This window comes from Phascolarctobacterium faecium DSM 14760 (assembly GCF_003269275.1).
In the GTDB taxonomy this organism is placed as follows: Bacteria; Bacillota; Negativicutes; order Acidaminococcales; family Acidaminococcaceae; genus Phascolarctobacterium; species Phascolarctobacterium faecium.
Genome location: NZ_QLTS01000007.1, coordinates 57,672 through 110,818, shown reverse-complemented (window position 1 = coordinate 110,818; position 53,147 = coordinate 57,672). Strand labels below are relative to the sequence as shown.

The 53,147-nt window shown below is 49.1% G+C and carries 56 protein-coding genes and 1 tRNA gene (1 of these 57 only partly in view); 37 read left to right on the top strand and 20 right to left on the bottom strand.

Features of this window, described 5'->3' with window-relative positions:
- Positions 1–228: 228 nt before the first annotated feature.
- From C8D73_RS08520 to C8D73_RS08500, 5 genes are all read right to left on the bottom strand, one after another.
- On the bottom strand, positions 229–1,155 hold the full coding sequence (locus C8D73_RS08520; RefSeq protein ID WP_021717787.1) for a hypothetical protein: 927 nt from the start codon (positions 1,153–1,155) through the stop codon (positions 229–231).
- A 5-nt stretch (positions 1,156–1,160) separates the two neighbouring features.
- Positions 1,161–2,249 carry a tRNA 2-thiouridine(34) synthase MnmA gene (mnmA, locus tag C8D73_RS08515; RefSeq protein WP_113077917.1) on the bottom strand — a complete coding sequence of 363 codons (1,089 nt, stop codon included), beginning with the start codon at positions 2,247–2,249 and terminating at the stop codon, positions 1,161–1,163.
- A 24-nt stretch (positions 2,250–2,273) separates the two neighbouring features.
- Positions 2,274–2,864, bottom strand: a complete 591-nt coding sequence (locus C8D73_RS08510; RefSeq protein ID WP_113077916.1) for a hydrolase — start codon at positions 2,862–2,864, stop codon at positions 2,274–2,276.
- Positions 2,865–3,038: 174 nt separating this feature from the next.
- Positions 3,039–3,974: a cysteine synthase A gene (cysK, locus tag C8D73_RS08505; protein ID WP_021717784.1), complete on the bottom strand. Its 936-nt coding sequence runs from the start codon at positions 3,972–3,974 to the stop codon at positions 3,039–3,041.
- Positions 3,975–4,018: 44 nt separating this feature from the next.
- Positions 4,019–4,450, bottom strand: coding sequence for an RrF2 family transcriptional regulator (locus C8D73_RS08500; RefSeq protein ID WP_021717783.1), 432 nt, complete (start codon positions 4,448–4,450; stop codon positions 4,019–4,021).
- A gap of 186 nt (positions 4,451–4,636) precedes the next feature.
- Between C8D73_RS08500 and nifS the strand changes: the two genes are divergently transcribed.
- The 7 genes from nifS (at position 4,637) to C8D73_RS08465 (ending at position 13,241) form a co-directional block, all read left to right on the top strand.
- Complete coding sequence (gene nifS, locus C8D73_RS08495) at positions 4,637–5,797, top strand: cysteine desulfurase NifS (RefSeq protein ID WP_113077915.1); 1,161 nt, start codon at positions 4,637–4,639, stop codon at positions 5,795–5,797.
- Between the two features lie 17 nt (positions 5,798–5,814).
- Positions 5,815–6,240, top strand: coding sequence for a Fe-S cluster assembly scaffold protein NifU (gene nifU / locus C8D73_RS08490; RefSeq protein ID WP_021717781.1), 426 nt, complete (start codon positions 5,815–5,817; stop codon positions 6,238–6,240).
- A 155-nt stretch (positions 6,241–6,395) separates the two neighbouring features.
- Complete coding sequence (locus tag C8D73_RS08485; RefSeq protein WP_021717780.1) at positions 6,396–6,734, top strand: hypothetical protein; 339 nt, start codon at positions 6,396–6,398, stop codon at positions 6,732–6,734.
- A gap of 56 nt (positions 6,735–6,790) precedes the next feature.
- Entirely contained in the window at positions 6,791–7,732 is a 942-nt protein-coding gene (locus tag C8D73_RS08480; protein WP_113077914.1) for an AEC family transporter, read from the top strand.
- A gap of 137 nt (positions 7,733–7,869) precedes the next feature.
- Positions 7,870–8,172 carry a LysM peptidoglycan-binding domain-containing protein gene (locus tag C8D73_RS08475; protein WP_113077913.1) on the top strand — a complete coding sequence of 101 codons (303 nt, stop codon included), beginning with the start codon at positions 7,870–7,872 and terminating at the stop codon, positions 8,170–8,172.
- A 374-nt stretch (positions 8,173–8,546) separates the two neighbouring features.
- Positions 8,547–10,151 (top strand): ShlB/FhaC/HecB family hemolysin secretion/activation protein, encoded by a 1,605-nt coding sequence (locus C8D73_RS08470; protein ID WP_170123195.1) that lies wholly within the window; start codon positions 8,547–8,549, stop codon positions 10,149–10,151.
- 30 nt (positions 10,152–10,181) lie between these two features.
- The gene (locus tag C8D73_RS08465) at positions 10,182–13,241 is read left to right on the top strand and encodes a filamentous hemagglutinin N-terminal domain-containing protein (protein WP_113077911.1); all 3,060 of its coding nucleotides are present in this window, start codon (positions 10,182–10,184) and stop codon (positions 13,239–13,241) included.
- An 86-nt stretch (positions 13,242–13,327) separates the two neighbouring features.
- On the opposite strand, the gene C8D73_RS08460 is transcribed toward C8D73_RS08465, so the two are convergent.
- A complete protein-coding gene (locus tag C8D73_RS08460; protein WP_113077910.1) occupies positions 13,328–14,509 on the bottom strand; it encodes an iron-containing alcohol dehydrogenase in 1,182 nt (393 codons plus the stop codon).
- Positions 14,510–14,736: 227 nt separating this feature from the next.
- On the opposite strand from C8D73_RS08460, the gene C8D73_RS08455 reads away from it, so the two are divergent.
- From C8D73_RS08455 to C8D73_RS08390, 14 genes are all read left to right on the top strand, one after another.
- The gene (locus C8D73_RS08455) at positions 14,737–15,168 is read left to right on the top strand and encodes a hypothetical protein (RefSeq protein WP_021717776.1); all 432 of its coding nucleotides are present in this window, start codon (positions 14,737–14,739) and stop codon (positions 15,166–15,168) included.
- Positions 15,169–15,404: 236 nt separating this feature from the next.
- Positions 15,405–16,322 (top strand): phosphate/phosphite/phosphonate ABC transporter substrate-binding protein, encoded by a 918-nt coding sequence (locus C8D73_RS08450; protein WP_113077909.1) that lies wholly within the window; start codon positions 15,405–15,407, stop codon positions 16,320–16,322.
- 47 nt (positions 16,323–16,369) lie between these two features.
- Positions 16,370–17,155: a phosphonate ABC transporter ATP-binding protein gene (gene phnC / locus C8D73_RS08445; protein WP_021717774.1), complete on the top strand. Its 786-nt coding sequence runs from the start codon at positions 16,370–16,372 to the stop codon at positions 17,153–17,155.
- Positions 17,148–17,939 carry a PhnE/PtxC family ABC transporter permease gene (locus C8D73_RS08440; protein ID WP_021717773.1) on the top strand — a complete coding sequence of 264 codons (792 nt, stop codon included), beginning with the start codon at positions 17,148–17,150 and terminating at the stop codon, positions 17,937–17,939. Before phnC ends, C8D73_RS08440 begins: the two co-directional genes overlap by 8 nt.
- 1 nt (position 17,940) lies before the next feature.
- On the top strand, positions 17,941–18,771 hold the full coding sequence (locus C8D73_RS08435) for a PhnE/PtxC family ABC transporter permease (RefSeq protein ID WP_113077908.1): 831 nt from the start codon (positions 17,941–17,943) through the stop codon (positions 18,769–18,771).
- Positions 18,772–18,789: 18 nt separating this feature from the next.
- Positions 18,790–19,215 carry a phosphonate C-P lyase system protein PhnG gene (gene phnG, locus C8D73_RS08430; RefSeq protein ID WP_046430974.1) on the top strand — a complete coding sequence of 142 codons (426 nt, stop codon included), beginning with the start codon at positions 18,790–18,792 and terminating at the stop codon, positions 19,213–19,215.
- A 5-nt stretch (positions 19,216–19,220) separates the two neighbouring features.
- On the top strand, positions 19,221–19,799 hold the full coding sequence (gene phnH / locus C8D73_RS08425) for a phosphonate C-P lyase system protein PhnH (RefSeq protein ID WP_021717770.1): 579 nt from the start codon (positions 19,221–19,223) through the stop codon (positions 19,797–19,799).
- Between the two features lie 4 nt (positions 19,800–19,803).
- On the top strand, positions 19,804–20,868 hold the full coding sequence (locus C8D73_RS08420; RefSeq protein ID WP_113077907.1) for a carbon-phosphorus lyase complex subunit PhnI: 1,065 nt from the start codon (positions 19,804–19,806) through the stop codon (positions 20,866–20,868).
- Positions 20,858–21,706, top strand: a complete 849-nt coding sequence (locus tag C8D73_RS08415) for an alpha-D-ribose 1-methylphosphonate 5-phosphate C-P-lyase PhnJ (protein ID WP_021717768.1) — start codon at positions 20,858–20,860, stop codon at positions 21,704–21,706. Before C8D73_RS08420 ends, C8D73_RS08415 begins: the two co-directional genes overlap by 11 nt.
- Complete coding sequence (locus C8D73_RS08410; protein ID WP_113077906.1) at positions 21,706–22,017, top strand: hypothetical protein; 312 nt, start codon at positions 21,706–21,708, stop codon at positions 22,015–22,017. The genes C8D73_RS08415 and C8D73_RS08410 overlap by 1 nt, the downstream gene beginning before the upstream one ends.
- Complete coding sequence (locus C8D73_RS08405; protein ID WP_113077905.1) at positions 22,014–22,853, top strand: ATP-binding cassette domain-containing protein; 840 nt, start codon at positions 22,014–22,016, stop codon at positions 22,851–22,853. Before C8D73_RS08410 ends, C8D73_RS08405 begins: the two co-directional genes overlap by 4 nt.
- 29 nt (positions 22,854–22,882) lie before the next feature.
- Entirely contained in the window at positions 22,883–24,067 is a 1,185-nt protein-coding gene (locus tag C8D73_RS08400) for an alpha-D-ribose 1-methylphosphonate 5-triphosphate diphosphatase (protein ID WP_113077904.1), read from the top strand.
- An 8-nt stretch (positions 24,068–24,075) separates the two neighbouring features.
- Entirely contained in the window at positions 24,076–24,768 is a 693-nt protein-coding gene (locus C8D73_RS08395) for a phosphonate C-P lyase system protein PhnL (protein ID WP_113077903.1), read from the top strand.
- On the top strand, positions 24,768–25,583 hold the full coding sequence (locus C8D73_RS08390) for a PHP domain-containing protein (protein WP_113077902.1): 816 nt from the start codon (positions 24,768–24,770) through the stop codon (positions 25,581–25,583). The genes C8D73_RS08395 and C8D73_RS08390 overlap by 1 nt, the downstream gene beginning before the upstream one ends.
- Positions 25,584–25,614: 31 nt before the next feature.
- Here C8D73_RS08390 and C8D73_RS08385 read toward each other — a convergent pair whose 3' ends face one another.
- From C8D73_RS08385 to C8D73_RS08365, 5 genes are all read right to left on the bottom strand, one after another.
- Positions 25,615–25,818, bottom strand: coding sequence for a hypothetical protein (locus C8D73_RS08385; RefSeq protein WP_113077901.1), 204 nt, complete (start codon positions 25,816–25,818; stop codon positions 25,615–25,617).
- Between the two features lie 12 nt (positions 25,819–25,830).
- The gene (gluQRS, locus tag C8D73_RS08380; protein WP_113077900.1) at positions 25,831–26,796 is read right to left on the bottom strand and encodes a tRNA glutamyl-Q(34) synthetase GluQRS; all 966 of its coding nucleotides are present in this window, start codon (positions 26,794–26,796) and stop codon (positions 25,831–25,833) included.
- Positions 26,797–26,907: 111 nt separating this feature from the next.
- On the bottom strand, positions 26,908–28,176 hold the full coding sequence (locus C8D73_RS08375) for an SLC13 family permease (RefSeq protein ID WP_021717760.1): 1,269 nt from the start codon (positions 28,174–28,176) through the stop codon (positions 26,908–26,910).
- A gap of 195 nt (positions 28,177–28,371) precedes the next feature.
- The gene (gene mmdA / locus C8D73_RS08370; protein WP_113077920.1) at positions 28,372–29,871 is read right to left on the bottom strand and encodes a methylmalonyl-CoA decarboxylase subunit alpha; all 1,500 of its coding nucleotides are present in this window, start codon (positions 29,869–29,871) and stop codon (positions 28,372–28,374) included.
- Between the two features lie 97 nt (positions 29,872–29,968).
- The gene (locus tag C8D73_RS08365) at positions 29,969–30,355 is read right to left on the bottom strand and encodes a cobalamin B12-binding domain-containing protein (RefSeq protein ID WP_021717758.1); all 387 of its coding nucleotides are present in this window, start codon (positions 30,353–30,355) and stop codon (positions 29,969–29,971) included.
- A gap of 402 nt (positions 30,356–30,757) precedes the next feature.
- On the opposite strand from C8D73_RS08365, the gene C8D73_RS11295 reads away from it, so the two are divergent.
- The 9 genes from C8D73_RS11295 to C8D73_RS08320 all read left to right on the top strand — a co-directional run bounded on the left by C8D73_RS11295 (position 30,758) and on the right by C8D73_RS08320 (position 40,224).
- Complete coding sequence (locus C8D73_RS11295; protein ID WP_211305804.1) at positions 30,758–31,921, top strand: hypothetical protein; 1,164 nt, start codon at positions 30,758–30,760, stop codon at positions 31,919–31,921.
- Positions 31,922–32,047: 126 nt separating this feature from the next.
- A complete protein-coding gene (locus C8D73_RS08355; protein ID WP_021717756.1) occupies positions 32,048–33,013 on the top strand; it encodes a YybS family protein in 966 nt (321 codons plus the stop codon).
- Between the two features lie 15 nt (positions 33,014–33,028).
- Positions 33,029–35,080, top strand: a complete 2,052-nt coding sequence (locus C8D73_RS08350; RefSeq protein ID WP_021717755.1) for a DHH family phosphoesterase — start codon at positions 33,029–33,031, stop codon at positions 35,078–35,080.
- Complete coding sequence (rplI, locus tag C8D73_RS08345; RefSeq protein WP_021717754.1) at positions 35,052–35,498, top strand: 50S ribosomal protein L9; 447 nt, start codon at positions 35,052–35,054, stop codon at positions 35,496–35,498. The genes C8D73_RS08350 and rplI overlap by 29 nt, the downstream gene beginning before the upstream one ends.
- Before the next feature lie 19 nt (positions 35,499–35,517).
- Positions 35,518–36,873: a replicative DNA helicase gene (dnaB, locus tag C8D73_RS08340; RefSeq protein WP_021717753.1), complete on the top strand. Its 1,356-nt coding sequence runs from the start codon at positions 35,518–35,520 to the stop codon at positions 36,871–36,873.
- Positions 36,874–36,909: 36 nt separating this feature from the next.
- Entirely contained in the window at positions 36,910–37,170 is a 261-nt protein-coding gene (locus C8D73_RS08335; protein WP_021717752.1) for an Imm17 family immunity protein, read from the top strand.
- 245 nt (positions 37,171–37,415) lie between these two features.
- Positions 37,416–38,708, top strand: a complete 1,293-nt coding sequence (gene purB, locus C8D73_RS08330; RefSeq protein WP_113077899.1) for an adenylosuccinate lyase — start codon at positions 37,416–37,418, stop codon at positions 38,706–38,708.
- Positions 38,709–38,729: 21 nt separating this feature from the next.
- Positions 38,730–40,019 (top strand): adenylosuccinate synthase, encoded by a 1,290-nt coding sequence (locus tag C8D73_RS08325; protein ID WP_113077898.1) that lies wholly within the window; start codon positions 38,730–38,732, stop codon positions 40,017–40,019.
- 129 nt (positions 40,020–40,148) lie between these two features.
- Positions 40,149–40,224 (top strand) — tRNA-Lys (locus C8D73_RS08320).
- A gap of 80 nt (positions 40,225–40,304) precedes the next feature.
- On the opposite strand, the gene C8D73_RS08315 is transcribed toward C8D73_RS08320, so the two are convergent.
- From C8D73_RS08315 to pdxR, 6 genes are all read right to left on the bottom strand, one after another.
- Positions 40,305–40,904 carry a thiamine phosphate synthase gene (locus C8D73_RS08315; RefSeq protein ID WP_170123194.1) on the bottom strand — a complete coding sequence of 200 codons (600 nt, stop codon included), beginning with the start codon at positions 40,902–40,904 and terminating at the stop codon, positions 40,305–40,307.
- Positions 40,897–42,060 carry a 2-iminoacetate synthase ThiH gene (gene thiH / locus C8D73_RS08310; RefSeq protein ID WP_113077896.1) on the bottom strand — a complete coding sequence of 388 codons (1,164 nt, stop codon included), beginning with the start codon at positions 42,058–42,060 and terminating at the stop codon, positions 40,897–40,899. Before thiH ends, C8D73_RS08315 begins: the two co-directional genes overlap by 8 nt.
- Before the next feature lies 1 nt (position 42,061).
- The gene (locus tag C8D73_RS08305; protein WP_113077895.1) at positions 42,062–42,832 is read right to left on the bottom strand and encodes a thiazole synthase; all 771 of its coding nucleotides are present in this window, start codon (positions 42,830–42,832) and stop codon (positions 42,062–42,064) included.
- Positions 42,833–42,856: 24 nt separating this feature from the next.
- Positions 42,857–43,498, bottom strand: a complete 642-nt coding sequence (gene thiF, locus C8D73_RS08300) for a sulfur carrier protein ThiS adenylyltransferase ThiF (RefSeq protein ID WP_113077894.1) — start codon at positions 43,496–43,498, stop codon at positions 42,857–42,859.
- Positions 43,499–43,500: 2 nt separating this feature from the next.
- Positions 43,501–43,695: a sulfur carrier protein ThiS gene (gene thiS / locus C8D73_RS08295; protein WP_113077893.1), complete on the bottom strand. Its 195-nt coding sequence runs from the start codon at positions 43,693–43,695 to the stop codon at positions 43,501–43,503.
- Positions 43,696–43,839: 144 nt separating this feature from the next.
- Positions 43,840–45,186 carry a MocR-like pyridoxine biosynthesis transcription factor PdxR gene (gene pdxR, locus C8D73_RS08290; RefSeq protein WP_113077892.1) on the bottom strand — a complete coding sequence of 449 codons (1,347 nt, stop codon included), beginning with the start codon at positions 45,184–45,186 and terminating at the stop codon, positions 43,840–43,842.
- Between the two features lie 107 nt (positions 45,187–45,293).
- Here pdxR and pdxS point away from each other — a divergent pair, with 107 nt between their 5' ends.
- Together pdxS and pdxT are read left to right on the top strand one after the other, a co-directional pair.
- Entirely contained in the window at positions 45,294–46,172 is an 879-nt protein-coding gene (gene pdxS, locus C8D73_RS08285) for a pyridoxal 5'-phosphate synthase lyase subunit PdxS (RefSeq protein WP_113077891.1), read from the top strand.
- Positions 46,172–46,735 (top strand): pyridoxal 5'-phosphate synthase glutaminase subunit PdxT, encoded by a 564-nt coding sequence (gene pdxT, locus C8D73_RS08280; RefSeq protein WP_113077890.1) that lies wholly within the window; start codon positions 46,172–46,174, stop codon positions 46,733–46,735. Before pdxS ends, pdxT begins: the two co-directional genes overlap by 1 nt.
- Positions 46,736–46,787: 52 nt before the next feature.
- Here the strand turns inward: pdxT and C8D73_RS08275 are convergent, their stop codons facing one another.
- From C8D73_RS08275 to thiW, 3 genes are read right to left on the bottom strand one after another with little or no spacing between them, the layout of a single operon-like run.
- On the bottom strand, positions 46,788–47,147 hold the full coding sequence (locus tag C8D73_RS08275; RefSeq protein WP_113077889.1) for an ArsR/SmtB family transcription factor: 360 nt from the start codon (positions 47,145–47,147) through the stop codon (positions 46,788–46,790).
- An 8-nt stretch (positions 47,148–47,155) separates the two neighbouring features.
- A complete protein-coding gene (locus C8D73_RS08270) occupies positions 47,156–47,428 on the bottom strand; it encodes a hypothetical protein (protein ID WP_021717740.1) in 273 nt (90 codons plus the stop codon).
- Complete coding sequence (thiW, locus tag C8D73_RS08265) at positions 47,425–47,940, bottom strand: energy coupling factor transporter S component ThiW (protein ID WP_113077888.1); 516 nt, start codon at positions 47,938–47,940, stop codon at positions 47,425–47,427. Before thiW ends, C8D73_RS08270 begins: the two co-directional genes overlap by 4 nt.
- Before the next feature lie 145 nt (positions 47,941–48,085).
- Here thiW and C8D73_RS08260 point away from each other — a divergent pair, with 145 nt between their 5' ends.
- The 5 genes from C8D73_RS08260 to C8D73_RS08240 all read left to right on the top strand — a co-directional run.
- Positions 48,086–49,237, top strand: a complete 1,152-nt coding sequence (locus C8D73_RS08260; RefSeq protein WP_113077887.1) for a CaiB/BaiF CoA transferase family protein — start codon at positions 48,086–48,088, stop codon at positions 49,235–49,237.
- A 31-nt stretch (positions 49,238–49,268) separates the two neighbouring features.
- The gene (locus C8D73_RS08255) at positions 49,269–50,357 is read left to right on the top strand and encodes a M48 family metallopeptidase (RefSeq protein WP_113077886.1); all 1,089 of its coding nucleotides are present in this window, start codon (positions 49,269–49,271) and stop codon (positions 50,355–50,357) included.
- 160 nt (positions 50,358–50,517) lie between these two features.
- Positions 50,518–50,955 (top strand): type IV pilus modification PilV family protein, encoded by a 438-nt coding sequence (locus tag C8D73_RS08250; protein ID WP_113077885.1) that lies wholly within the window; start codon positions 50,518–50,520, stop codon positions 50,953–50,955.
- Positions 50,956–50,972: 17 nt separating this feature from the next.
- Entirely contained in the window at positions 50,973–52,040 is a 1,068-nt protein-coding gene (locus C8D73_RS08245) for a prepilin-type N-terminal cleavage/methylation domain-containing protein (RefSeq protein ID WP_113077884.1), read from the top strand.
- Positions 52,041–52,144: 104 nt separating this feature from the next.
- Positions 52,145–53,147 carry the 5' portion of a hypothetical protein gene (locus C8D73_RS08240; protein ID WP_146739224.1) on the top strand. The gene runs 149 nt beyond the window's last position, so only the first 1,003 of its 1,152 coding nucleotides appear in the window; it begins with the start codon at positions 52,145–52,147; its stop codon lies beyond the right edge, outside the window.

Sequence of the window (53,147 nt, the reverse complement as noted above, 5' to 3'; positions counted from 1 at the left end):
AGCCCGGTGAAAGAAACGAAGAAGTTTGATATCCTGCGGCCGGTGGCAGAGGGAGAACGGGCCTTGAAATTAGGTGCAGGCGGCGTGATCTGTTTTGCCAATGATCTGCTGCCGATAGATGCCAGAAACTGGTATATACCGGCCGGGCTGTTGTAAATAGATGATAGTATAATTAAAAAGCTGATAAATATAGGCGTTTAAGCGCTTCTATTTATCAGCTTTTATTGTTTATTTCCTCACCCGCAGGCTCTGCGCGGTGAAGGTAACTAACGGTATATAATTTTGTTTTTCAGCATAGGGAAAGACGAACAGTCCGTCAAAGGCTTTCTGATTGCGTTCGCTGTGGGTAAGTACAGCCATGCAATGCTGTCCGTCGGCCGTACAGCTGAGATAAAGATATTGAACGATCAGGTTTTCTGCTGTCCGTCCGCTGCCAGCATCCACTATTTTGACGTTGGTGATCTGCTTGGGCAGCTCCAGCGGCGCCGGGTCAGTATTGTAAGTATAACGCGGGGCTGGGATATATTCGTATTCTTCGTTCGGTCCTAATGGCGGCAGCGGTATCTCGCTTCTGTTTTTGAGCGCTTCGCTGAAGATCCGGTTTTTAACAGGATCATTTTCTGTGGCGGCAAAGGTCATCAAAACAGTGTTGCTTTGGGCCCGCATCAGCATGGGACCTGCAGCAGGCAGTCCGGCGAGGGTATCAGTACCGAAATCCTTGGGCAGCGACAGGCTGTAATAAGGATCGCCGTTATAGGAATAATAATAAAAGTCCTGCGGCCAGATCACGCGCAGCGGTTTTTCCTCAGGGATCGGTGGCTTGATTTTTTTGATCACCGGCTTGGTTGGTTCCGGCTGCATATCAGCAGGCGGAGTTTTGATATCCGAATCGACAGAGGAGGTAGCATTGGATGCAGTATCAGCCGGTGTTTTGGCGTTCGGCTGTGCTTTAGCCGTAGCTGCTGCCAGCCTCTGGGCCTGTGTCTGCGGCGTGATGCTGATGCCTTCAGGCGGATGTCCGTTACTGTTATCAGCTTCTGTATGGACAGAAGGAGCCTTATTTTTGATTTTATCGTTGCCTGGGTCAGCGGCCCAAACAGGGATTATTTCAGCGAGCAGTGCTGCTGTGACGATAGCGGCGAGAAAGAATTTCATGTTTCTTACTCCTTCAGCGGCGCGGCGATAATACCGCCGCCGACTACGTAATCGCCGTCGTAAAATACTACGGCTTGACCTGGGGTGATGGCTCTTTGCGGTTCGTCAAAGGTAACTTTGATTTTACCGTCCGCCAGCGGCTCGATAACTGCCGGTACGTCTTTCTGCCGGTAACGGGTCTTGGCGGTGACACGCAGGGGCGCCTCCAGCTTATCGATCGCGATCAGGTTACAGTTTTCGGCAAGCAGAGCTTTCTGGAACAAAGCATCATTAGGGCCTAAAATAACTGTGTTGCTGGCAATGTCTTTATCAATAACATAAAGCGGGTATTCATAAGCAATGCCCAAACCTTTACGCTGACCGATAGTGTAGTGGATCAGTCCCTGGTGCGTTCCCAGCACCTGACCGTTTTGGTGGATGAATTTACCGGGGCGCGGTTTATTTTTGGTAATGCGTTCGATAAAAGCGGTGTAGTCGCCGTCTGGGACAAAGCAGATATCCTGACTGTCCGGCTTATGAGCCGTTACCAGGCCCCGGTTTTCGCTCATCCGGCGGATCTCGGGTTTGGTAATATCTGCCAGCGGCAGCAGGATATGCGCCAGCTGCTGTTGGGTCAGGTTAAAAAGCATATAGCTCTGGTCTTTGGCGTGGTCGTCGCCGCGGGCCAGCAGCCAGCGGTTTCTGTCAGCGTCGAAAATGATGCGGGCATAGTGACCGGTAGCCAGATATTCACAGTCCATCAACCGGGCGCGATCGAGCAGTTCGCCGAATTTGATGTGTTTATTGCAGTCGACGCAGGGGTTTGGCGTACGGCCGGCTTCGTATTCGCTGATAAAGCGGTCGATGACGCAGCGCCTGAAGCAGGGACTGAAATTGAAGACATAGTGGGGAATGCCCAGCTTGTGTGCAACCAGTTTGGCGTCTTCAACGTCGCTTAGTGAGCAGCAGGTACTGTCCTGCTCCAGTCCCAGATCCTCGTTGGAGAACATACGCAGCGTGGCTCCTGTTACATCGTAGCCCTGCTGCTGCAGGAGCATAGCCGCGGCAGAGCTGTCAACGCCGCCGCTCATGGCGACTAAAACTTTTTTCTTCATAATTTATTATAAAACCTCGTTCGTTCAGGCATCAAAGGAAGCGCAGGCTTCGTTGATAGCGGCTTCGTCTTCGCGCATAGCCAGAATAGTCTTTTCGATCAGCTCGTCGACGGTCCAGCCCAGGTTGGCAGCGCCCTTTTCAATAACGTCGCGCGAGCAGCCGGCAGCGAATTTTTTATCTTTGTATTTTTTCTTGACTGATTTCAGTTCCAGGTCCATAACGCTTTTGGAAGGGCGCATAATGGCAGCGGCGCCGATCAGTCCCGAAAGCTCGTCGATAGCGAACAGCACCTTTTCCATCTGGTGCTGCGGTTCGATATCGTTTTGCGCCAGGCCGTAGCCGTGGCTGGCGGTAGCGCGGATCAATCTTTCGTCCAGTCCGTGTTCGCGCATGATTTCCTGTGATTTGAGACAGTGTTCAGCAGGATAAACTTCAAAATCCAGATCATGCAGCAGGCCGACCTGAGCCCAGAAGCCTGTTTCGTCGGCATAGCCCAGTTCTTTGGCGAAGTATTTCATGATGCCTTCTACCGTCAGCGCGTGCCGCAGGTGAAAAGGTTCCTTATTATATTTTGTCAGCAGCTCCCAGGCTTCACTGCGGGTTAAATCAGCCATGAAAATCAATCCTTCCGTTTATGCGTATTGACGCGTATTTAATAAAATAATTATACCATAAAGGCACGTATGAACACTAGGCTCGAAAATACCTCGCCAAGGGTTCAAACAGTACCATAAAACAAGCGCAGAGGTGTACTCTGCGCTTGTTTGTCAGGAGAGGGTAAAGTTGATTTAGTCGCCGATAAAGCCCGGGGTGGACAGGTAACGTTCACCGGTGTCGGGAAGCATGACGACGATTTTTTTACCGGCGTTTTCGGGTCGCTGCGCCAAAAGCGTAGCGGCATAGGCCGCAGCACCGGAGGAAATGCCGACCAGCAGGCCTTCATTTTTCGCCAGCTCGCGGCTGGTGCTGAAAGCATCTGCCGCGTCGATAGCGATAACTTCATCGACAACGCTGCGGTCAAAGTTTTTGGGGATAAAGTTGGCGCCGATGCCCTGGATCTTGTGCGGGCCGGCCTTACCGCCGGACAGCAGGGGAGAATCGCTGGGTTCGACGGCGACGATCTTGACGCGCGGATTTTTTTCTTTCAGGTAAGCGCCAGCACCGCTGACAGTACCGCCTGTGCCTACTCCGGCAACGAAAATGTCGACTTCGCCGTCGGTATCGCGCCAGATTTCGGGGCCGGTGGTTGCTTTATGGATGGCCGGATTGGCCGGATTAACAAATTGTCCGGGGATAAAAGCATTGGGTATTTCTGCTGCCAGTTCTTCTGCTTTGTCGATGGCACCCTGCATACCCAAAGAACCGGGTGTAAGCACCAGCTCGGCTCCATAAGCCTTCAGCAGGTTGCGCCGTTCAACAGACATGCTTTCAGGCATGGTCAGGATCGTGCGGTAACCGCGTGCTGAGGCTACGCTGGCCAGGCCGATACCTGTATTACCGCTGGTCGGTTCGATGATGACCGAATCTTTTTGCAGCAGTCCCCGGGCTTCGGCGGCGTCGATCATCGCCATGGCGATACGGTCTTTGGCGCTGCCGGCCGGGTTAAAATATTCCAGCTTGGCGATGATAGTCGCCTGCGGAGCAAATTTCCTGTTATAGTTGGTCAGCTCTAAGAGCGGGGTGTTGCCGATCAAGTCGGTCAGGCTACGGTAAATTTTAGTCATGATATCAAAACCTTTCTTTAATAAATTATGCTGCAAGCGGTAATTTACTTACAACATCGGCATTTCTGCCGCTGTTGTTCCACTAAGTCAGCCAAGGTGATGTTATCGACTACTTTATTAACGGCGTCTTTTATTTCACGCCATACTTCCATGGTTACACATTCGTCTGCACGGGTGCAGGCATCCTTGGTATCGTCTACGCAGGCTACCGGGGCCAGATTGCCTTCCAGCAGCCGCAGTATTTCGCCTACAGTATATTCCTGCGGCTCTTTGGCAAGCATATAGCCGCCCTGGGCGCCGCGGGCGCTTTTGACAAGTCCGGCGCGGCTCAGCTGGGTAATGATCTGTTCCAGATATTTGTCGGAAATATCCTGCCGCTGGGAGATATTTTTAATGGGGATGAAGCTGCCGGTATGATTGTAAGCCAGGTCAAGCATCAGCCGCAAAGCATAACGTCCTTTGGTAGAGATTTTCATAAGCACACGTCCTTTCAAAAGCTTGACATTATTTTACTACTAGTTTACTAGGAATTCAATAGCTGAACAAAAAAATTTTTCCTACACAAAAAATTCACAAAATAATCTTGACAAAAATACTGGGAATTACTATACTGAAAGTGTAATCATACTAAACAAGTAGGAATTAAGAAAGGACGGATCGCAATGCGGGAAGTTTATTTAGATAATGCGGCCACGACTAAGGTCAGACCGGAAATAGCAGAGGCTATGGCAAAGGCTATGGTAGAAAATTATGGAAACCCTTCCAGTATATATAAGGCAGCACAGCATGCGGCAACAGCTATTGCCGCTGCCCGTCAGCAGGTTGCGGATCTGATCGGCGCGTCACCTAAGGAAATCATTTTTACAGGCGGCGGCAGTGAGGGTGATAATATGCTTATTAAAGGCGTGGCTCATGCCAATGTCAAGAAGGGACGGCACATTATCACTACGCAGGTCGAGCATCACGCTGTACTGCATACCTGTGAAGAACTGGCGAAGGAAGGCTTTGAGATCACTTACCTGCCGGTAGACGAATTCGGCAGGGTTACAGCGGCCCAGGTAGAGGCCGCCTTACGCGACGATACGATCCTTGTTTCGGTGATGTATGCCAATAATGAGATCGGTACGATAATGCCGATCAGAGAGATCGGCGCAGTCTGCCGCGCACATAAGGTGCTGCTGCATACTGACGCAGTACAGGCGGCAGGTCATATCCCTATTGATGTTACCAGCGACAATATCGATCTTTTAACATTGACGGCGCATAAATTTCATGGACCAAAGGGCGTAGGCGCGGTGTATATCCGTCAGGGTGTGCGTGTACCGGCGCTGATCGTCGGCGGCGGGCAGGAAAAAGGCCTGCGTGCCGGCACTGAAAATACGGCCGGGATCATCGGTATGGGGCTGGCAGCTGCTTATGCGAAAGAAAATATGGAAGCCAATGCCGAAAAAACACGTGCTTTGCGTGACAAATTGATCGAAGGGATTTTGGCAAAGATCCCTGAAGTAAGGTTAAACGGACATCCTACTGACCGACTGCCGAATAATGTAAATGTCAGCATCAGATATATTGAAGGCGAAGGCCTGCTGCTGCTGCTTGACCATATGGGTATCGCGGCTTCCAGCGGCAGTGCCTGCACTTCCGGGTCTCTGGACCCGTCGCATGTTCTGCTGGCTATCGGACTGCCGCATGAGATCGCGCATGGTTCGCTGCGTCTGACCTTGTCGGAAGAAAACAGCAGTGCCGATGTCGATTATGTTTTGGAGCAATTACCGTTGATCGTTGAAAAATTAAGGGCGATGTCGCCTCTTTACCACAAGTAAGAAAGCAGGTGTAGTTTATGGCATACAGTGAAAAAGTAATGGATCATTTTATGAATCCCCGTAATGTGGGTGTGATGCCCGATGCCGACGGCGTCGGCGAGGTAGGCAATGCCAAATGCGGCGATATCATGAAGATTTTTATTAAAGTCAAAGACAATATCATTACCGATATCAGTTTCCAGACTTTTGGCTGCGGTGCGGCTATCGCTACCAGCAGTATGGCAACAGAGCTTGCTAAAGGCAAGTCTGTCGAGGAAGCGCTGGAACTGACTAATCTGGCGGTAGCTGAAGCACTTGACGGACTGCCGCCGATCAAGATGCATTGTTCCAACCTGGCAGCTGATGGCTTGCGTGCCGCGATTTATGACTATAAGGTCAAAAACGGTATGTCGACCGAAGGTATTGAAGTGTGCAGCGGCTGCTGCCACGACTGCGGTCACTGACAGCTGTTTTACTGTTAAGATTTTTCATCTCCAACCCCTCCTTTTATTCACATTAGTTTTACAGAAAAGCCGATGGTTAGCGCCATCGGCTTTTTTGTGGTAAAATAGGAAGTATAAATTATAAAATCAATAATTTACCGTCGGAGGATGAAACAATGGCAGCAATCGATATTGAAAAAGAGTTTAAGCATTATCTGGAGATCTTTACCCATGACGAGGAACTGGGAAAGATTTTGGCAAAGGTATCTTTTCAGGAATTGTTCAACGATAAATTTTTAACGGAAAACAGTAAATATACCTCGATGGACGATCTGATCTGGCGCAGCGGCTTCGGCATCATGAATCTGCTGGAGGTAGAACAGGTGAACCAGGATAAATGGAACGAATATATTGCCAGGAATACTGAATGTAAAACCTGGCATGAATTCGGCAAACTGGCCATGATCGACTGGATGAAGCATAAATTGGAAGAAGCGAAACAGGCCAAAAACTGATTTGAGCGGCACCGAGGCGAAGGCTTCGGTGCCTTTTATTTTAAGGAAGTGATTTTATGGCGGCAGTCTTACACGCACTGCAGGGCATTTTGACTATCGTTATTATGATAGCTACCGGTTTTTATCTGTCCCGTAAGGGCTGGTTTTCTGAAAGCTTCAGCTCGGCTGTGGCCCAGCTGGTGACCAAGGTCTGCCTGCCTACCTATATGATCGTCAATCTGACGGTCAATTTCAGCCACGATCAGCTGATCGAGATGAGTGGCGGTCTGCCGGTACCGATCATTTCCATGGCATTGGGCTATTTTATCGGCCATGCGGCAGCACGGCTGCTGAAGGTGCGGCGTGACCGGGTCGGCGTGTTCTGTACTGTCTTTTTTGTTTCCAACACTATTTTCATCGGCCTGCCGATGACGCTGGCTTTGTTCGGTGAAGAAGGTATTCCTTATGTCATGCTGTATTATATGGTCAATACTACGATGTTCTGGGTCGTAGCCGTGCACGATATGGCGTCTGATGCCGGTGTGGCGGCACCGTGGCTCAGCAGAAAGACTCTGAAAGTGGTTCTGAACCCGCCGCTGTTAGGTTTTTTGGCAGGAATTATTTTGGTAATGCTTGATTGGCGGCTGCCGATGCCGATCGAAGCTTCTTTTCGTTATCTGGGCGGAATGACGACGCCGCTGGCCATGCTGTTTATCGGTATCGCGATCAGTAAAGCGTCCTGGAGCGAGATCAAATTTGACAGAGAGCTGACGGCGGCAATGGTGGGAAGGTTTGTGATCTGTCCGCTGTGCGTTATGGTCTGTCTGCCGTTTTTTGCGCTGCCGAAATTGATGAGCGATGTATTTGTTATGCAGGCGGCTATGCCGGCGATGACGAACACTTCTATTGTAGCTAAGGTTTATGGCGGCGATTACAAGTATGCGGCGATGCTGACGGTGGTCAGTACACTGCTGGCAGTAATAACGACGCCGTTTTATATGTGGGTGCTGCGTGGTTAGATCTGTTCGCCTGATTGCAGAAACGTTCGCCTTAAAACCCTAAAACACGAACAAATTTTTAGAAAAACTCTTGACAAACAAAACAGTTCGGTTTATTATATGTTTAACGAACAGATGTTTCGAAAGGTCGTGGAGTTATGAAGAAGTTGTTTGTATTAATGCTGATGACCACTATTTTATATACAGGCTATAATTTTTTACAGGATGATACTGTTTATCATTACGAACAGATCACTGTACATACAGGCGATACCATGTGGGCTATCGCTGACCGCTGGGCCGATCAGGACGAAGATGTACGCGAAGTCATTTACCGTATCTGCGAAACCAATGCGCTGGCGAATACGAACCTGCAACCGGGACAGAAGCTTTTAGTACCGGTCAGGATGCAGTTTGTCGATCAGCTGATGGTGGCAGAGGCCGGCGATATCAAAGGCTGATAATTACGGCGCCGGCGTAGGAAACTGATTCAAAAGTAAATAATATGCGTTAGGGCGCAGTAAAAAAGACGTGCCTGCCTTTTGGCAGACGCGTCTTTGTGTTTTTTAGCTTTCTTTTTTTATGGGATTTTATCCGATGGAAAAGAAAGCTTTTTTATTTTTGAGAAGTCTATTTTTCGACGTAAATACAGAAAATAGCGGGCGGGCAGCTTGCTGCCGGCCGCGTACCCGTTAACGCGGCAGAAAAAGTAAATCTTACTAAAAATTTAACGTGTCTTGTGGGGGGTACAGACGTGGTATAATATAAAACAATATAACTGATATATTAAAAATATTTCCCAAAATAAATGTTTGATGGTGTAAGGAGAATAAAAATGAAAACTAAAATCATAAGCCTGATGCTGGTGTTGAGCTGCGCCGGCGCTTCGGCTGCCACAGCTTTGCCAAACAGCAGCGGGGATCTGCGCGCTTTGGAAGAAAACAGGGCGGACGGGGATAAAACGGCTGTTCTGACAAAAGAAGAAACAAACACTGATGTGAGCGGCAGCAGAAAGTTTTATCTGCAGAATTTTGTCTTTACCAGTGAAGATGCTATCCAGCAGGACGTATTGGCTGCGCTGGTAGAAAGCTATTGCGGACGTGAAGTCGATTTTAATGAACTGCAGCAGGCGGTCAATAAGTTGACTGCGTATCTGCGCGGACAGGGCTACGCGGTTGCTACTGCTTTTTTGCCGCAGCAGGAAATCACTGACGGTATCATTGAAGTCAAAATAGTCTTAGGGCGGTTAAGCTATGTACAGGTCAATAATACTTCGGCTCTGGCGGAAGGACAGGCAGAAAAAGCCGCAGGGATTCTGCAAAAGGGAGAGCTGCTGCGTACAGACCGGCTGGAAACAGTTTTGAATAATATCAACGATCTGGCCGGCGTTACAGCCGTAGGTGTTTTGCGGGCTGGGCAGGCCAATGGTACCAGCGATTTTGTGATCGATCTTCGGGCTGATAAACCGCAGCAGACGATTTTATACACTGATAATTATGGCAATAAATACAGCGGCAGATACAGATATGGCTTTCAGACAACGATCAACAATCCCGGCAGGATCGGCGATAAATTTTTTCTGGGTGGGATGCTTTCAAATGATAACCTGCATAACTATAATTTGGGTTACGAAATGCCGGTCGGCAGCCGCGGGACAAAACTGGGCGTCAGCTATAGCCTGATGGATTATACGCTGAGCGGCTTTTATAATATCCTTGACGCGGTCGGACGGGCTAAAACTTTCAGCATTTATGGCAGTACGCCGTTGATAAATACTGCTTCTGATCACCTGGCGGCAGTTTATGGCTACGATAACCGCCAGCTGAAAGATGAGCTGCGTACCTTTGGCATCGATACAAAAAAACACAGTAATGCACTGTATGCCGGCATAGCGGGCAATATTAAAGGTGCCGGCAGTTATACTGGCTACAGCGCTTTATATTATGCGGGACGGCTAAGTTATGACGATGCCAGCAGCTACACGGAAGGCAGCTATCACAAATTCAATACTGACGTCAATCATATCCGCAGATTAGGCAATGTTTTGAATCTGCATGTAAATTTCCACAGTCAGCTGGCCAGCAAAGATCTGGATGGCAGCGAACAGTTTGTTCTAGGCGGCGCTAACGGTGTGCGGGCTTATCCGCAGGGTGAAGCCAGCGGCGACAGCGGCTACCAGGCTACGGCAGAACTGCGTTATGCCACTCCCGTACCTGATCTGACTCTGGCAGCTTATGTGGATTGGGGCGAAGTCGAGCTGTCTAAAAGTTATGCTCAGCACCGCGGTCTGGCCGGTTGGGGACTGGGCCTGCAGTACGCCAAGGCTGACGATTACTATCTGCGGCTTGACTATGCGCGCAAGCTGGGCAGTGAAGAGTTTACCAGTGAAGAAAGCGATAAAAACGGCAGGCTGTGGTTTTTGGCCTACAAACTGTTTTAATATCGGTCAAGGATAAGGAGCTGTGTGAAGATGAAAAATGAGAAAATGCTTTTATATAAAAAGATCATGGTCACGATTGTAAGCAGCGGCATGCTGCTTTTGCCAAACTGGGGCTATGCCCTGCCGCAGGGCGGCCAGGTCGTGGGCGGCAGTGGCAGTATCGGCTCTCCTGGCGGCGGTGCAATGGATATTACCGGCAACGGCGGCAATCTGGCTATAGACTGGGACAGCTTTAATATAGCCCAGGGAGAAACAGTAAATTTTAAAAATATGCAGGCCGTTTTAAATTATGTGACGGGCAGCCAGCGCAGCGAGATTTTCGGTAAGCTGAATGGCAACGGCGCGCATGTCTTCCTGCTCAATCCCAACGGGATCTTGTTTGGTGCCGCGGCAGAGGTCAATGTAGGCAGTCTGACAGCATCGACAAGAAGTCTGCCGGAAGAGGCCCGTAAAGGCTTTAACGGGACTTTGGGAAATTTGGATGCCGATGGTATTTCCAAAATCCAGGCCGATATTGTTAATTTAGGAACGATCGCTGCCGACGCCATAAATTTTGAAGGTAATAATATCTCGATCATCAAGGCTGATACGCTGCAGATACAAGGCGGCGACCTGGGTAAAGTCAGTTTAAAGGCCAAGGACAATATCAACATCGGCTACGAGGTGACGGATAAGACTACCATTGATGTAGGCGATGGCAGCGGGGGGCATACTGTCAGCGATTACAGCAAAGGCGGCGGAACAAAAGCCAGCAGCTTGGGCATTGTCACAGCGGCCTTAGACGGCAGTGAAAAAAATATTACTGATTGTATGCTGGTACATGACGTATATGAGCTGCAGGCGATCAATAATAATTATGAAACCCAAAAAAACAGTGCAAATTTTGACTATAGTTATGTCAATGGCGATTATATGCTGGCTAACGAAATAGATGCTTCTGTTACCAGCAGCTGGAACAGCGGTCAGGGGTTTGCGTGCCTTGGCGCTTTAAAACAGCTGCCCATGGGAACCCCAAGTGGATTTCAAGGCGGGTTCACCGGCAGTTTGGACGGTATGGGGTATACTATCAGTGATTTAACGATCGAGCGCAGCGGAGAATCGTATGTTGGTTTATTTGGCTGCCTGACGGAAAGCGCGCGTGTAACGAATTTGACACTTTCCGGAAGTATCAGCGGACAAAGCAGCGTCGGCGGCATAGCAGGAAAAAACCTGGGGCTGATCCGTAATGTTGCCAATAAAGCCGCTGTCAAAGGTAATTCTTCGGTAGGTGGTATCACCAGCACTAATTATGGTACGGTGGAATTTGTCAGTAACAGCGGCAGTATCACAGCAACAAATGGCGGTAGTGTTGGCGGCATTGCCAGCAGTAATGGTGACGGGAACAAAACTGGTATTATAAAGTACGCTGAAAACACTGGTGCTGTTATTGGCTGGGGAAATCTCGGCGGCATCGCCGGTGTCAACAATAGTAAGGGGACTATTGAAAACGCTGTTAATCAAGGCTCTGTTACAAGCAATGTGGACGACAGTACCGGTTTTGGGGGGATCAGCGGGATCAATAAAGGGACAATAAAAGATGTGGTCAACGAAGGCGACGTTAAGATATATAAAGAGGGAACAATGGGTGGCAATTCGGTAGGCGGTATAAGCGGCAATAACATAGATAAGGGAACTATCGAAAATGCTGTTAATAAAGGCGCTATCCTTGGCGGCGTAGCTGTAGGCGGGATCGTTGGGGAAAATTCCGGCAGTATCAGGAACACTGAGAACAGCGGTAATATTATCGGTGTTATTTCTGCTGCCGGAGGGATCGTAGGCAGAAACGCGAATGGAAAAGGATCGGTCATCGAGGCCTTTAACAGCGGTGATGTGAGCGGCAATGGTTATATAGGCGGTATCGTTGGTAACAATAAAGGCGGTTTGATTGAAGCTGCAGCGAATGAAGGCAATATTTCTGCAGATCAGCAGCTCGCTGGCGGTATTGCCGGTTATAATACCAATGGCGGGAAAATAGTAAATGCTTCTAACAAAGGTATTATCACCAGCGGTAATTCTAAAGGGGATAGTTTTGCCGGCGGTATCTGTGGTTTTAATTCCGGCGGCAGTATCGCAAACAGCTATAATACAGGGGACGTAACTGCTGATGGAAATTATGTCGGCGGGGTCTGCGGCGCTAATGCCAATGCGCTGGTTGACGGTGTGTACAATACCGGCGCTGTCGAGGGCGCGGATAATGTGGGCGGTGTTGCCGGTTATGACGGCAATGATGAGGAGCTAGACTATGCCAGTATCAAAAATGCTTATAATACCGGCAGTGTCAGCGGTAATAAAAATATCGGCGGTATTTTAGGGCTGGGAGAATATGGCAGCGTTGCTAATGTTTATAATTTAGGCAAGGTCAGCGGCAGTGCTGACGTAGATGCAATTATGGGCGCGTCCGATACAGAAGCAGTTTCTGCCGTCCGGAATGCCTATTTCCTCACCGATAGCGGTTACCAAAAATACGGTGAAGGAACAGTATATGCTACGACAGCAGAGTTCAATCAGGCTTTCGCAGATGGGCTGGGAGAAGAAGATAAAAAAGTCTGGCAGACCGATCAAAAACAGACGGCACCGTATCTGAAGCCGTTTCTGCAGGAAATCAGCGGTGATGTGGGCAGGCTGGAAGCTGCAGCTGGCAGTGATTTTAAGGCCGCGCTGCTTGCCAAACTGCAGGAGTTGGGTATAAATGTAGACCCTGATAAAATCCTGGGATTAGATGGTTTGGCAGCCGGTGAATATGATTTGGGCGAGCTGCTGTATTCTACGCAGGACGGCTATGCTCTGCAGCTGACAGGCACATTGGTGGTAAAATCCGGTACTCAGCCGGAACCTAAACCAGAGGCTCCCGCTACAGATGACAAGTATACGGCCACTTTGACCAGCCTTCAGAAAAAAGTTGTGCAGGCGTGGGAACAGAGCCTGGTCAATGACAGGGATTGGCATATTGAAGAAAATCGTAAAATACAGCTGGAGAATAATTCAGTAAAAATCGAGCCCGTGCTTTTTGATGAAGTGAATCTGCAGGATGAAGAAACGCCGGCAGAGTAAAAAAACACAAAGGACAAGCAGTTTAACTGCTTGTCCTTTGTGTTTTAAAGAGGGTAAAAGTTTCTGCAGCAAGTATAGCCGCTGTTTTATCTGGCCATCCGGTAAATATTTTCCATATCGGCAGCGTTCAGGGTGACGAAGCCGCCGATCGTTCTTCTGCCCATAAAGCTGCATTTGTGTGCCAGCTCTTTGATTTGGGTGTCGGTGAGTTCGATTTCCATGTCGCTGATCGAGGTAGGCATACCAATGGAACGGAAAAAGTCTTCCATGGCGGCGATTCCTTCAAGCGCTGTTTTTCCGTCATTGCCGAAGCTGTAGGGAACATTCAGTACGTTGACTGCCAGTTGTGCGAAACGGCAGGGGTTTTGTTTGAACACATAGCGGGCCCAGCTGCCCCAGATCGCTGCAAGGCCTGCGCCGTGAGCAATATCGAACATACCGCCCAATTCATGCTCCAGCTGGTGGGAAGCCCAGTCGCCCTGACTGCGGTCGCCGGTGATGTCATTATGGGAAAGCGTGCCTGCCCACATGATCTCGGCGCGGACGTCATAGTCGGCAGGCTTCTGTAAAGCCAGTCGGGCATTGCGCATGACGTTGCGCAGCAGAGCTTCGGCCATGCTGTCAGTCAACGCCAGGGAGGTAACGCCGGGTTTGGTAAAGTAACGTTCTAAAGTATGGACGATGATATCTGTACAGCCGCTGGCTGTTTGGTAGGCCGGCAGCGTGCAGGTCAGCTCAGGATTTAAAATGGCAAATTTACAGTAGGCATAGGGCGACTGCAGTCCGCGTTTTAACCAGCCGTCTTCATTGGTAATGACTGACGCGTTGCTCATTTCACTGCCGGCCGCAGCAATGGTAAGGACGGCACCGATAGGGGCGCAGGCCTGCGGCGCTTTGCCGCTGTAATAGTCCCAGACGTCGCCGGGATTGGTGATGCCATAACCAATGGCCTTGGCACTGTCGATAACGCTGCCGCCGCCTACGGCGAGAATAAAATCAACTTTTTCCCGCCTGCAGATTTCGATGCCTTCATAAACCTTGCTTAAACGGGGATTAGGCACAACGCCGCCCAGGGTCACATAGGGCAGTCCTGCTTTCTGCAGTGCGCCGCAGACACGGTCAAGCAGACCGGACTTTTGGGCGCTGCTGCCACCGAAGTGTACCAGGACCTTGCTTGCTCCTTGTGTTTTGCAGAGTTCACCAACCTCGGCTTCGGTATTTTTACCGAAAAGTATTTTTGTAGGTGCGTAATATTTAAACTGTTCCATAATAACAGCTCCTTTGCTGCGGCAAATGCTGCCGCTGTAAAATCTTCTTAAACCTATCGTATCGCAAAACAGGCAGTTTGTAAAATGCAGAAGTTTCATAAAATTATCGGCAGGAGAAATATTTTGTGATTTCTTGGTGAACAATTTGCAAAAGAGCAAGAGTTTTGTTTGTTGATGTCGAATTGAAACGATAAATCTGAAATGATTCAGGCAGAGGAGGTAATATTATGCAGGGAAAAAAATGGATCGCCGCGGCACTGGTCTGCGGATTTTTACTGGGACAGGGAACGGCTCCGGCGCAGGCCGGTATTTTGGGTACCGTAGTTAAAGGCGGCGCTGTATCGTTATTGGTCAGCCAGTTTGCCGACCAGCTGAACAGCGCTATCAATACTTTGACGGCAAAATATCCTATCTCCAGCGATTACGCTACCAAGGTAGTGCCGATCATTACCGTGGGTGACGGAAGTTATGCCGGCGCTGCTCAGGTATCGGGACCGAAGGAGCAGGTAGATAAATGTCAGGCTGCTTTGCAGCTGGAGGCTTCCTTCTTTAAAAGCTTCCGTGCGAAAGCGCTGATCCCGGTCGATAAGGTCGCTATCAGCGGTATCAACCGCGTGCAGGGTGTGGGCGTATCGGCCCAGATCGATGTAAAGATCTAACAGCTTAAAACAATTTAAAAAGTGTAAGTCCGCAGGCTGATGTATGTCAGCCTGCGGACTTTTTTTATTTGCACGGGTATTTTAAGGGTCATGCTTTAACAAACCTTTAAAGAAAGGTGAAATTCTTTACAAGAACTTAAAGCCTTCTTAATTCAAAGCAAAGAAAGCTTTGTTATGATGACAGTGTTTCCAGATGCAAGCAAAATTTCAGTACTTGTGAAAAAGGAGAGAAGGAAATGAAATCAAGAAAATTATTCAAGGTCTGCGCCCTGCTGATGCTGGCAGTAATGAGCTGTTTGCTGTTCAGCGGCTGCGGCGGTCAGTCTGAGCAAAAGAAATTTGTGATCACTTATCTGCCGAATGAATCGACAGATAAAAATGCCGATGCCAGAAAAGGTATGGCGGGCGATTTGAGCAAGGTTTTGGGAATGGAGGTCACAGAGCTGGTATCTAACGATTATAATGCGGTGATTGAGGCTATGCGTACCGGTAAAGCCGATATGGCTTATTTTGGACCGTTAAGCTTCTGCCTGGCTTATGAACGTGCAGGTGCAGAACCGATCGGGATGATTGCCAAGGATAAAGATAAAAAGAACGCGACTTATAAGTCTGTTCTGGTTACGAGCAGCAAGAATACTGATATCAATAGTATCCAGGACATCAAAGGGAAAACGATGGCGTTCGTTGACCCGAATTCCACTTCCGGCAATCTGATCCCTTCAGCGGCGATTATGAAAGCATTTCCCGGTGAGAAGCTTTCGATGGATGATCTGCATACTAATGGCAAATTTTTCCAGGCAGTCAGCTTTTCCGGCAAGCATCAAGCAGGTCTGGCGGCTGTAGTCAAGGGTGATGTGCAGGTAGCTCCTATCTCTGATGCAATTCTGGCGGCTGAGATCAATGCGGGACGTGTCAGCAAAGATGACGTTAAAATTATTTTCGCTTCTGATCCGATCCCGTCCGAACCGATGGCTCTGCGCAGGGATCTGCCGGCAGAAGTGAAGGAAAAGGTAAAAAACTTTATCCTGAGCTATGACAATGCCGCTTACTACAAAGGGGTAATGGGTGCAGAGGATAAGCGTTTCGTAGAATGCAGTATTGAAGATTACAAAGGTATCATTGATCTGAACAAAGCCCTGAGCAGCAGTAAATAAGTTGGAGCAGAGGCCGGCGCTGTCCGGCCTTTTTTATAGGAGGAAGCATGAGCACGGTTTTAAAAATGGAGCATATCGAGAAAGTTTATGGCAATCAGGTCCGCGCTTTGCATGATATCAGTCTGGAGGTCAGAGCCGGAGAATTTGTCGCTGTTATAGGTCCTTCCGGATCGGGCAAGTCCACCCTGCTGAGAACGGTCAATCAGCTGGTAGTCCCCAGCGGAGGTCATGTATACATCGACGGCGAGGAAGTTACCGGTGCGTCCGGCAAAAAGCTGCGGCTGCTGCGGCGTAAAGTCGGGATGATCTTTCAGCATTATAATCTTGTGCAGCGGCTGTCGGTAATGCAGAACGTGCTGCATGGGCGCTTGGGTTATATGTCGGCGTTGGACGGGATGCTGGGTAATTATACGGAAGAGGATAAACGTAAGGCGATTGACTTGCTGCAGGAAATCGAGATGGGCGATCGTTTATATAACCGTGCCAGTGATCTTTCGGGCGGTCAGAAACAGCGCGTAGGTATTGCCAGGGCGATTATGCAGGAACCGAAGCTGCTTCTTTGTGACGAACCGATCGCTTCACTGGACCCTAATGCGTCTAAAATCATTATGGACCTGATCTATCAGATGACGCAGCGCCGTAATATTGCCTGTATCGTCAATCTGCATCAGCTGGATGTGGCCATGCGTTATGCTACGCGCATCATCGGTCTGGCAAAAGGAGAAATGATTTTTGACGGAACCCCGCAGCAGCTGAATAATGCAGTGATAGAGAAAATTTATAATACTTCGATGGAAAATCTGATCATTAAGCAGGGTGAAAATTATGCCTGAAAAAATAAGTATAATGAATCCCCGTGAAAAACAGGTTTATACCTGGTTTTTAGTGGTCGTGCTGGTTTTGTTCTGCCTGGCGACTTATATTTCCCGTTTTAATCCGCTGGAGGTGCTTTGGGAACAGGGAGAATTCTGGAAATTTCTGTTTCAGGATTTCCTGCCGCCACGCTTCAATGCTTCGCCGGTAGTAGTAGAATCGATTCTTGTAACTTTTGCGTTGGCGGTTTCGTCCAGCTTCGTTGCGGCAGTGTTTGCTTTTCTTTTCGCTGTGTTCGGCAGCACTTCTTTATCACCCTGGAAGGGACTGGCCAGAACGATCCGGGGGTTTGCCACTTTTCTGAGGAATATCCCGACACTGGTCTGGGCTTTTATTCTTTTTTCGTCACTGGGTATTGGTACCGGGGTTGGTTTTATTGCTTTGCTGATTTCGACCTTTGCCTTTATGACAAGAGCGTTTATTGAAGTGATCGACGAGGTATCCTGTGATGCAATGGAAGGGCTGACGGCCTGCGGCGGTACGTTTTGGCAGAAGGTCTGTCAGGGTATCGTACCGACCTGCCTGACACAGTTTATCGCCTGGTTCCTGTACTGCATCGAACTTAATATACGCGCGTCGACTATTGTGGGAATGGTAGGAGGCGGGGGGATCGGGCTGGTGCTGTTTTCCTATATCAAGTCGTTTAATTATGCCGGCGCGGCAGGAATTATTCTGGTTATTGCGGCGATGGTCATTATGGTGGAATTTTTAACTAATTATCTGCGAAGAAAGGTGTTGACATAAAATGGAGCAGACTTTTGTACAGGCGAGGGTGCAGTGTCTTGAGTTCAGTAACGGCAGGATCCGTGTTGCCCGCAGCGGGCAGGATAGTGAGCTGCGCTGGTTTTTAGCAGCTGTAACAGTCGTTTCGATAGTGGCGTTATATTATCTGCAGTTGGATTGGCTGAAGCTTATTTCCAGGCTGCCTGATCTGGGGAAGACCTTTGGTTTGCTGGCGCTGCTGGATTTTCACGATTTTGGGCTGACGCTGGAGGCCTTTTCCCAGACAGTGGCAATAACTGTGCTGGCAACTATTTACAGCGTTCTGCTGGGATTGGTATTAGCTGCCTTTGGTGCCCGTAACCTGATGAAAAATAAATTTGTGACGTATGCTCTGAGCGCGTTCTTTACGTTTCTGCGTGCCGTACCGACACCGGTTTGGGTATTGCTGGCGCTGGTCTGTCTGGGGTTGGGGCCTGCTGCGGGCATCGTAGGACTGTGTGTGCATGCCACAGCTTTTTTTGCCAGGGCTTTTACGCAAAGCTTTGAAGATGTGCCTGAGGAAGTGATCGAGGCGCTTGAGGCAACAGGAGCCAGTAAGCTGCATATTTTTTTGTCTGCGATACTGCCTGCGGCAGCTTCGCAGATCATGGCCTGGACTGGTCTGCGTTTTGAAATAAATTTTTCTGAATCAGCGATCCTGGGGATGATCGGTGCCGGCGGAATCGGCTTTGCGATTGCGAATAATATCCAGGGCTATCAGTTTGGAGCCGCAGGGCTGGCGATCGTACTGGTTTTTGGATTTGCCTATTGCGTGGAGCTGGTTTTTACAACAATCAAGAAAAACTATATCTGACAGATAAAGGGTGATGTTATGGAGAAAAAAGAGTTGTTCCGTATTATGGCGGCCGCCGATGGCAGTATGCTGCGTGAGCTGGCTCAGCCGCTGGCTGAAAAATATGGTGTCAGCGTTGTGAAGGCGCCTGCTAAAACACTGGCGATGATCAAGCTGCGTGAGCCGGTAAAAAACAGTCTGTTTTATCTGGGTGAGGCGTTGGTGTGCGATACAGTTGTGGAACTGGGCGGCACTAAAGGGACAGCTGTTGTGCTGGGTGATGATTTTGACAAAGTCAGTTCCATGGCGGTGATCGATGCTGCTTTTAACAGGCAGGTCAGCGAACTGGATGAACTGAAGACAGTGCTGCAGCGGCTGTCTATGCGGCAGCAGCGGGAACAGGAACTGGAAAACGGATTGTATGCCAAAACGATGGTTGATTTTCAGACTATGGATCAGGAGTAAAGATAATGCAGAAAGCTTATGAATTTGATTTTGTATATGACACTCAGGCTGCTTTTCGTCTGCTGCTGGAAGCGCTGAGCAATCCGGGACGCATCGTTGAGCTGGGACCTCTGGCCCGGAAACTGGGTGGAGCTTATGCCATGCCGCTGACTGTGGCGGCAGTGCTTTTGGACAATGAGGTCAGTTTTGCAGTCTGCGGTTCTCCTGCGCTGGCAGAGAAAATTACTGAGCTGACTCTGGCTAAAACAGCTGCTGTGAGTAAAGCGGATTATATCTTTGTGACGGAGAATGCGGATTGGCAGGAAGCAGTACAGGCTGCTAAGTGCGGTACACTGCGCGATCCTCATAAAAGCGCGACTGTCATTTTGTGCACAGCGGATCTGCAGGCAGGCAAGCTGCAGCGGATCAGCGGGCCCGGGATCAAGGCTGTCCAGGAAATCATTATGTGCCCGGAACTGCAGGCGGCTTTGGGGAAACGTGATGAGCAGGAATATGAGTATCCGCTGGGCCTTGATTTTTTTGTGCTGGATCAGCGGGGCTGCCTGATGGGTATACCACGTAAAACAAGAATAGAAAGCAGGTGAACAGATGGCTTATGTGGCAGTTTCCGGCGGTCAGGAAGCAATAGAGGAAAGCATCAGGCTGCTGCATTGTATGCGCGGCAGTACTTTTAAAGAGCTGGAAGTAGAAGCGATAGAAAAAAAGCTGGGCCTTTTAGTGGACCGGGTAATGAGCGAGTCTGGCTTATATGCGCCGGCTTATGCGGCACTGGCTTTGAAACAGGCGGAAGGCAGTATCGAAGAAGCAGTGTTTTTGCTGCGGGCTTATCGTTCGACTTTGAGCCGCAATTATTATACCCTGCCGGCCAGCGGGACAGAGATGCGCGCTGTCCGCAGGATCTCGGCAGCCTTTAAGGATATTCAGGGCGGACAGATTCTGGGAGCGACCTATGATTATACACATCGGTTGATTGAATTTAACCAGCCGTCGGCAGTGGAATTATGCGCCCGGCGTCAGTGCTGCCTTAAAGAGGCGAAGCCTGTGCCGGTAGTAAAGCTGCCACGGGTTTCGGAGTATCTGAAGGCAGAGGGATTGATCGACAGCTGTGAGATCGATGATATGGAACCTGTGGATGTAACGAAGAATGTTCTGGAATTCCCTGCTGACAGAAGCGCGCGTCTGCAGACTCTGACCCGGGCTGACGGGGGCTTTATCGGCGGACTGGCGTATAGTTCGATCCGTGGTTATGGCGCCGTACATCCAACTGTAGGTGAACTGCGCTGCGGCTATGTGGAGCTGGAAGTACCATATTTGTTTGACGAGACGGAAAGCATCTGCATCGGTGAAATTTTGCTGACGGAAGTAGAGGGCTTTATTCCTGAGGATGACGATAAGAAACTGAAATTGGCAGTAGGCTACGGTGCAGTTTTGGGGCGGAACGAAAACAAGGCGATCTCGATGGCGGTGCTGGACGCGTCGTTGGAAACAGAAGGGCCTACTCCTGCACAGGATGAAGAATTTGTACTGCTGCATGGTGATTCGCTGGAGATGAACGGCTTTATTTCTCATTTGAAGCTGCCGCATTACGTTACCTTCCAGTCTAAGCTGGACAGCGTACGCAAGACCAGAAAGGAGCCGGAGCATGAATCCTGAATATAATTTTGCTTTCCTGGACGAAGGTTCTAAACGGGAAATCAGGCGCAGTATTTTAAAGGCGGTGGCTGTACCCGGTTATCAGGTGCCGTTCGGCTCGCGCGAACTTCCGATAGGGCGCGGCTGGGGGACGGGAGGCATTCAGCTCACTTTGTCGCTGATCGGCCCGCGTGATGTTTTGAAGGTTATCGATCAGGGCAGCGACGATAGTGTCAACGCTGTCAATATCAAGAAATTTATCAATTTGTGCAGCGATGTGGCGACTACTACAGACAGTACGGAAGCAACCCTGATCCAGACGCGTCATCGTATACCCGAGGAACCGCTGCGTAATGACCAGCTGCTGGTTTTTCAGGTGCCTTTGCCGGAACCGCTGCGGGTGATAGAACCAAGCGAGGAAGCAACGAAGCTGATGCATGCAGAAGCAGATTACACGGGCATTTGGCTGCAGCTTTATGAAAGCATTATGAAATATGGCAAGGTCACGATTGCTACGGAATATCCGGTTACTGTTGAGGACAGATATGTTATGAACCCCAGTCCGATCCCGAAATATGACAATCCCAGGCTGCATGAGTCGGAATGTCTGTATTTATTCGGAGCAGGGCGCGAGAAGAAAATTTATGCGATCCCGCCTCATACAAAGGTCGTGTCGCTGGCGTTTGACGATGTGCCTTTTGAGATCGAACATATGGAAGGTCGCCGCTGCCGTTTATGTGGAGCGGAAAATGTTTATTTTGACGAGCTTATCGACAGAGAGACAGGCGCTGTCAGCTATCAGTGCTCGGATACAGGTTACTGCTCTAAACGAAGGCTGCGCAAGGAGGCGGACTGCTGATGCGTACTAAAGAGGAATATTATGAAGATACATTAAAAAACAGGGCCTTGCTGGAGAGCCAGGAGGTGCTGGACTGCAGTTGTCCTTATAGCCGCTGCGAATGGCACGGGAAGTGCCGCGAATGTGTAGCGCTGCATCGTTATCACGCTGAGCATCTGCCCTGTTGCCTGCAGCCGCTGCTGAGGGAGAAGATCACGGTGCTAGCGGGGTGCTGTGAAATGGAAACCACTTCCAGAGTCAAAGAATCTGAGAAATTCCGTGAATATGTAAAAGAACAGGATGCTGTGCGCGGAAAGGGGCGGCAGATATGATTAATAAAGAAGAGGCCGTTTTACAGGTGCGCGATCTGCTGCTGCGTTATGGCAACGGCTGCGAGTGCTGCCGCAGCCGGCAGCCGATGGAAAAGAACCGCTGTCCCCGCTGCGGTACTGTCTGGGCTGTACGCAATGTATCCTTTGACGTTTATCCCGGAGAAGTATTAGGCATTGTCGGTGAATCAGGCTCAGGAAAATCCAGCGTGATGAAAAGTCTGTATTTCGATCATGAAGTAACAGGAGGAAGTGCCTTTCTGAAGCAGTATCAGGATGGAAAGGTCAATGTTTTCGGCGCCAGTTCACAGCAGCGCCGGTATATCAAAAATCATCTGATGGGGATGGTTTATCAGAATCCTCTGCTGGGTCTGCGTATGGATTATTCATCTGCTGCCAATGTTGCTGAAAAGATCATTGCCGCCGGCAATCGTAATGTAGCTTTTATGGACGGCAGAACAGTGGAGCTTTTGGAAGCGGTGGAGATACTGACTTCCAGGCGTGCGGAACCGCCCAGAAATTTTTCGGGCGGTATGCAGCAGCGGGTACAGATCTCCAAGGCGCTGGCCAATAATCCGGGGCTGCTGCTTTTGGATGAGGTCACCACCGGGCTGGATCTTTCGGTACAGGCCAAGGTTTTAGACCTGATCAGGAAAATACGCAGCCGTTATAATATTTCGATCATTCTGGTTTCGCATGATCTGGCAGTGATCAGGATGCTGGCAGACAGGACGATGGTCATGCTGGATGGCCAGGTAGTGGAAAGCGGTCTTACCGATCAGATTTTAGAGGATCCGCAGCATGCTTATACACAGCAGCTGGTACACTCATTGCTCTAACAGCGGCGCTGCCGCGGGAAAGGATGACTATGAAAACAGCTATTTATAATGGTAAACTGATCACACCTGCCGAGGTGTTGGAAAATAAAGTGCTGGTGTTGGAAAATGACCGTATTATTGATATTCTTGCAGAGGACGTTATCGATCTGGGGCAATATGATGAAAAAATCGATGCGCACGGAAGGTATGTCTGCCCCGGTTTTATCGATACTCATTCTGACAAGATCGAACAGATCATTCAGCCGCGTCCTACCAGCGTGATGGATTTCGAGATGGGACTGAAGGAGATCGAGCGGCAGTTGATCAATCAGGGGATCACAACGATCTACCATTCGATATCACTCTACCAGGACGATTATTTTGGGGCTTCGGAGCTGCGCTATAAGAAAAATGTGCTGAAGCTGGCTGAGCTGATCAATAATATCCACGAGCGTCATCACCTTATTCATCATCGTCTGCATTTGCGGATCGAGATCGATAATCTGGAAGCGTTTGATATCGTCAGCAAAATGCTGCGGGAAAAAACAGTGCATGAGATATCGTTTATGGACCATACGCCCGGGCAGGGGCAGTACCGCAATATCGAGACTTACCGCAAAACTATTACCGCTTATCACGGTGAAACTGTAACAACGCTGGGGTTTGAGGGCGTGCTGGAACATCATAAAAACAAACGGACCCTGAGCTTTGAACAGCTGCATGAGCTGGCGGAACTGGCCAGGGCTAACGGAATCCCTGCAGCGTCACATGATGACGATACTGCTGCCAAGCTGCAGGTAAATAAGGAGCTGGGCGTTGCTATCAGTGAATTTCCCATTACGATCGACGTTGCCAGGCAGGCACAGCAGTTAGGTTTGGCTACAGTGGTCGGAGCTCCTAATATTCTGCTGGGCGGTTCACATACCGGCAATCTGTCTGCGGCAGAAGCGGTCAAGAAAGGCTGCGCCGATATTCTCTGCTCCGACTATTATCCTGCGGCAATGTTGCACAGTATTTTCATTATGCATGAGCAGCACGGCGTGCCGCTGCCGGAAATCGTCAATAAGCTGACGCTGAATCCGGCCAGAGCGATGTGTATCGATAACGATTATGGCTCGTTGGCGGTGGGAAAAAAGGCCGATCTGCTGATTATCAAGATTTTAGACGGTTATCCTGTTATTACTCACGCTTTGGTTGACGGCAAGGTTATTTCACAGTTGGAATACAGGGTTTAGGAGGAGTTATGGAGATACTTGCCATTGAAGGGCTGACGAAAAATTTTTATCTGCATAATTTGGGCAAAACTATCAAGAGCTGCCGCGATATCGGTTTCACGCTGCATGAGGGTGAATTTATCGGTATAGTGGGGCGTTCCGGCGCCGGTAAGTCGAGCATTCTTAAATGTATCAACCGTACCTATCTGCCGCTGCAGGGTACGATCGTTTATAATAGTCAGGCTTTTGGGCCTATTGATCTGGCTCAGGCCGACGAGCGGCAGATGCTGCAGCTGCGCCGCTATGAAATCGGTTATGTGGCTCAGTTTCTGAATGTGATGCCGCGTACGACGGCAAAAGAGCATGTTATGTCGGCACTGCTGGAAATCGGCGTCGCCGCCGGCGAGGCCGAGCGCCGTGCTAAGGAAATGCTGGATTATTTTCGTTTGCAGGAGGAATTGTGGGATATTTATCCGCAGACCTTTTCCGGAGGTGAAAGGCTGCGTTTGAATCTGGCGCACGCTATGGTCAAACGGCCGCGGCTGATGCTGCTGGACGAACCAACGGCGTCTCTGGATAATAAGACTAAAGTTTTAGTAAAGGATATTCTGCAGCAGTTAAAAGAAGAAAAGACCAGTATGCTGGGAATTTTTCATGATCTGGAATTTATGGAAGGCGTTTGTGATAAGGTCTTCAATATGTCCGAAGGGAGTTTTGCCTGATGCGCGGTGATCTGCACTTACATTCTGCATATTCTGACGGCAGCGCTACGGTGATTGAATTGATCCAGAAGGCGGTGAGCAAGGGGCTGACTCATATCGCCATTACCGACCATGACCGGGTGCCGCGCTGCGGTGATATTCCGCCGGTCACTGCTTTGAAGGTGATGCCTGGAATCGAGATTTCGGCCTATGATTTTCAAAAGCAGCGGAAGGCGCATATTTTAGGTTATGCCATGCGTGACACGAGATCAGTGACGGCCTTCTGCCGTCCGCTGCTGGAACGCAGGCAGGCTAATAGCCTGCGCCAGATCGCACTTCTGGCAGAGCATGGTTTTCGTATCCGTCCTCAGAATTTTGTGAAACGGGCCGGACACGTTATTTACAAACAGCATCTTATGGAATATTTGGTGGCGACGGAGCAGGTAGAAGAAATGTTTGGCACTTTTTATCATGAAACATTTAAAAACGGCGGTTATTGTGATTTCGATATTGAGTACCTGGATGCTGCCGCTGCCGTGCGTGTGATTACAGAAGCCGGAGGATTGGCAGTATTGGCCCATCCGGGGCAGCAGCAAAATCTTGAGCTTGTGCCTGAACTGGTCGGGTATGGCTTAAAGGGTATTGAGCTGGAACACCGTAAAAATACAGAGGCTGATAAAGAAGCTATCAGACAGATGGCTGTTCAATACGGTTTATTTCTTACCGGCGGCAGCGATTACCACGGCACACTGGAGGATGGCAGCAGTGAGCTTGGTTCCTGTCTGGCGACGGAAAACGCGCTGCGGATAATATTTAATAATAACAGCGATAAATAAAAAGAACGCATTATCCAATGCGTTCTTTTTATCATTTATGCTGTTGTTTACGTTCTTTACGTTTGGCACGCTTTTCTTCTTCTTCTTTTTTTGCGGCTGCACGTTTTTGATAATCCAGATAGAAAAAATACAGGCAAGCCGGTACGCCGACTGCGAAAAAACCTATCCAGCGGTTGCCTAAAAAATATTCTGTCGCCATACCGGCGGCAAAGGTTGTGAGAACTACATAAAGCATAGCGTTGCTCCTTTATAGTTTAAATAAATTTAAAAGCTTTTCACTGACGATGATATTGTTATGGGGCACTTTCTGCCAGCTGAACAACGGAAGCAGTTCTTTGGCACTGACTGGTTCAGGTGCCGGCAGCAGTCCGGCCAGGAAGGCAAGGAGGCCGATGAGCGGCTGAGGACTGGCAAAATGCTGACGAAGAAAGCCGAGATCCAGATCACGGTCGCGTTTGGAAAGACGTCTGCCATCTGCAGCCATCAGCAGTGGTACATGAATAAAAGCCGGTGGGGTAAAGCCCAGCAGCTGGTACAGATAAAGCTGCTGCGGTGTGGAACTGAGCAGGTCGCAGCCGCGGACAATTTCCGTGATGCCCATCAGGGCATCGTCGACGACCACTGCCAGTTGATAGGCGTAAACACCGTCGCTGCGCCGCAGGATGATATCGCCGCATTCAGCAGCCAGGTTCTGCGTATACGGACCATAATGTCCGTCGATAAAGCTGACAGCAGTATCAGGAAGCCGCAGCCGCTGTGCCGGGTCTTTGGTGCGGGCTTTGGCAGCAGTCTGTTCGGCTGTCAAATGGCGGCAGGTACCGGCGTATAGAATGCGTCCGTCACTTAGATGCGGTGCCTGGGCGGCGTGCAGCTCAGCCCGGTTGCAAAAGCAGGGGTAAGTCAGTCCCAGTTTTTGCAGCTGTGCAAAATAGGCGGCATAGATGTCAAAACGGCGGCTTTGATAATAGGGTGCATCTTTTCCGCCGGCGCTGCCTCCGGTATCCCATTCCAGGCCCAGCCAGTGCAGATCATCTTCTAAAAGCATGTCGCTGCCGGCAGGGCAGCGGGGCTTGTCAAGGTCTTCGATACGCAGTGTGATGGTTCCGCCCTGTTTTTTTGCTGACAGCCAGGCCAGCAGGGCGCAGAAAACATTGCCGAGGTGCATTCTGCCGCTGGGCGTAGGGGCAAAGCGCCCGCAGACGGCTTTTGCCATAAACCGACCGCTCCTTTCAGACTTTTTTATTATTGTATCACGGAGCGGGAGACAAAAAAAGGTTTGCTATAAAATAAACAGCACCTGCTGCTGAACAGGTGCTGTGAAAGTTTATTTAAAGAAAGGCCAGACGATAGGGATAACGATCATGGAAACGATAAAACTTACGAAAATCAAAGGAGTGCCAACTTTAACATAATCCATGAAACGATAGCCGCCAGGTCCTAAAACCAGTGTGTTAGGCGGTGTACCGACAGGAGTGGCATAGGCGCAGGCGATGCCGATGGTGATCGACATGACGACGGCGTGAGGGGAAGCGCCTATCTGTTGGGCAATAGCAACTCCGATTGGGCAGAGTAATGTTGCTGTTGCTGTGTTGGACATAAATTGTGTCAAAAAGCTGGATACTAAAAATAACAATGCGGCTACGAATAAGGGTGAAGGCGTGCCGCCGAGCAGGTCGACGCAGAATTTAGCCAGCAGTTTGCCGGCACCGGTTTTATCCATGGCCGATGAAACGGAGATCATACCGGCGAACAGGAAGATTGAAACCCAGTCGATGCTGGCATAAGCTTGCTTTTCAGTCAGGCAGCCGGTCAATACGGCGACGAGCGCGCCGATAACAGCCGCCATTTCCAGGGTAATGAATTTCAGGTTCAAAGCCATAACGATGACTACGCCTAAAAGGATCAGACCGGAAATAAGCTGTTTTTGAGGATTGTCATTACTGACGTCGAATTCCTGTTCGATTTCTATATCGGCGGCCGCATTGACTTTAGGCAGAAAACGGTAGCCGATGAACATCATGTACAGGGTGCCGGCGATAGCGATAGGAATACCGACCCAGGCAAATTCAAAAAATCCAAAAGGCCTGAAGCCTGCTTCGACTAAAGCGTTGGAAGCGATCAGGTTCGGCGGTGTACCGATAATAGTGAAGATGCCTCCGAAAGCGATGCCGAATGCCAGCGGCAGCAGCTGCCTGGAAGCCGGAAGCCTGGCAGCGGAGCAGATGCCCAGTACAACAGGCATCAGGCAGGCCGTCGTGCCGGTATTAGACAAAAAACCTGACAGGACAGCGCCGATGATCATGATACCCAGCATCAGGCTTTTTTCGCTGGTCCCGAATACCGAGACTACTTTTTTCCCGATGTTCTGCGCCAGCCCGGTATGGAACATTGCTGCACCGACGACGAACATGCCGGCAAATAGGAGTACTGAAGAATTGGAAAGGCCGGAAAAGACGGCTTTGGGTGTGATGAAGCCTAACAGGCCGCATGCAACGGCGCCGCCGATCGATGTGACGGCAAGCGGGATCAGTTCGGTAATGAAAAGTAAAGCAATAACAGCAAGCAGTAATAAAAATTGTACGTCCGGGGTCATGATTATCAACTCCTTCTCTCCAGAAAATAACAGTCTTGCTGAAGCTGGCAATAGACAGTACAGCAGGACAATTTATGGGTAAAAAATACCGCAAAGATAATGTGCCGCTTAAAGGTGTATGAGGTTACCTGTTAAAGGACATTATTTTGCGGTTTACAAACGAAGCTATTTTATTTTCAAAGGATGTACAGCTGACTATAAAGGAATATTTCCGTGACGTTTCGCAGGGCGGGTCTCGCGTTTGCTCTGCAGCATTTGCAGGGCGTTGATGACAGTGGGACGGGTGTTCTGCGGTTCGATGACCAGATCGACCATACCTCGCATCGCAGCCTGATATGGTGTGGCAAAGTTGTCGATGTATTCCTCAGTTTTGGCTTTTACATCAGGGTCGTTTTTGAAAATGATATTAGCTGCACCGGCAGGACCCATTACTGCTACCTCCGCAGTTGGCCAGGCTATGACCTGATCGGCACGGAGGTCCTGTGAGCACATGGCGATGTATGAACCGCCGTAGGCTTTACGGGTAATGACTGTGATCTTGGGTACAGTAGCTTCGGAATAAGCATACAGCATTTTGGCTCCGTGGCGGATAATACCGCCGTATTCCTGATTACAGCCCGGCAGGAACCCGGGAACATCTACCAGATTCAGCAGGGGGATATTGAAGGCATCGCAGAAACGGATAAAGCGTGCCGCTTTATCAGAGGCGTTGATATCAAGGCAGCCTGCCATGATTTTAGGCTGGTTGGCAATGATCCCAACAGTCTGTCCGTCCATACGGGCAAAACAGGTGATGATATTTGCAGCCCAGTATTGTTGTGATTCATAAAATTCGCCGTTGTCAACAATTGATGTGATAACGGTTTTCATATCGTAGGCCTGATTGGAATTGTCCGGCAGCAGGGTATTCAGTCTGGCGTCGATCCGCTGTGGGGCATCTCCTGTGTCGACGACAGGCACCGCTTCCAGATTATTTGAAGGCAGAAAGCTGAGAAGATAACGGATCTGCCGCAGACAGTCGCTATCATTTTCAGCAGCAAAATGCGCTACGCCGGAAGTACCGTTATGGGTCATGGCGCCGCCTAATTGTTCTTGGGTCACATCTTCGCCGGTGACGGCTTGAACAACTGCTGGGCCGGTGATGAACATTTTAGAGGTGTTTCTGACCATATAAATAAAGTCTGTCAGTGCCGGACTGTAGACTGCGCCGCCGGCTGAAGGTCCCATAATGGCCGAGATCTGCGGGATTACTCCCGAGGCCAGAGTATTATTGAAAAAAATCTTGCCATAGCCGGACATGGCATCGACAGCTTCCTGAATACGTGCTCCGCCGGAATCGTTAAGTCCGACAAGCGGCGCACCCATTTTCAGAGCCAGGTGCTGGACTTTGACGATTTTTGCGGCGTGCATTTCGCCTAAGGAACCGCCTTCGACTGTAAAATCCTGGGCAAAAACGTAGACCAGACGGCCGGAAACAGTACCATAGCCGGTTGTGACTCCTTCGCCTGGCAGCGCCTTTTGGGACTGGCCGAAATCAGTACAGCGGTGTTTGACGAAACGGTCTAATTCAACAAAGGAGTTTTCGTCCAGCAGTGAGGCGATCCTTTCCCGTGCTGTCATTTTACCGGCTGCGTGCTGTTTGGCGATACGTTTTTCCCCGCCTGCCGCTAAAACTACAGCTGTTTTCTGCAGCATTTTTTCTATTTTTACCTGGGTTGACAAGGGAAACACCTCCTGAATGGTTGGCTGTTAAAGCCAGTGTGATTTAAGAGAACTGTTTTACCGGCTGCGGTCAGTGGGTATTGGCGTTGATAAAATCGACGATATTACCGGTAGGAGTACCTGGAGTAAAGACTTCGGCTACACCGGCGGCTTTTAAACCGGGAATATCAGTATCAGGGATAACGCCGCCGCCGATAACCAGTACATCGTTTAAACCTTTGGCCCGCATTAATTCGACCACTTTCGGGAACAGGGTGTTATGTGCTCCGGAAAGCAGGCTCAGGGCGACGACCTTGACATCATCCTGCAGAGCTGCTTCAGCGATTTGTTCCGGGGTCAGTCTGATCCCGGTATAAATAACTTCAAAGCCTGCGTCACGTAAGGCGCGGGCGACGACTTTGGCGCCGCGGTCATGTCCGTCAAGGCCTGGTTTAGCTACTAAAACACGAATTTTCATTTACAACACTCCTCAATAAAATATAGTTTTTTGATTTAAGCGGCAATAAATATCTGCCTGAGTTTATTTAACCTAATTATATAAGCTGGATATTTGTTTGAAAAATATGGATGTTTGTTAGGTGAACGGGTCGAAATTGATAAGTAACAGTAAAAAATAAATGGTTAAAGGGCCGGATGATTATAAAAACTGTCTAAAACCATTCAGAGGGCAGCCTGATAGATATTCTATCCAGTAAAGTTGGTTGTTTTTATATATCCAGATATCAAAAAATATTATAATTGGATAATATTTTAATGAAAATTTACAAATAGCGGCTTTGTGATATTTTAGTAACATTGCAGGATAAGTTGACACAAAAGCGAATTATAACAGCAGGAACAATCGCAAAGAGGTGATACCATGACCGAAGAAAAAGAATTACAGCCTGTCGATATAGAGTGGGAAGCTGAAAAGATCTGCCGCTGGGGAGCAGCCCGTGCCGGTGTGATTGTAGTTGCGCCTTTGGTGGGAACAATGGCTTTGATGGCTAACGAGGTCTATATGATTATGCGCCTGGGCGAGCTGCGCGGAGTAAAGCTGGAAGAAAGTGCTGTTTTGGGACTTTTGACTTCACTGGGGGCGACTTTTGTCGGTCAGACACTGGTAACGTTGATTCCAATAGCGCCGATCCAGGTGCCGGTAGGTGTATCGGTGACTTATGCTGTAGGCAAGGCCGCTAATGCCTGGATTAAGGCCGGGCGTCCCGAAGATATTGCTGAATTCCGGGAAGTTTATGAAAGCGCCCGTAAAGAGGGAATGAAGCACAGTGAAGATTTTGAAAAAATGGATTGCAAAGACACGCCTTTGGGCGATGAAAGCAAACGTTTTGAATTGCGTGAGCTGAAGGAAGCTTTGCGAAACAAATCAGGAAATTTGTTTTCTAAAATAGAAAAACATGCTGATCGGGCGGAAACGGTTTTATCAGAAAAAATCGCGACGGTCAGTGAAAGACTGCGGCCGTTGAAAGATAAGGGGCAGATGTGGTTCTCGGCGCAGAAATGGGAGCAGCTGAGCCAGGGCGGTCTGGTAGTCCCTTATGATGAAATCGTGGATTATGTGCGTCAAAGCCTGGCCGGCAGCGAATTTACATTGCAGTCTCTGGCTTATGCCGAGCCTGATCTGCTGCGGCTGGAGCTGCAGCATACAACGCACGGCACTTTGGAGCTGCTGCTGCAGGTCGAGGTGTTTAATGTCGATGCCGAATCTGCTTTTACAAGGCTGAAGCTGGTCGATTTTGCTGTCGCAGACAATGATTTTGCGCAGCTGGTAGTGGAGCTGATGGGGAGCAAGCTGATCATGGCTATCGTAGATCTGGTGATCGACAGGGTGGATATCGATGCGGACAGTGTTACGACCAAGTATGAGCAGGGCAGTATCAGTGTCGATTTTACGGCTGCGCTGCAGCAAAGCAGGCTGCAGCAGAAAAAAGTCCTGGATCGTTCACTGTTTGATGTAGTACATTTGGTTGAGCTGGTGCCTCAGGCCGATGGCGTTCTGGTAAAAGCTAAAACTGAATGGAAATAAAACCGTTTTATAAGGTGACGCTGCTTTGGGCAGCGCCACTTATTTTTTGCGTTTTTGCCGTTTTCGGTGTAGAATATACATACCTAGCTATATATATGTATGTATAGCTACGAAGGAGGAAATTAAGTGATTCGTAAAACTTCTGCCATGGTAGAAGCGGGCATTTTGGCCGCTATCGCCATAGTTTTTGCTATTATCAGCATGTATGTGCCGGTCATCGGCAGCTTTATCAATTTTTTATGGCCCCTGCCTATCGCTATCTGCGGTATGCGCAACGGACTGCGCTGGAGCGTTATGACGCTGATAGTAGCTGATATTGCCGTAGCAGTTCTGATCAGCCCGCTGCATGCTTTTTCGCTGCTGGCTGCTTTTGGTTTAGTGGGGCTGACCTTGGGCGAGTGTATGCGCCGCGGGTATAAGCCTTTCAAGCTGATGCTGATCAGCTCGGTGGCCTGCCTGATTTCTATCGGTGCCAGTTTTTTGATTGCGCTGTATATCATGGGTATCCAGCCGGTCGATATGATGTTTACTTCATTGGAAGAGGCTGCCCGTGAGAGCGTAGGCTATTACCAGTCCATGGGAATGAGCCAGACCGAGATCGACGCAGCCGTTAAAAGCAATGCCGAGATGCTTCGGATGATGCGACTGATCATGCCGGGAGCTTTTTTCCTGTGCGCTCCTATTATTGCCTTTGTCAATTATCTGGCCGCACGTAAAATTTTGAGTAAGCTGGGAGCTGCTTTTGAGGAGTTTCCTCCTTTTACGCAATGGAACGTACCTGGCTGGATGCTGTGGCCTTATGGTATTTCGTTGCTGATGGTTTCCTATTATGTTCAGTATCCGGAAAGCCTGATGTACCATATCTCAGTTAATCTGCAGGTGATAACCAGTGTTTTCTTTGTATTGCAGGGTATTGCTTTGATCTATTGGTGGCTGGAAAAAAACAATAAACCGAAATGGTGGGGAACTGTATCGGTGGCACTGTTGTTTTTTGTCCAGATATTTTCTCAGATTATTGTGTTTGTGGGCGCGTTTGACCTGGTATTTGATTTCCGTAATCTCAGCGGGAAAAGGACTTCCAAGCGCGCATAGAGATGAGGCGAGTATATGTTTAACAAAATTTGGGATTCGCGCAGTGATATCATACCGCTGATACTGATCGTTTTTCTGACGTTCATTATCGGTTTTTACGAACCGTTATGGATACCGGTATGTATTCTGCTGATCGGCCTGCTGTATTATTACAACAAAAAAAGTCTGCGCAGTAAGGAAGTACGCTTTAACAGCTATCTGGATACGGTAGTGCGTAATATTGAGCGTACTAATCATCATGCCGTTCAGAATCTGGATATCGGGATGGCTGTTTTTGCCAAAGACGGTAAACTGCAGTGGAAAAATGAGCTGTTCAGTAAATATGTGGGTACTAAAAATCTGGAGGGCAAACGTCCGGAAGATGTTCTGCCGTTGCCGGCCAATGCGTTCGACACGCTGAGCGTGAAGGACGGAGAACGCCTGATCCAGATCGAGGACCGCTACTATAATTTGAAGCATTGCCGGGTGCAGACATCGGAAAAAGGTGAGAAAAAAGGCACGGGCCTGATGGTTTATCTGAGCGACGTGACTGATTTTGAGCTGCTGCGCCAGAAATATGATAATGAGAAGCTGTGTCTGGCCTACGTCAGGTTTGATAATTATGAAGACGTGATGAAGGGTATGAGCGAAACGACCCGCGCCAATATCAGCGGCGAGGTCAATGAAGTACTGAGCAAGTGGGCCGAGGAAGAAAACGGCTTTATCAGTCGTTCTAATAAAGAATTGTGTCTGATTGGTTTTAATCAGGCGGTCCTGCGTGATTTAATGGAGCAGAAATTCCCCGTTTTAGACAGTGTACGTGAGATCCATGTCGGCAATAAGATCACTCCGACAGTGAGCATTGGTATTGCCTGCGAAGGCGACAATCTGGAAGAACTGAGCCAGAACGCAGTCAAAGCATTGGATCTGGCGCTGGGGCGCGGAGGCGACCAGGTGGTCGTAGCCGTAGACGGCGGGACACAGTTCTTTGGCGGCACGACTACCGTAACTGCTAAAAGTACACGCGTGCGCGCACGTATCGTAGCGCATACGATCCATGAACAGATCATTGCCGCAGATAAGGTTTTCGTTATGGGGCATATGATGGAGGACTTTGATTCGATCGGCAGTGCTATCGGTGTAGCGAAAATGGCGCTGTCACTGCAGAAGGAAACTTATATCGTTGTCAGCGGCGAAACTGACGCACTGGATAAGATCAAGGAAATGCTGCAGCGTGATGAACTGAAGCTGATCCAGGATGATGAACAGTACCTGGAACTGATGCTGGAAGGACCGGAGGCAATGGCCCATATTACGCCCGGCAGCCTGCTGTTTCTGGTCGACCATCACCGGCCGATGCTGTGCGCAAGCAAAGAGGTTATGGAAGCGATCCCGAAACGGATCATTATCGACCATCATCGCCGGGCGGAAGACGCCATCAAAGAAACGGTGCTGCAATATATGGAGCCTTCTTCTTCCTCGACCAGCGAACTGGTAACGGAGCTTGTAGGCTATTTTAATGACCGTCTGGAATTTACTAAAGGCGAAGCGACCGCGCTTTATGCGGGCATCGTTGTCGATACGAAAAATTTTGCCGTACAGACTGGTGAGCGCACCTTTGAAGCGGCAGCTTTACTGCGCCGCAGCGGGGCTGACCCGACTGTGGTAAGGCAGCTGTTCAAGGACGATATGGAAACCTTCCAGATCCGTTCGCGGCTGATTGCCGAAGCAGAAAGCCCGGAACCGGGACTGATCGTTTCCGTTTATGAACAGGCTCCCAAAGAAGCGAAATCATCAGTCATAGCGGCTCAGACTGCCGACACGATGGTTGCCATCAGCGGTATTTATGTCAGTGTCGTTATCGTGGAATATGTTGACGGTTCGCTGGGCATCAGTGCCCGCAGCGACGGTACGGTCAACGTACAGATCATTATGGAAGAGCTGGGCGGCGGCGGTCATCAGACTGTGGCCGGCGTACAGCTTGACAATAAGAGGGCTGTGGATATCATGCCGCAGATCATCTCTTTGGCAAAAAAACAGTTAGAGGAGATTGATAACAATGAAAGTGATCTTACTGCAAGATATTAAAAGTTTAGGTAAAAAAGGCGATATCGTAGAAACGGCCGAAGGTTATGGCCGCAACTATCTGCTGCCTCGCAAATTAGCGAAAGAAGCCAGTGCGGCTAATTTAAATCAGGCCAAGCAGGATCAGGCCAATGCTGCCCGTCGTGCCGCACAGAAGAAAGATGAAGCTACCGTTCTGGCAGCTCAGATCGAAAAAGTGACCGTTACCTTGAAGGTACGTGTCGGTGATAATGGGAAAATGTTCGGCTCGGTTGCGTCTAAAGACGTGGCGGAAGCATTGATCGAACAGACCAAGCTGGATATCGACCGCCGGAAGATAGAACTGAAAACACCTGTTAAGGGTTTAGGCAATTATACAGCTGTAGCTAAACTGCACCCTGAGATTGCTGCGGAATTTGCCGTAGTAGTTGAAGCGGAATAAGCGAAAGACAGGGAAGGTTATGCAGGACAGAGTACCACCGCAAAATATAGAAGCCGAGCAGTCAGTGCTGGGCGCGATGCTGATCGAGAAAGAGGCTATCCCCAAGGTCATGGAGATCCTGCGGGATACTGATTTTTACCGTGAGGCGCACCGCGTCATTTTTAACGCTATGCTGGAGCTTTACAATAAGAACGAAGCTGTGGATATGATCACGGTGACGGAGATTCTGAAGCGTGACAACAAGCTGGAGGATGTGGGCGGTATCGCTTATGTCACTTCGCTGGCTAATGCTGTGCCGACTGCGGCCAACGTAACCTATCATGCGAGCATTATTGAAGAAAAATCGATTCTGCGTCAGCTGGTTTCCGTATCGACGCAGATAGCTTCGATGGGTTATGAGGCTAATGATGATGTGAAAAACATCATCGACAGTGCTGAAAGCAAGATTTTGGAGATTTCCAACCGGAAGAAGACAGCTGATTTTACGCCGATCAATGAGATCGTTCTTGATTCTTTTAAGAGTATCGAAGCGCTGATGGGCAATAAGAATGGTCTTACCGGACTGCCTACAGGCTTTGAAGATCTTGATAATCTGACCTCCGGCCTGCATGGCAGTGATTTTATCATCCTTGCGGCCCGTCCTTCCATGGGTAAAACTGCTTTTGCGCTCAATGTGGTACAGAATGTGGCGATCCGAGCTGCCAAAAAGGTTGGCGGAGCTCCGAAAACAGTTGCTTTTTTCAGCCTGGAAATGAGCAAGGAGCAGCTTGTACAGCGTATGCTCTGCGCCGAAGCCAACATTGATTCGCAGCGTCTGCGTATCGGCGAGCTGCGTGATGAAGATTGGGCGATGCTCATCAATACGGCAGATACGCTTTCCAGTGCTAATATCTATATCGACGATACAGCAGGTATCACTGCCATGGATATGAGGTCGCGCGCCCGCCGGCTGAAAGCCGAACACGGTCTTGATCTGATCGTAGTCGATTATCTGCAGCTGATGCAGGGCAGCGGTAAAAAGAACAACAGCGGTGACCGGCAGCAGGAGGTTTCAGAGATCTCACGTTCGTTGAAAGCGCTGGCCCGTGAGCTTGATGTTCCGGTCATTGCTTTATCGCAGCTGAGCCGCAGCGTCGAAGCGCGTCAGGTCAAACGTCCGATGCTGTCTGACCTGCGTGAGTCTGGTTCTTTGGAGCAGGATGCGGATATTGTAGCCTTTTTATATCGTGAAGATTACTATAATCCGGAAACGGAGAATAAAAATATTACCGAACTGATCATCGCTAAGCACCGTAACGGCCCTGTCGATACGGTCAATCTGTTCTTCCACAAACAATATACCAAATTTGTGGGACTCAGTAAGCGTAAGGAGTAAACTCAGACCTGTGAGCAGATGAGAAGGAGGCGGCGCGTGGAAATATGGATGGAGCAGCTGATGGCTTTTTTGCAGAAGCATTGGCAGTTTACTATCATCGGCTGCGGCCTGCTGATTTTTATCGGCGCGCTTTTAAACTGGCGTTGGGTCTGCGAATTTGACCACAGGCGGGTGCGCCCGTTTGCCTTTGATACGCTGGTACATGATTTTTTCGGCGATCAGGGGTATCGTTTTCTGATGGGTATCAGTGGACTGGTCATTATTTTGTGTGGTCTGGTATTTTTATTTTTGTCATAAATAATGGAGCGCTTTAAAGAAAAACAGCGTGAACGCCTGTGATAACAGGTTTTCACGCTGTTGTTTATTTTACGAATGTTTTAAATAAATTTGTAAAAAATGTTCAGTAGTATTGCAGTGAAGAACTGAAAATGTTATGATATGAGAGGATAAAAAAGTTTATTTATAAGAGAGGAAGAACGCAAGCAGGCCTTCTTCCTATTCTTATTGCAAAAAACACCGATTTTACGGGGGGAAACAAAAAAATGATCGAACGTTATACTCATCCCGAGATGGGTCATATCTGGACTTTGGAAAACGAATTCCGAACAATGCTGCAGGTAGAAATTCTGGCCTGCGAGGCGATGAACAAACTGGGCATCGTTCCTGATGACGCATTGAAGGATATTCAGACTAAAGCTGATTTCCGCATCGAACGCATCAAAGAAATCGAAGCTGTCACCAACCATGACATCATTGCTTTTCTGACAAATGTGGCCGAATATGTGGGCGATTCTTCCAAATACATCCATAAAGGCCTGACCTCCAGCGATGTCAAGGACACCGCTTTGGGTGTGATGATGAAACAGTCTGCCGACCTTTTACTGAGTCATCTGGAAAAATTCCATGCTGTCCTGAAACGCCGTGCCGCTGAACACAAGCATACGATTATGATCGGTCGTACTCATGGCATCCATGCCGAGCCGATGACCTTCGGACTGAAGTTTGCGCTGTGGATGGATGAGACAGAGCGCAATATCGAACGGTTGAAGCAGGCGCGTGATTTTATTGCGGTCGGTAAGCTTTCGGGTGCAGTCGGCACTTACTCCAATATTGACCCGTTTATTGAAGAATATGTTTGTGAAAAATTAGGTATCAAGGCTGCCCGTCTGGCTACCCAGGTCATCCAGCGCGACCGCCATGCCGATTTTCTGACTACTTTGGCGATCATTGGTTCCTCTCTTGATAAAATGGCTACGGAAATCCGTAATCTGCAGCGCACGGACATTCGTGAAGCTGAAGAATATTTTGCTCCTGGGCAAAAAGGCTCCTCGGCGATGCCGCATAAACGTAATCCCATCACCTGCGAAAAAATCTCCGGTATGGCACGTTTGCTGAGAGGGTATGCCGTTGCTGCGCTGGAAGATGTCGCCTTGTGGCACGAACGCGATATTTCCCACTCTTCTGTGGAACGTGTGATTTTACCGGATGCTACTATCGCGCTGGATCATATGCTGCGTAAATTTACCGGTATCGTTGACAAGCTGCTGGTTTATCCGGAAGCGATGATGGCGAACCTGAACAAAACCGGCGGCCTGATCTTCAGCCAGAATCTGCTGATCGCACTGGTCAGCAAGGGCGTGCTGCGTGAAGACGCTTATAAATGGGTGCAGCGCAACGCTATGGCCCGCTGGCTTGAAGGCGCTGATTTTAAGACCAACGTGGAAATGGATGCGGATATCCAAAAATATCTCTCCAAAGAAGAAATCGAAGCTTGCTTCGATCCTAAACCCATGCTGCGTCATGTAGATTTGATTATGTCCCGCTTCGGATTATGATTTAGATAAGGAGATGCTCACATGTCATCTGTTGTAGTTATTGGTGCCCAATGGGGCGATGAAGGTAAAGGTAAGATTGTTGATTATTTGGCACAGAAAGCCGATGCCGTCGTACGTTATTCCGGCGGTTCCAACGCAGGTCATACGGTAGTCGTCAATGACGTTTCCTATAAACTGCGTCTGCTTCCCTCCGGTGTTTTGTACAGTGATAAGACTAATGTGCTGGGTAACGGCGTCGTTATCAACCCCGGCGTAGTTCTGCATGAAATTGCTGATATGAAGGCTAAAGGCATCAGCTGCGACAATCTGGTCATTTCTGACCGTGCGCATGTGGTGCTGCCTTACCATGCCCGTCTGGATGAACTGCAGGAAGCAGCTTTGGGCTGTAATAAGATCGGTACGACCAAAGGCGGTATTGGCCCCTGCTATATGGATAAGGTTGCCCGTACCGGCATCCGCATCTGTGATTTGATGGAACCCGATACTTTTGCAGAAAAGCTGAAAATCAACCTGGAAGCCAAAAATGCCATTATTACTAAAATTTATGGCGGCGAACCTTTTGATTATGAAACTATGCTGCAGGAATTTTTGGCTTATGCCGAAGAGCTGCGGCCGTATATTGCCGATACCGGCGTAGTTTTAGACGAAATTTTCAGCGAGGGTAAAAACGTGCTGTTTGAAGGCGCGCAGGCTACTTTCCTTGATATCGATCATGGTACTTATCCGTATGTTACCAGCTCGAACCCGACTGCCGGCAATGCCAGCACCGGCAGCGGCATCGGCCCCCGTTATATCGACCATGTGGTGGGCGTAGTCAAGGCTTATACGACACGCGTCGGCGAAGGTCCCTTTGTTACTGAGCTGCTTGATACTGACGGACCCGGGCATCAGATCCGTGAAACAGGCCATGAATACGGTACCGTTACCGGACGTCCCCGCCGCTGTGGCTGGCTTGATGCTTTCATGCTCAAATATTCCGCACGTCTGAACAGCCTGGACTGCCTGGCAGTGACCCGTTTGGATATTCTCGATAAAATGCCGAAGATCAAAATGTGCGTCGGCTACAAGATCGACGGACAGGAAATCAAACAGATTCCTGCCAGCCTGAACGTTCTGGCAAAGGTTGAACCGGTTTTTGAAGAGTTTGAAGGCTGGCTGACTGATATTACGTCTATCCGCACCTTTGACGAGCTGCCTGTTCAGGCGAAAACTTATCTGAACCGTCTGAGTGAGGTTGCCGGTGTCGAACTGGGTATTGTTTCCGTAGGTCCGGAACGTGAACAGACTATCGTACTGAAAAAATTGCTGTAAATCAAAAATTTAAACCGTCAGATTTTTTCTGACGGTTTTTATATTTTTGAAAATTATTTCTTGACAGAACAGTGAAAGGTAGTTATAATTATATCGTTGTCAAGTTGGCTTGAAACTTGATAACTATGTGATCCACTAGCTCAGTCGGTAGAGCACCTGACTTTTAATCAGGGTGTCCCGCGTTCGAGTCGCGGGTGGATCACCATTTTTTTTGTCTGGATGTTTGCCTGATGAAATAAAATCCCGCTTCTTATGACAGAAGCGGGATTTTTTGTTTATGCGGGCCTAAAGTAAAGCCTGCCGCAGTTTTTGTACCAGTACTGCTGGTTCCGGGCAGGTCATCAGGCTGCTCATCAGACAGGCGCCGGCGGCGCCTGTTTTTTTTATCTGTCCGATATTGGCAGGAGTGATCCCGCCGATAGCGTAGACGGGCAGGGATGTAGCGGCGCAGACGGCGCTGAGAAAATCAAGACCGCGTCCGGGCAGCCCCTGCTTGCAGTTTGTAGCAAAGATATGCCCGGCTATTAAATAATCGGCGCCCAAGTCAGCGGCACGTACCGCTTCGTCAGCATGGTGGATGGAAACGCCCAGGCATTGTACCTGTGCCCGCAGCTGAGGCTGGCATAGGAGCTGCTGATAGCTTACCTGCAGTCCATACGTATCAAGCCGGCGGCAGATGTCCTGATAAGTATGCAGGATCAGCGGCAGCTGATGTGTCCGGCAGATTTTCTGCACCTGTGAGGCCTGCCGATAATATTCCTGCGGCGGTAATTCTTTGGCACGGAAAATAAGAGCGTCGATTTCAGAAGCAGCTAAAAGCTGGAGCTGCGTCCAAAAATTTTCAGGACAGGAAGCTTGGTCGGTAACGGCGAGCAGCTTAAACATAGACATAATCACTCATGACCGGCTGCAGTCCTCGATTCGTCAGCATTGCGCAGATTTCACGGACGGTACGGCTATCGTCGATCAGGAACTGTTCGTCGCCTTTGCTCTGCTGGCTGTGACCGCCGATGCCAACTTCAACGCCGGCAGAAATTTTAGTTGCAGCAAGTCCGACTACGTTATCGCGGAAACGGGCGCATTCACGGGAGGAAATAGTGAGGGAGGCAAAGGGCATAAAGATGCGGTAGGCGCAGATGATCTGCAGCAGCTGCCGCTCATGGACGTCTTTGGGATTGATCTGCTCATTGTTGATGATGGGGCGCAGGCGCGGACAGGAAAAAGCGATCTCGGCCTGAGGGTATTTACGTTGGAGCAGATAAGCATGCAGACCTGTTGCCAAAGCGTCACGGCGAAAATCATCCAGTCCCAGCAGAGCGGCAAAGCCAACTCCGCGCATTCCGCCCTGTAAAGCCCGTTCCTGTGCATTAAAACGATAGGGGAAAATACGTTTACGTCCGCCCAGATGCAGCTGACCGTATTTATCAGGGGCGTAGGTTTCCTGGAAAACGGTGACGAAGTCAGCTCCGCATTGATGCAGATAGGCATAATCACTGCTGTCCATGGGGTAGACCTCAAGACCGACAACACGAAAATATTTGCGGGCCAGCCGGCAGGCTGCACCAATATACTGTACGTCGCTCATAGTCGGGCTTTCCCCGGTCAGGATCAGGATTTCTTCCAGGCCCTGAGCGGCAATAGCCTGCATTTCCGTTTCTATTTCAGCGGCAGTAAGCTTGGCGCGTTTGATATTGTTGTAGCAGTTAAAGCCGCAGTAGATGCAGTGATTTTCGCAGTAGTTGGCGATATAAAGCGGGGTGAACAGATTGACGGCATTACCGAAATGTTTACGTGTTTCTGCCTGTGCCCTTTGTGCCAGCTGTTCCAGAAATGGTGCTGCGGCCGGCGCGAGCAGTGCGGCGAATGCTTCAGGCGTCAGGTGATCCTGAAGCAGGGCCTGTTTCACGTCGTCCGCCGTATAAACAGTTTCGTCGTAAGCTGCACGGGCGGCCAGCACCTGTTCCATAATAGCTGACGAGGTTATTTCCATATCCGGCTGATAAGCCATCGGATCGGTATGCTGATCGATTTTCATATTCATATCACCTGTCTTCCAAAAAGCCTGTCAGAGGCGATGAAGCAGCCGCACCCTGCTCTAAAACACGTCCCGGCCCGGCTAAGTAAGCGGCACGCCCTGCTTCAACAGCCTGCTTGAAGGCTGCAGCCATCAGAGGGATATCGCCGGCTGTAGCGATGGCGGTATTGACCATGACGGCAGCGGCACCCATTTCCATGGCTTCACAGGCCTGGGAGGGGCGGCCAATCCCGGCGTCGACGATAACAGGCAGTGCTATCTCATCAATAATGATCTTGATAAAATCGCGGGTTGCCAGCCCTTTGTTGGAACCGATCGGCGCTCCCAGGGGCATGATCGAGGCTGCGCCTGCGTCACGCAGATCTCGGGCGGTGTTAAGGTCGGGATACATATAAGGCATGACGATAAAGCCTTCTTTAGCGAGGATTTCCGTTGCCCTGATCGTTGCCTGATTGTCCGGCAGCAGATATTTAGAATCACGGATGATCTCCAGTTTGATAAAATCGCCGCAGCCGCAGGCACGGGCCAGCCTGGCTATGCGTATTGCTTCTTCAGCAGTACGGGCACCTGAGGTGTTGGGCAGCAGTGTGATGCCTGAGGGAATAAAATCGAGGATATTGTCCTGCTGCGATTGAGCGCGCCTCAGCGCTAAGGTGATGATTTGCGCCCCGGCCTGTTCGGCAGCGGCTTTGATCAGCGGAAGCGAATATTTGCCGCTGCCAAGAATAAAGCGGGAGCTGAAGCTGTAGCTGCCTAAAATAAGTTTATCTTCTTGCATCGTAGTTTAAAATTCTCCTTTTGTTTAAGGTGTGGTGAAGCCCAGCGCCAGTCTCATGACCATGGTCGCCGCATGGGCGGCACAGACGCTGACGCGCGGGGCCAGCAGGCTGCCGTCCGCGGCAATATCGGCAGTACCGTCGCCGCACAGGTAGAAACGGTTCAGCCTGCGGCTGGTAGTAATAGCATTGGCGCTGCCAGCGCCCGCCATGCCGGAACAAACGATCAGTTTTGCCTGCGGCAGCCGCTGCAGGACGGTTTCTGTCAGCATGGCCTTTTGTTCAGGGTCGTCAAAAGCTTCGCAGATGATATTACAGCCGGCAAAAATTTCCGGGATATTCTGCGGCGTGAGCTTTAGAAAGTGCGGCTCGTAGCATAAATAGGGATTGATCTGCAGCAGCTGTTCTGTCAAGGCTTCGGGTTTAGGTCTGCCGATATCACAGAGTCGGTAGCTTTGCCGGTTGAGATTACTGATCTCGACCCGATCGCAGTCGGCGAGGATCAGGTATCCGATGCCCAGGCGCGTCAGCTGGACGGCAATGTTGGAGCCCAGCCCGCCTAAACCGGCGATACCGACACTGGCGGTGTACAAATGCTGCTGGCGTTCCTGTCCGTGCCGTTCAACCAGTGCTGCTGAAAGCTGTTGCCTGGTGATTTGTTTAGTCATTTTTAACCTCCGCCCACAAACTGTACAACTTCGATGGTATCACTGTCGGCGAGCTGCACTTTGCTGAAATCGCTGCGGCAGATGATTTTACCGTTGAGTTCGACGGCGACGCGGGCAACGTCAAAACCCTGCTGCGCCAATAATTGCGACAAGGTGCTGCCTGCAGCGGTGCTGATTGGTTGACCGTTGATTTGCATAGGGAACCCTCCTTGAAGAAAAATAAAAAAAGGCGCCACAAAAAGCTACACCCGTGGTGGTGTACCCCTTTGTGACGCCTTACGGCTTCACTCTTTTTTTAGCATAGCATCTGCAGGTCAATACTGTCAAGAGCTTGGCAGATACTAAAACCATGCTTTTTTTAATTGCAGCAGTGCCGGTCGGATGTCGTTTTCCTGAATACCGACAAAAGAAATCAGGATCTCTGGTAAATTACCGTTGCTGTCGTAAACCGGCAGGATCCGGACGCCGTTTTCCAGTGCCAGTTCGGACAGGGTATCGGCAGTTTGCTGCGTGACGACAGCCAGGCGCAGATGCAGACCGGATTCATAGGCTCGTACAATGACTCTGCTGCCGAAGATTTCCGTTAAAGCTTGCCGCAGCAGTGTGTTTTTATTACTGTAGAGCCTGCGCAGTCGTTTAACGTGGCGGCGCAGTGCGCCGGCGGCAATAAAGTCGGCCAGTGCCAGCTGTTCGATCGTAGAAGACGTTTGGTTATAAAGGTGTCCCAGCTGGCGGTAACGGTCTAACAGCAGCGGCGGCAATACCATGTAAGAAATACGCAGGGAAGGCAGCAGCAGCCGCGAAAAAGAACCAAGATAGATAACTGTACGGCCATCACTCATGCCCTGCAGTGAGGATACCGGCCGGCCGAAATAACGGAACTCGCCGTTATAGTCATCTTCCAGCAGATAGGTCTGCTGCTGCGTTGCCCAGCGCAGCAGGTTCAGTCTTTGCTGCGGCGAGAGCGAGCGGCCTTTATAGGGATTGGAAGGGCTGACGTAAAGCAGCCTGGGCAGGGAAGTCTCTAACTGGTCGGTGCTGAAATGCCGTACCTGCCAGCCATGCGAAGTAAAAAGCCGCTCTGCCTGGGCAAAGCCTGGCGCTTCCAGAGCAATACTGGTGATATCTGGCTGTAGAATGTCGATCAGGATCTGCAGCAGGCTTTGCACACCGGCGCCGATCACGATCTGTTCGGGGCTGCAGATAACGCCGCGGGCCACCGAGCTGTATTTGGCCAGTGTACGGCGCAGTTCTGTTTCACCCTGCGGCTCGCCATAGCCGGAAAGCAGGTGTTTATTTTTTAAGGCACGGTTCAGATAGCGCCGCCAAAGCTCGGAGGGAAAAGAAGCGGGATCGATATAATTATTGGCAAAGTTATAACGTACGGCAGGCGGTTCGATACTTTGTGTCACAGGCGCGTCGCTGTGCTTTCTCAGGCCTGACAGTGCTGCTGCAAAATAACCGCGCTTAGGTTCGTTTTGCAGATAACCGTCGGCAACCAGCTGATTGTAAGCGTTTTCGACAGTCGTGCGGCTTATCTGCAGCGCTGCTGAGAGCCTGCGCACAGACGGAAGTCTGTCGCCGACTGCGATCTGGTCATTGTAGAGCTGGTTTTTGATAGAGTCAATGATCTGGGTATATAAAGGCGTGTCGGTCTGTTTGTCAAGTTTAAGATTAGTCAAAAGCATAAAACTGTCCCCTTTAGAAAAATAGTTTCTGGCTATTTATTGCTGTACAGAATTATTGTATCATAAAAACTGTCGTTAACGAAAGCAAGTTTTTAGGAGGAATAAAGATGACAGATAGACAAATTTTAAATCGTAATTTAGCACAGATGCTCAAAGGCGGCGTAATCATGGATGTCACCAATGCCCAAGAGGCTGAAATTGCCGAAGCTGCAGGCGCAGTAGCTGTTATGGCGTTGGAACGTGTGCCTTCTGATATTCGCAGGGATGGCGGCGTTGCCAGAATGAGCGACCCGAAGCTTATTAAAGAGATCAAAAGCGCCGTATCGATTCCGGTAATGGCCAAGGTCAGGATCGGTCACATTGTGGAAGCGGAGATTCTGGAGGCGCTGGGAATAGATTATATCGATGAAAGTGAAGTTCTGACACCGGCCGATGATTTATATCATCTCGACAAGCATGCTTTTAAGAGCCCTTTTGTCTGCGGTGCCCGCAATCTGGGCGAAGCACTGCGCCGCATCGGTGAGGGAGCGGCAATGATCCGCACGAAGGGAGAGGCTGGTACCGGCAATGTGGTAGAAGCAGTGCGGCATATGCGGACGATGATGGGACAGATAAGATTGCTGCAGAATCTGCCGCGGGAGGAATGGATGAGCTTTGCCAAAGAACAGGGAGCGCCGTATGAACTGGTGGCAGAAGTCGCTGCGGGCGGCAGGCTGCCGGTAGTTAATTTTGCCGCCGGCGGTATTGCTACGCCTGCAGATGCGGCCCTGATGATGAAGCTTGGCAGCGAAGGTGTTTTTGTCGGGTCAGGTATTTTCCGCAGCGGCGATCCGGCTAAGCGCGCCAAGGCGATCGTACTGGCGACCAGCTATTATAACGATCCTAAAATCGTAGCCGAAGTATCAGAAGATCTGGGCGAGGCCATGAGCGGTATCGATATCAAAACTATACCGGCGGAACAAACCTTTGCGGAGCGTGGCTGGTAATGCAGAGTGTAGGCGTACTGGCACTGCAGGGGTCATTTTCTGAGCATCTGACTAAACTGGCGCAGCTGACGGAGGTTTTGCCGGTTGCCGTAAAAACGGCTGCTGATTTAGAGCAGGTGGACAGATTGATCCTTCCCGGTGGTGAAAGCACTGCTATCAGCAGACTTTTACAGCGAACGGGACTGTCTGAGCTTTTAAAACGGAGGGTGAAAGAGGGGCTGCCTGTCTGGGGGACCTGTGCGGGGCTGATTCTGCTGGCAAAAAATATTGTCGGTGAACAGCCGCATTTAGGGGTGATGGATATTACCGTGCGCCGTAATGCGTATGGCAGTCAGCTCAACAGTTTCAGCTGCAGGCAGTTGCTGCCTGCTTTGGGGACAGAACCGCTGCCACTGGTATTTATCAGAGCTCCGTGGATAGAAAGGGTTGGCGAACAGACAGAAATTTTGGGGGAGTATGCAGGGCATATCATAGCTGCCCGGCAAGGAAAGCTGCTGGCGACCAGTTTTCACCCGGAATTGACAGACAGCGATGCTGTCTATCGTTATTTTCTGCAGCTGTAAAAATAAAAAAACGGAGTCTGCACAGCAGGCTCCGTTTTTATGTGCGGAATGCTTAAACCTTATGTTTGACATGATCCAGCGCCTGGGCAAACAGCGTCAGGACGTGTTCGTCGTCCAGCGAATAAATGACTTCTTTGCCGGACTTGGAAAACTTGACCAGCTGAGCATGGCGCAGCTGCCGCAGCTGATGAGAAATAGCAGAATGGGTCATATCCAGCATTTCGGCGATATTACTGACGCACATATCCTCGTGGGAGAGCAGTTCTAAAATTTTAATGCGGGTCGGGTCACCTAAAACCTTGAATATTTCCGCCATCGGCTGTACATATTTATCGGCCAGCTGGGGGTGGATTCTGGCGCTGTGTCCGCAGGAATCGCAGATCACAGTATTGTTAGTTTTATTTTCGCTCATGTTGGGGCTCATCCTTTCTTATCAGCGCGGTAGCCCTTTGTGAAAAAGAACAGCAGCGTCGCATAATAAATAAAACCGCCGGCTTCGGTACGGGTAATCAGCCAGAAGGGAAACAGCGTAAAAGCTGCGATGATAAACAGCACGTAGGGCGCGCATTGCAGCAGCGGCGGCCGGCTGGCCAGAGTGCGCCAGCTGATGACGCTGTAGCGTGAGGCGAAAATACCGAAAAGGAAGCCGCTCAGGCAATATAAAATTTGTGAAAGCATGGTATCAATATTCATAAATTTGATTTATTTCCTTTATTAGCAAAAAGATTTGGCAGAGCGTAAGCAAGGATACCGCTTTTAATGATCAGTCCGGCGATGATGCTGCCGCCGACAGTGCTGATCAGGAACGGCGGGATAAAGAACCAGGCTGCTGCCGCGCTGTTCAAGAAGAAACGGGCGATGACCCAGGCAGTCAGTCCGCCTAAAATACCGGTGCCGAAAATCTCGCCGGCCATAGCCGCTTTGACAGAGCCGAACCTGCTATAGCAAAGTCCGGCCAGACAGGCACCGATCATACTGCCGGGAAAAGCCAGCAGTGAGCCGGTACCGAACATATTGCGCAGGCAGGAAATGACAAAGGCCGCTGCTGTCGCATAGCCGGGGCCTAAAATCACCGCTCCCAGCACGTTGATGGCATGCTGCACGGGAAAGCATTTGGAAATGCCGGCCGGTATATAAATAAGATGCGCGCTCAGGGTGCCGATGGCAACCAGCAGCGCCGTTAAAGTGAGCTTATGGATCTTCATGTAATGACACCTCTTCAGACAACTTCTATAACTTATTATAGCATTTCACAGCAAATAAATTAAAGGGAAACAGTAAAAAATGTAGAATATTATAAAGTATATTTTCAGAGGATATTTTGCAGTTAAAATATTGGGGGTCAGAAGAATGAAGGCTTTGACCGGTATCAAGGTGATAGATTTTTCTAAATGGCTGCCGGGGCAGTACTGCGGTATGGTATTGGGAGATTTCGGCGCCGATGTTATCAAAGTGGAAACGCCTGCAGGCGATGATACACGCAGATTTTTTCCGGAAGCGCTGCCAGGCATGAGCTATTGGCATTTGGCGCTTAACCGTAATAAACGCGGCATTACGGCCGATATAAAAACTGAAGGCGGACGTAAGCTTTTATTACGTCTTCTGTCAGAAGCAGATGTATTTTTAGAAGGCTTCCGGCCGGGTTATCTGGCGCGTTATGGCTTGGATTACGCAACTGTCAGGGAAATCAACCCGCAGCTGGTCTATTGTTCGATCACCGGCTTTGGGCAGACTGGCAGTTACCGTCATAAACCGGCCCATGACCTGAATGTGATCGGACTTGCAGGTCTGAATTCACTGGATGACGTTGGCAGTGCCTGCGTTTCAGAGGTACAGATTGCGGCGCTGGGCAGCAGTATGAACGCTGTCAGCGGCATTCTGCTGGCTTTGCTGGCGCGCGAACGTACCGGGGAAGGTCAGGCTGTAGATATCAATTTATATAATACTTCACTGAGTCTGCAGACAACCGGCATCAGCAGCTTGTGGGGCTGTAAGGCTACAGGTTGTCAGCCTTTCGGGCGCACGGCACATTATTATAATATTTACCGGACGCAGGACGGCCGTTATTTGAGCGTGGGGACGATCGAACCTAAATTCTGGCGGCGTTTGTGCGAAATCCTGGGTTGTGAAGAGCTGATCGAGCGTCAGCATGATTTTGAACATGGTAATGAGCTTCAGGAGCATTTGGCAGCAGTATTCCAGACCAAAACGCAGGCCGAATGGCTGGCGTTGATCGGTGAGGAAGAATTCTGCGTGACGCCGGTCTGTTCGCTGGAGGAAGCCTTAAACAGCGAGCTGACACAGCAGTCAGAAATGCTGGCGCAAAAACAGGAGGATATCGGCACTTTGCAGTATGTCAAACCGGCGATCCGTTTGTCGGATATGCCGGGCAGCATCGAACGCCGGGCGCCGCTTTTAGGAGAACATACGGCTGAGGTGCTGACTGAACTGGGTTATACGGAGCCAGAGATTATGAAGTTGAAAGAAAATGGTGCGATTTGACAGTTTACGTTAAAACAAGGGGTGTGAAAAGATGAAACGCTTTATTTTAGCAATAGTCTTTGTATTCTGCTGCAGCCTGGGGATGACGCCGCCGGCAGAAGCGGGGCTGATCAGCAAGGAACAGGAAATAGAGATGGGCCGGCAGACGGCGATGCAGCTGGAAGCTAAATACGGTGTCGTGCAGGATTATGCCTTGCAGGAACGTGTCAACCGGATCGGTCAGAGTCTGGTCAAGGTCAGCGAACGGCAGGATCTGGAATACAGCTTTAAGGTGCTGAACAGTGACGAAGTAAATGCGCTGGCCTGCCCCGGCGGTTTCATTTATGTATTCAAGGGACTGATCGATTATATGCCGTCCGATGCAGAATTAGCTGGCGTATTAGGTCACGAGATCACACACGTTGTCAAAAAGCACACTGTGCATCAAATAGAAAAACAGCTTTTAACGACTTTGGCTTTTGCTATCGTTACCAAAGGTGATTTAGGCATAGCGGGACTGGCGACGCAGGCTTTAGCGGCCGGTTACAGCCGTACCGACGAACGCGGCGCAGATAAGGGCGGTTTTAATCTGTGTGTAGCAGCCGGTTATAATCCTTACAGTGTCGTGCTGACGATCAACAAGCTGGAAGACCTGGCGAAGGAACAGGGTAATCCAGGCTATGGTATTTTTTCGAGCCATCCCGAGCCGGAAGAACGTTTGAAACGTGTTATGAAGCAGATCAAAGCGCTTAAAGTACATCCGGAAATAACTCTTAACGAAGATAATACAGCCAGAGTGCATGAAGGTGACTGGGGGTTTAATATCACGCAGACTGTCGGTAATGACCGCCCGGAATATCGCGCTTATATGCTTGCCGGCGGTTTATACTGCGTGCGTGAACGTGATAAGGGCCATATCGATCCATATCGCTTTATCGTCTATGATAACGGCGGCAGTGCCACTATTTACTATGATGACATCGAGATCCTCACTGTTTACAATCAGGATGCGTATGCGGGCGGCTTCGGCAGTGCCGGCAGCTATGCGGCGGCCTGTACCGAGCTGCTGCGCCAGTGGGTGCCGGTTGCGAATGCCAACGATACGGCAGTGCAGTCCAAGAGTAAAGATAAAAAGAAATAACTGAAAATTTATTGCCTCTTCTTAATTAATTAAGAAGAGGCAATTTTAATACATATTTTTCTAAGTATTTTTAAAATATATGATAGTTATTATTTATAAACTAAAGAAAATATGTGATATAATAAATATGGGATTTTATGAGTAAAGGACGGCTGTGAAGATGAATGGCATAAAACAGTTCCGCAAAAATAAACAGGGATTTTTACTGGTCGATGCTATGATCGGGGTTTTGGTAGTAGCTATCGGCCTGGCTGCATTAGCGGCTTTATATACTTATGGTATCGGTGTGATGGTATCGGCGGACAGACAGGAAAAGGCTGTACAGATAGCATCGGAGAAAATTGAACTGTTAAAGGCAGCCGATGGGCACAGCAGCAGTGATATCAGAGAAATAGTTGAATATATCAATAAAGAAGGTAATAATACAGTTACCCAGGACGGCATTGAGTACCAGATTAATGCTCGCGGCGGTGATGGAAGCCTGGGGAATAATTATCCGGGTGAGAGCGAATTGTATTTGGTCAGGGTAGAAGTGAAGTGGACAGATCCCAAGCCGCAGGTCTTGGATCTGCAGACATATATCCGTACAAAAGATTGATTTAAAGGAGCGGCGGCATGAAGAAGCAGTCCGGATTTACATTAATAGAATTAGTGGTAGCGATGGCAGTATTGGGGCTGATCATGGGGGCAATGGTACATTTGTTTGGCAGCAGTGTTACCAGTCTGCATGTAGGCGCCAGGCAGGAAGTCGTTTATGAAGAGGCGCGTTTGCTGATGAACGAACTGAAAACTACGCTGCGTTATGCAGATAAGGACAGTATTGATCCGGAGCAGCCGACGGTCAGCACAAGTAAATTTTCCTATAAAGGTAATCTTTGGGACAGGCATATGGATATTGCTCAAGGAACCAATAAAGAATATAAAGTGACTGTCGAGTGGAAAGATGATACAAAAAAACAATTGCAGGTAACGCGGGAAGATATTACTGACGGCAGTAAAAAAATAACTGTTTTTCCAAATGACAGCAATAATAGTATTTTCGAGGGTAAATTTCCTGTTACTTCTGAAACGCTTACTTTAAATGACGGTAATACAGTGATCATGTATAAGATCGCTTTGCCGCTGCAGTATGAATTTAATGGGCAAATGAAAACACAGACCTTGGAAACTAAAGTTGTGCCGAGTGAAGAAGAAGTAACAGAAACACCTGAAGAAAAAATGCTTAAAGAATATACAAGCTTAGTAAGTATTTGGCATAAGCTAAAAAATGGAGAAGTTTTAACAAGTTCAGAAAGAAATTCGTTAGACGATTTTAAGAAATTTTTTGGAACAAGTAATGATTCACTTTGGCAATTGGGTAATAATGATAAAATAAGAGAGTATTTATTAAGTGAAAAATATGGTGGAGCCTGGTTTAGCGTAAATATAAATGGCAAAACAGTCTATATGAATCCATATGGATATGGTGATACAAATGTTCCCATTACTGTAGATAATGTTTTTCTTATTGGCTATACCGACCCGGATAAAACAACCGGATGGAATGTAAATTATGTTTATAATCCGGAAAATAAGAAATGGTATCACTTAATTAAAAATGGTGGTGTATCGGTCAGTTTGCCATTTAATAAAGTAAAAGATTTGATTAATGGATCTGGATGGGAAATCGTTGGTAGAAGTTAATTTGATTATGAGGTGACGAAATGAAAGATCAACGCGGGTCGGTAACTGTCATATCTTTGGCAATGCTGTTGTTTTTAATGGTTGTTGCCGTAGCCTGGCTGCCGATGATGACAATGGAAAAAACGGCTGCTGCGTCTGATTATCGGGAACAGCAGGCTTGGAATGCCGCCGAAGCCGGCTATAAAAGAGCTGTGGCTGCGTTATCAAACAAAAATAATGACTGGCGATGGCTTACACCGGAAGAATATATTCGAGATAGTGATAGTGCGAATTTTGCGCATTTGAGTATAGATGGTAATAAAGTTGACCAAGATGAAATTTGGTACGCTGTTAGTATTATGGGAAATAATGCTGATATAGTTTCGGGATATATTCCTGGAGAAGATGTTGTTTACCAGATCACTGCTGTCGGTTCCTGTCAGGGCGTTCGTAAGGTTATCCGTAAAACGTATGTTTTAGGTGATGACGACAGTTCTGGCGGTGGTGACAGCGGCGGTGAGGAAACACTGGAATTACCAGGTCTGGTACAGGCTGGCGGTACTGTGACCATAACCAATAACCAGGCAGGAGAATTAAACGGCGATTTATATGGTTCAGGTTTTTTTGATTCCAGCGGAAACCAATTTAGTAGTGGACATACTCAGGGAACATATCCAAATACATTGAAGACACATATCCCTGAAAGTGTTTTTCAAAAAAGTAGTTATAAAGATTTGAATACTATGTTAAGAACAGATCAATGGAATTGGATTTTTAATTTGGAAGCAGGTAAGAATTATATTTGGGATTTAAAAAGTGATGTTGCCTGGAATGTTGGTAATTATGTTGGTAATGAGTGTACAATAAATGCTGAAGAATCATCGGGGAAGTTTATTTTTATTGATAATAGTACTGAGTACCTTAAGGGAAATATAATAGGGCCAAGCCAAGGAAAACCGGTAACATTTATTTTTACAAAAACTATCAAAATAAATGCTAAGATTACTGGAAATGTGAGAATATTTACTTCTGCTGATTTTACTTTTGATAATCAGGCAGCAACAGGATTGATTATGTTTATGTCCAACGGAAAAATGGAAATAATTGGTTCTATAAATAAAGGATTTT

Excerpts from the sequence above, each read along its gene's own strand:
- C8D73_RS08435 (WP_113077908.1), top strand. The coding sequence starts at position 17,941 with ATGGAGCAGACTTTTGTACAGGCGAGGGTGCAGTGTCTTGAGTTCAGT.
- C8D73_RS08405 (WP_113077905.1), top strand. The coding sequence starts at position 22,014 with ATGATTAATAAAGAAGAGGCCGTTTTACAGGTGCGCGATCTGCTGCTG.
- phnG (WP_046430974.1), top strand. The coding sequence starts at position 18,790 with ATGGAGAAAAAAGAGTTGTTCCGTATTATGGCGGCCGCCGATGGCAGT.
- C8D73_RS08510 (WP_113077916.1), bottom strand. The coding sequence starts at position 2,864 with ATGGCTGATTTAACCCGCAGTGAAGCCTGGGAGCTGCTGACAAAATAT.
- C8D73_RS08475 (WP_113077913.1), top strand. The coding sequence starts at position 7,870 with ATGAAGAAGTTGTTTGTATTAATGCTGATGACCACTATTTTATATACA.
- C8D73_RS11295 (WP_211305804.1), top strand. The coding sequence starts at position 30,758 with ATGACCGAAGAAAAAGAATTACAGCCTGTCGATATAGAGTGGGAAGCT.
- C8D73_RS08365 (WP_021717758.1), bottom strand. The coding sequence starts at position 30,355 with ATGAAAATTCGTGTTTTAGTAGCTAAACCAGGCCTTGACGGACATGAC.
- C8D73_RS08245 (WP_113077884.1), top strand. The coding sequence starts at position 50,973 with ATGAAGAAGCAGTCCGGATTTACATTAATAGAATTAGTGGTAGCGATG.
- cysK (WP_021717784.1), bottom strand. The coding sequence starts at position 3,974 with ATGACTAAAATTTACCGTAGCCTGACCGACTTGATCGGCAACACCCCG.
- C8D73_RS08520 (WP_021717787.1), bottom strand. The coding sequence starts at position 1,155 with ATGAAATTCTTTCTCGCCGCTATCGTCACAGCAGCACTGCTCGCTGAA.
- pdxR (WP_113077892.1), bottom strand. The coding sequence starts at position 45,186 with ATGCTTTTGACTAATCTTAAACTTGACAAACAGACCGACACGCCTTTA.
- C8D73_RS08260 (WP_113077887.1), top strand. The coding sequence starts at position 48,086 with ATGAAGGCTTTGACCGGTATCAAGGTGATAGATTTTTCTAAATGGCTG.
- gluQRS (WP_113077900.1), bottom strand. The coding sequence starts at position 26,796 with ATGGCAAAAGCCGTCTGCGGGCGCTTTGCCCCTACGCCCAGCGGCAGA.
- phnH (WP_021717770.1), top strand. The coding sequence starts at position 19,221 with ATGCAGAAAGCTTATGAATTTGATTTTGTATATGACACTCAGGCTGCT.
- thiW (WP_113077888.1), bottom strand. The coding sequence starts at position 47,940 with ATGAAGATCCATAAGCTCACTTTAACGGCGCTGCTGGTTGCCATCGGC.
- C8D73_RS08400 (WP_113077904.1), top strand. The coding sequence starts at position 22,883 with ATGAAAACAGCTATTTATAATGGTAAACTGATCACACCTGCCGAGGTG.
- C8D73_RS08390 (WP_113077902.1), top strand. The coding sequence starts at position 24,768 with ATGCGCGGTGATCTGCACTTACATTCTGCATATTCTGACGGCAGCGCT.
- C8D73_RS08305 (WP_113077895.1), bottom strand. The coding sequence starts at position 42,832 with ATGCAAGAAGATAAACTTATTTTAGGCAGCTACAGCTTCAGCTCCCGC.
- C8D73_RS08275 (WP_113077889.1), bottom strand. The coding sequence starts at position 47,147 with ATGAGCGAAAATAAAACTAACAATACTGTGATCTGCGATTCCTGCGGA.
- mnmA (WP_113077917.1), bottom strand. The coding sequence starts at position 2,249 with ATGAAGAAAAAAGTTTTAGTCGCCATGAGCGGCGGCGTTGACAGCTCT.
- C8D73_RS08420 (WP_113077907.1), top strand. The coding sequence starts at position 19,804 with ATGGCTTATGTGGCAGTTTCCGGCGGTCAGGAAGCAATAGAGGAAAGC.
- C8D73_RS08485 (WP_021717780.1), top strand. The coding sequence starts at position 6,396 with ATGGCAGCAATCGATATTGAAAAAGAGTTTAAGCATTATCTGGAGATC.
- C8D73_RS08350 (WP_021717755.1), top strand. The coding sequence starts at position 33,029 with ATGTTTAACAAAATTTGGGATTCGCGCAGTGATATCATACCGCTGATA.
- dnaB (WP_021717753.1), top strand. The coding sequence starts at position 35,518 with ATGCAGGACAGAGTACCACCGCAAAATATAGAAGCCGAGCAGTCAGTG.
- C8D73_RS08395 (WP_113077903.1), top strand. The coding sequence starts at position 24,076 with ATGGAGATACTTGCCATTGAAGGGCTGACGAAAAATTTTTATCTGCAT.
- C8D73_RS08455 (WP_021717776.1), top strand. The coding sequence starts at position 14,737 with ATGCAGGGAAAAAAATGGATCGCCGCGGCACTGGTCTGCGGATTTTTA.
- C8D73_RS08385 (WP_113077901.1), bottom strand. The coding sequence starts at position 25,818 with ATGCTTTATGTAGTTCTCACAACCTTTGCCGCCGGTATGGCGACAGAA.
- C8D73_RS08480 (WP_113077914.1), top strand. The coding sequence starts at position 6,791 with ATGGCGGCAGTCTTACACGCACTGCAGGGCATTTTGACTATCGTTATT.
- C8D73_RS08315 (WP_170123194.1), bottom strand. The coding sequence starts at position 40,904 with ATGTTTAAGCTGCTCGCCGTTACCGACCAAGCTTCCTGTCCTGAAAAT.
- C8D73_RS08415 (WP_021717768.1), top strand. The coding sequence starts at position 20,858 with ATGAATCCTGAATATAATTTTGCTTTCCTGGACGAAGGTTCTAAACGG.
- C8D73_RS08325 (WP_113077898.1), top strand. The coding sequence starts at position 38,730 with ATGTCATCTGTTGTAGTTATTGGTGCCCAATGGGGCGATGAAGGTAAA.
- C8D73_RS08410 (WP_113077906.1), top strand. The coding sequence starts at position 21,706 with ATGCGTACTAAAGAGGAATATTATGAAGATACATTAAAAAACAGGGCC.
- C8D73_RS08470 (WP_170123195.1), top strand. The coding sequence starts at position 8,547 with ATGAAAACTAAAATCATAAGCCTGATGCTGGTGTTGAGCTGCGCCGGC.
- purB (WP_113077899.1), top strand. The coding sequence starts at position 37,416 with ATGATCGAACGTTATACTCATCCCGAGATGGGTCATATCTGGACTTTG.
- rplI (WP_021717754.1), top strand. The coding sequence starts at position 35,052 with ATGAAAGTGATCTTACTGCAAGATATTAAAAGTTTAGGTAAAAAAGGC.
- mmdA (WP_113077920.1), bottom strand. The coding sequence starts at position 29,871 with ATGCTGCAGAAAACAGCTGTAGTTTTAGCGGCAGGCGGGGAAAAACGT.
- thiH (WP_113077896.1), bottom strand. The coding sequence starts at position 42,060 with ATGAATATGAAAATCGATCAGCATACCGATCCGATGGCTTATCAGCCG.
- thiF (WP_113077894.1), bottom strand. The coding sequence starts at position 43,498 with ATGACTAAACAAATCACCAGGCAACAGCTTTCAGCAGCACTGGTTGAA.
- phnC (WP_021717774.1), top strand. The coding sequence starts at position 16,370 with ATGAGCACGGTTTTAAAAATGGAGCATATCGAGAAAGTTTATGGCAAT.
- pdxT (WP_113077890.1), top strand. The coding sequence starts at position 46,172 with ATGCAGAGTGTAGGCGTACTGGCACTGCAGGGGTCATTTTCTGAGCAT.
- nifS (WP_113077915.1), top strand. The coding sequence starts at position 4,637 with ATGCGGGAAGTTTATTTAGATAATGCGGCCACGACTAAGGTCAGACCG.
- C8D73_RS08440 (WP_021717773.1), top strand. The coding sequence starts at position 17,148 with ATGCCTGAAAAAATAAGTATAATGAATCCCCGTGAAAAACAGGTTTAT.
- C8D73_RS08450 (WP_113077909.1), top strand. The coding sequence starts at position 15,405 with ATGAAATCAAGAAAATTATTCAAGGTCTGCGCCCTGCTGATGCTGGCA.
- C8D73_RS08255 (WP_113077886.1), top strand. The coding sequence starts at position 49,269 with ATGAAACGCTTTATTTTAGCAATAGTCTTTGTATTCTGCTGCAGCCTG.
- nifU (WP_021717781.1), top strand. The coding sequence starts at position 5,815 with ATGGCATACAGTGAAAAAGTAATGGATCATTTTATGAATCCCCGTAAT.
- C8D73_RS08465 (WP_113077911.1), top strand. The coding sequence starts at position 10,182 with ATGAAAAATGAGAAAATGCTTTTATATAAAAAGATCATGGTCACGATT.
- C8D73_RS08270 (WP_021717740.1), bottom strand. The coding sequence starts at position 47,428 with ATGAATATTGATACCATGCTTTCACAAATTTTATATTGCCTGAGCGGC.
- thiS (WP_113077893.1), bottom strand. The coding sequence starts at position 43,695 with ATGCAAATCAACGGTCAACCAATCAGCACCGCTGCAGGCAGCACCTTG.
- C8D73_RS08460 (WP_113077910.1), bottom strand. The coding sequence starts at position 14,509 with ATGGAACAGTTTAAATATTACGCACCTACAAAAATACTTTTCGGTAAA.
- C8D73_RS08250 (WP_113077885.1), top strand. The coding sequence starts at position 50,518 with ATGAATGGCATAAAACAGTTCCGCAAAAATAAACAGGGATTTTTACTG.
- pdxS (WP_113077891.1), top strand. The coding sequence starts at position 45,294 with ATGACAGATAGACAAATTTTAAATCGTAATTTAGCACAGATGCTCAAA.
- C8D73_RS08375 (WP_021717760.1), bottom strand. The coding sequence starts at position 28,176 with ATGACCCCGGACGTACAATTTTTATTACTGCTTGCTGTTATTGCTTTA.
- C8D73_RS08500 (WP_021717783.1), bottom strand. The coding sequence starts at position 4,450 with ATGAAAATCTCTACCAAAGGACGTTATGCTTTGCGGCTGATGCTTGAC.